Below are 55972 nucleotides of genomic sequence, written 5' to 3'. Positions count from 1 at the left end.
GAATTGCATGGTCAGTTCAGCATCACCCTGGCGGATATGAAACCGGAATACGTGGACTAACGAGATCGGGAGGGAAAACCCTCCCTCAAGGAGAAGAAATGCGACTGATTAATCGAGGCAGTAAGCAATCCCCTCTAGCTCGCCAGGCATGTGAAATCGCACTCGCAGCCCACCAGCAAAGATATGGTGACTATGGGCGCAGCAAGATGAAAGAGACCTATACGGTGAGAGTGGAAGGCGTGAAGGTCTGGGTTGAAGTGGTCAACTGCAAGGCAAGCTACGTGGCCACGGCAATGACCGGCATGCGCCGACTGCGATCCTTACCTGGGCAGGTGGCCTGATATTGAAATATCACACTACATGACTTTGAGAGCTCATATTTATCAAACTGGAGGTTTTCATGGGACAGCTCGTTAGCTTGGAGGATTGGGCTTCCGGTCCAAACGGCTTCAAGCAACCACCATCCAGAGCGGCGCTGCACAAGATTGCTAGAACAGGACAAACAATCCCAAGGGCGCTGAAACAAGGTCGGCGGTGGGTTATCGATGAAGAGGCCAAATTCATTGGTATGCTCACATCGCCGACTCTACCACCACGCATGCCGAAAGCGGTTAAGACGCTTATGGAGAGAGTAATTAATGGCAGCCAGACCACGTAATCACAGGGTTACTATCCCAAATCTCTACTGCAAGCTTGATAAGCGTAACAGCAAAACCTACTGGCAATATCGGCATCCTTTAACCGGTCAGTTTATCGGTTTTGGTACCGATCAAGAGGCGGCCAGACTGGCCGCCTCTGAATTGAATCGTCTTCTTGCGCAGCAGGAAGCTGCCCAGTCGTTTGCCCTGATAGATATGGTCAGCCATAAGAAAGTTAATTCCAAGAAATCGATGAGGATGCGCCTATGGATTGAACGGTATCTGAAAATTCAGGAGGAGCGACTCAGCAATAAAGAGATAAAAATTAATACGCTTAAATCAAGAAGGACATGCACGAACGTACTGGTTGAAAGGATGCCTGACATTGGCATTCAGGAAGTCACTACCAAAATGCTGGCAGCCATTACAGACGAATATAAAGCCAGAGGCAAAGCACGAATGGCGCAAACGCTCCGCAGCGTCTGGATTGACCTGTTCAAAGAAGCGCAGCACGCAGGCGAAGTTGAGCCGGGATATAACCCGGCGCTAGCCACAAGAAAAGTCGTTGTCCGGGTAAGTCGTTCGCGACTGAACCTTGAGATGTGGAAGGCGATATTTGAAGCGGCCTCCAATATGGCGCCCTACGTCCAAAACTCCATGCTTCTGGCAGTTGTCACCGGGCAACGGCGCGGCGATATAGCCAAAATGAAGTTCTCTGATGTCTGGGACGGTCATCTCCACGTTGAGCAGCAAAAGACCGGGGCGAAACTGGCTATACCGCTCTCGCTACGCTGCGAGATGTTGGATATTACACTGGCGCAGGTGATCAAGCGATGCAGGGATCGGGTCGTAAGCCCCTGGCTTCTCCATCACGTGACCTCAAGCGGTAATGTGAAAGCAGGCGATCAGGTTGGCGAGAACAGCCTTAGCGTCTCCTTCAAACTCGCGATCGATAGTACTGGCATTTCCGTAGAGGATGGGAAAACAATGCCCACTTTTCACGAGCAGCGTTCTCTATCGGAGCGTCTGTATGAGGGGCAAGGCATCAATACCCAGCAGCTACTAGGTCACTCATCAGACAGGATGACAGCTCAGTATCATAACGATCGCGGTCTCGAATGGGTGAAAGTGAAGGTGTAGCTACGTGAATAATTGGACCGTATCCCCCTGCAAATTTCCCAGAATTTAAGAATTCATTTTGGGGAGGAATTTTGGAGGAGTTTTGGGGAAGACAAAATCGGGCAAAAACCGGGCACCGCGCCCGGTTCTGCTTCCAGCCTGAAAAAGCCCTTACGAACTCAACCCGCGGTTATCCAGCATCGGTTCGATCTTCGGATCGTGGCCGCGCCAGTTCCGGTAAAGTTCAGCTAAATCAGTACTGTTACCGCGCGACAAAATCGCCTCGCGGAATTTCTGCCCGTTTTCACGCGTCAGGCCGCCCTGCTCGACAAACCACTGGTAGCCGTCGTCGGCCAGCATCTGCGTCCACAGGTAGGCGTAATACCCTGCCGCGTAGCCCCCGCCAAAAATATGGGCGAAATAGCTGCTGCGATAGCGCGGCGGTACGGCAGCAAGATCCAGCCCCTCTTTTTTCAACGCGGCGGATTCAAAGGCCTCCACGTCCTCAACCGGCGCCTGAATGCCGTGCCAGTTCATATCCAGCAGCGCGGCGCTCAGCAGCTCCGTCATGTCATAACCCTTGTTAAACTGGGTCGCGTTGAGCATTTTTTCCCGCAGCGCATCCGGCATCGGCTCGCCGGTTTGGTAGTGACGGGCAAAGTGTGCAAATACCTGCGGATGGCTGGCCCAGTGTTCATTGATTTGCGACGGGAATTCAACAAAATCACGCGGCGTATTGGTGCCAGAAAGCGTGGCATAGCGCTGGCTGGCAAACAGGCCATGCAGCGTGTGGCCAAACTCGTGGAACAGGGTAATCACATCGTCCCAGGAGATCAGCGCGGTCTGCCCGTTAGCCGGTTTTTGATAGTTGCAGACGTTGTAAATCACCGGACGCGCGGTAAACTCGTAAGATTGCTCAACGAAATTTCCCATCCAGGCGCCGCCGGCTTTGGAATCACGCGCGAAGAAGTCGCCGTAGAACAGCGCCATGCCTTCACCCGTATGATCGAAAATCTCCCACACGCGCACGTCCGGGTGATAGACCGGGATATCGAAACGCTCGACAAAGCGAATGCCGAACAGCTGCGTGGCGGTCCAGAATACGCCATCCTCCAGCACGGTATTAAGCGCGAAATAGGGTTTAATCTGCGATTCGTCCAGCGCATATTTCGCTGAGCGCACGCGTTCGGCATAAAACGCCCAGTCCCAGGCCTGCACCGAAAAACCGCCCTGCTCGCCGTCAATGACCTTCTGAATATCTGCCTGCTCCAGCGCGGCCCTGTTACGCGCCGCAGGAACTATCCCGCGCATGAATTCAAGCGCGGCAGCCGGCGTTTTCGCCATCTGGTCGGCAATGCTCCAGCTGGCATAGTTTTCAAACCCGAGCAGCTGCGCCTGCCTTGCCCGTAACGCGGTAAGCCGACGGATCAGGTCGCGCGTATCGTTTTCGTCGCCTTTCTGAGTGCGTTCCCAGCCCGCATTAAACAGCTTTTTCCGCGTCTCGCGCTGCGTGAGTGCTGCCAGCGCGGGCTGTTGCGTGGTATTCAAAAGCGGGATCAGCCAGCGATCCGTCAGCCCTTTTTCTGCGGCAGCGTGAGCGGCGGCGTCTCTCTCCTCCGCGCTGAGCCCGTCAAGATGTTGAACATCGTCCACCACCAGCCCGCCCGCCTTGTTTGCAGCCAGCAGGCGCTGGTTGAACTGGCTGGTCAGGGTGGCGGCTTCGGTATTCAGGGCTTTCAGCTCGGCTTTTTCATCGGCGTTCAGTCGCGCACCCGCCAGAACAAAGTGCTGATACGTCTCCTCTGTCAGCCGACGGGATTCAGCATCCAGCGTGTCGCGATCCTGCCAGACGGCTTCCACGCGGGCGAAAAGCGTATCGTTTAGCCAGATATCGTTCGCCAGCCCGGCCAGTTCGGTAGAGAACTGCTCGTCCAGCGCCTGGAGATCATCGTTGGTGTGTGCGGACGTCATGGCGAAGAACACGCTGCTAACGCGCGACAGCATGGCCCCGCTCTTTTCCAGCGCCAGCACGGTGTTATCGAAATCCGGCGCGGCGCGCTGCGCGATAATCGCGTCAATGTCAGCACGCTTGAGGCGCATTGCTTCATCAAACGCCGGGCGATAGTGGCTGTCTTCTATCACATCAAAACGCGGGGCCTGATAAGGCAGCAGGCTCACGTCAAAGAAAGGGTTGTTGACCGACATCGTTTACTCCTGAGCACGGTATTTCTCACCAGAGTAGGCCAGCCTGCCCCGGCCTGCAATGACGTCATACAAATGTTGCCTTAACGACCCGCCCGAGAGCGTGCTATGGTAGTACAACACAAAAAGCGTTGAGGAACAGTGAGATGATTATTTTAGTTACCGGGGCGACGGCAGGTTTTGGTGAAAGCATCACGCGTCGCTTCGTCGCCAACGGACACAAGGTGATTGCAACGGGTCGACGTCAGGAGCGTTTGCAGGAGCTGAAAGACGATCTGGGCGACAGCATCCTGACCGCGCAGCTGGACGTGCGCAACCGTGCCGCCATTGAAGAGATGATTGCAAACCTGCCTGCCGAATGGCGTGACATCGACGTTCTGGTCAATAACGCCGGCCTGGCGCTGGGCATGGAGCCTGCCCACAAAGCCAGCGTGGAAGACTGGGAAAACATGATCGACACCAACAACAAAGGCCTGGTGTACATGACCCGCGCCGTGCTGCCGGGCATGGTTGAACGTAATCGTGGTCATATCATTAATATCGGTTCCACCGCAGGCAGCTGGCCTTACGCGGGCGGCAACGTCTATGGCGCAACCAAGGCCTTTGTACGCCAGTTCAGCCTGAACCTGCGCACCGACCTGCACGGTACCGCCATCCGCGTGACCGACGTTGAGCCGGGCCTGGTAGGCGGAACGGAATTCTCCAACGTGCGCTTCAAGGGTGACGACGCGAAAGCGGATAAAACCTATGAAAATGCAAATGCGCTGACGCCGGAAGATATCACCGAAACCGTCTGGTGGGTCGCGACGCTGCCGAAGCATGTCAACATCAATACTGTTGAGATGATGCCCGTCAGCCAGACCTATGCCGGACTCAGCGTGCATCGCGGGTAATTCACCCTTCCCGGCCTGCGGGCCGGGTATGTGATGACGGGTAAAAGAATGGTAGTATGTTCAGGTTAACTCTCTGAGAAATCACAACCCATGGCCGCTGAATCGCAACTTAATCCTACCCAGCCCGTTAATCAGCAAATTTATCGCATCTTACGCCGTGATATTGTTCGCTGCCTGATCCCGCCGGGAACGCCGCTCTCAGAAAAAGAGGTTTCGGTACGTTTTGACGTTTCCCGTCAGCCCGTGCGCGAGGCGTTTATTAAGCTTGCAGAAAACGGCCTTATTCAGATCCGCCCTCAGCGCGGCAGCTACGTGAATAAAATTTCGCTTTCGCAGGTGCGTAACGGCTGTTTTGTTCGCCAGGCCATCGAGTGTGCGGTTGTGCGCCGCGCCGCGTCGCTCATCAACGACAACCAGTGTTACCAGCTGGAGCAAAACCTGCATCAGCAACGCATTGCCATCGATCGCAAACAGTTAAACGACTTTTTCCAGCTGGACGATGAGTTTCACCAGAAACTGGCGCAGATTGCCGAGTGCCAGCTCGCGTGGGATACCGTCGAAAACATCAAGGCCACCATCGACCGCGTGCGCTATATGAGCCTCGACCACGTGTCTCCGCCAGAAATGCTGCTGCGCCAGCATCACGATATTTTCAGCGCGCTGGAAAAACGCGACGCGGAAGCCGTAGATAAAGCAATGACGCTTCACCTCCAGGAAATTAGCGAGTCGGTTCAGTTAATTCGTCAGGAAAACAGCGAGTGGTTTAGCGAAGAATAAAACCTCGCCGCCCCTTTCGGTTGCGGCGAAGCGATTAGCGAACCACTAATACCGGAATAGTGGCGTAGCGCAGGATAGTTTCAGCATTCGAACCCAGCAGATGCGTTGTGATACTCGGATTTTTCGATCCGATAACGATGACATCATATTTCCCCTCTTTGCTGAGCTTGATGATTTCATCCCGTACGTTGCCGAAGCGTACTTCACAGTCAATATTGTCCGGGGACATATCAAAGAGCCGTTTCAGCGCTTTCATCTTCTTATCAGACTCGGCGGTCATATACTCTTCGAATTTCTTAATATCGGCATTGAACCCCCGCAGTAACGAACGGCTGCTGTTAGGAAGAATGTTGACCAGGGTGATGGTCGCGCCTTCCGCCTTCGCGAGATTGGCCGCATGGCGTACCGCTTTGTCGCTCAAGTCCATTTCAAACACGTCAACAGGCATCAAAATTTTCTTATACATAAGCCTGACTCCTTTTCCAGTGAAGGGTTATTTTCTGCTTCCAGAATGGCATTGCGGAGATAAACAAAGCCTAAACACTTGCATCCTGAAATTATCAATTAAGGAAAATAACTGTCCGCTTTGTAAAGCGGTGTCCTGAACCGTCAACGCCATCATGAAATAAGAAAAAAGTGTGAGCTTGATCAAAAGCAAATAATTTCGTTTAAGAGAGGCGTATTAATAGTGCCCCGTGAACGGCAGTCGTTGAATTAGCGCCGTAACGGATAAGTGCGAGAGGAGAAAATACCATGATGACATACGACCGTAACCGCAATGCAATCACCACCGGCAGCCGCGTCATGATTAGCGGCACAGGCCAGTTCGGCGTGATTAAAGCGATCCACAGCGACGGCCTTAATGCCGAGCAGGTGCGACGTAATAAAACGGTTGAAGTGGACGGATGCGAAGGTAAGTTCGAACCGATTGAGCTGATTCGCCTGGGGATGCACTAAGCCGTGCCCCGACATGCCGCCGCGAACGGCGGCATGACATAGCGTTACAGCTGAGCGGCGTACTCCGCAACCGTGGCCTTCGCGCCTTTTTGTAGCAACATCTGATAGGCCTGCATGACCGCCGCCACAAACACCGCGTCCTTCGGCAGCTCGTTACCGAAAATAGACTCAATGCCCAACAGCGCATTAACGCGGCTTTCCCCTTCAGGGCTACCGTTTACCGCCGCCTGAATCACCGCCAGCTGCGGATCGCTCACCTCAATCGCGTTACCCTGCTCATCCACACCGCCGACATAACGCATCCAGCCCGCCACGCCCAGGGCCAGCAGCGGGAAAGGCTTCTGGTGGACAAGGTGCCAGCGCACGGAATCGAGCATGCGCTGCGGCAATTTCTGGCTGCCGTCCATGGCGATCTGCCAGGTGCGGTGGCGCAGTGCCGGATTGCTGTAGCGCGCGATCAGCTGGTCGGCATAACGACCTAAATCCACGCCTTTCACTTTCAGCGTCGGCGCCTGCTCTTTCAGCATCAGCGCATGCGCGGCGATACGGTAATGTTCATCTTCCATGCAGTCATTAATGTGCTGATAACCGGCCAGGTAGCCAAGATAGGCCAGGAACGAGTGGCTGCCGTTAAGCATTCTCAGCTTCATCTCTTCAAACGGAATGACATCAGAAACCAGCTCCGCACCGGCCTTTTCCCACTCAGGACGGCCTGCAACGAAATTGTCTTCAATCACCCACTGGCGGAACGGCTCGCAGGCCACGCCTGCCGGATCGCGTACGCCAGTCAGCTGCTCGATTTTATCCAGCGTGTCGGCCGTGACGGCGGGCACAATACGATCCACCATGGTTGACGGGAAGGTGACGTTCGCTTCGATCCAGTCGGCCAGTTCGCCATCAACAGCGCGCGCGTAGGCACAGGTCACATTGCGCATCACGTGGCCGTTCTCCGGCATGTTATCGCAGGACATCACGCTGAATGCCGGTAGCCCCGCCGCCTTGCGACGCGCCAGCGCTTCCACCACCACGCCCGGTGCAGATTTTGGCTGATGCGGGTTTTGCAGGTCTGCAACGATTAACGGATGATCGAGCATCAGTTGTCCGGTTGCCGGGGAGTGGCAATACCCTTTCTCGGTGATGGTGAGCGACACAATGGCAACCTGCGGCTCGCACAGGGCCGCCAGCACGGTTTCCAGCCCGTCCACCTGCGCATGGAGCGCGGTTTTAACGACGCCGACCACGCGTGCCGTCCAGGCATCGGCAGACATTTCTGCCACGGTATAAAGGTTATCCTGTGCCTTCAGATCGGCGATCTGCTGTTCGCCGCCAATCAGGTTAACTTCGCAGTAACCCCAGTCGCTGCCCTGTTCTGCGGCGAGTATGTCGGTGTACACCGCCTGGTGCGCGCGGTGAAACGCGCCAAACCCTAAATGAACAATGCGTGCCTTAAGGCTGCCGCGATCGTACTGCGGACGCGTTGCCTTCGCCTGTAATAACCGGTTTTCCATGATTGAGACTCGTTAATTAATGAAAGCTGTGATTCGCTGCCGCTTGCTTAACAAAGCGGCAGCGCCTGCTGACTACACCAACTAGAATGGCAGTCGGAGTCAAAAAACGCTGCCATTAACCATACTGATACGTCGTTTTCAGATCTTGATTTACATTAACTTTTCGCCATGTGGTGTGACATCAGAGAAAAGTTGTGTGACAGGTAGCGCAAGATGTAAACCATTAGCGACGGGAAGAGAGCGCGCCGTAGGCTACCGACCCCTTATGTGACGCTTCTGCCGCATCTTCCGCTTCACTCAGATCGCGATCGCGCACTTCCGGCATCAGCAAAGCGGAGAGCAGCCCAATCAGCGAGTACGCCACCAGCATCGCCACAATCGGCCACCAGGACCCGGTCATGTTGCAGAAGATCCCCGCCAGCACCGGACCAAAGCCTACGGCCACCAGCCCACCCGCCTCTTTCGAGATCGCCATGCGGGTAAAGCGGTTCCGCGAACCAAACATCTCTGCCATGGTGATATTTTCCAGCGCAAACAGCCCGAGCACCGCGAAGTTATGAATAACGATGATAGAGAGCATGATCACGCCCGGCGCGTAACTTTTATCGACGATGATCGACAGCATCGGGTAAGCCAGTATGATGGCTGAAATATTAAGGAGGATATACGGCAGACGGCGCCCCACTTTATCGGACAGCCAGCCCAGCAGCGGGATGGTGAGGAAGCCGAGAATCGAACTGATCATCAGCGCATCGGTTGGGATCGCCTTATCAAACAACAGCGTCTGCACCAGATACCCGGCAAGAAACGTCTGAATCAAACCTGAGTTCCCGGCCTGACCAAAGCGCAGCCCCGTTGCCAGCCAGAACGATTTGCTCTTAAACATCGCGCCTAATGAGGTATCCTGCGCCGCCGGCGCAACGGTTTCGTCGTCGTTAACCTTCTCAAACACCGGGCTCTCTTTAAGGTTCATACGCAGCCAGATGGCGAAGATCATCACCACGACGCTGGCGAGGAACGGCACGCGCCAGCCCCAGGCAATAAGCTCTTCACGATCGAGGGCAAAGAACATGACGGCCCAGATCGCCGTGGCGCTCAGCGTTCCGCAGTTGGTTCCCATGGCGACCAGCGAGGAGATGATGCCGCGTTTCCCCTTCGGCGCGTACTCCGCCAGCATGGTCCCTGCGCCGGAGATTTCCGCCCCCGCGCCCAGCCCCTGAATAATACGCAGCGTCACCAGCAGCACCGGTGCGAAAATCCCGATCTGCGCGTAGGTTGGCAATACGCCAATTAAGGTGGTGCAGATCCCCATCATGGTGATGGTGATAAACAGCACCTTTTTACGGCCAATTCTGTCCCCCATTCTGCCGAAGATAAATGCCCCGACGATACGCGCGATGTAGCCAGCGCCGTAGGTCCCCATCGCCAGGATCAGCGCCATGGCCGCAGACTGTTCAGGGAAGAAGATTTCATGGAATACCAGCGCGGCGCCAAGGGAGTAGAGCTGGAAATCCATAAACTCCAGGGCGGTGCCCAGCCAGCCAGATACGGCGGCCTTCACCAGGTCTGACGTACTTCTTTGAGGTTGTGCTTGAGTCATAATGGCTGTCTCTGAAAGGTAAGATGCGTACCACTTAGAGCCTGTCTTCGCAGGCTCTTAACCGCGTGATTTTTATTGGTCGAACGTGAGCAAGACTTTGCAGCACTGCCGCTGATCTTTTTCAAACAGTTCGATGGCGTCTGTAACGTGGTGATAGTCAAATGTGTGGGTGACCAGTTTTTCAGGGTCGATCAGCCCTTTCTCCAGCCAGTCGATAACGACCGGGAATTTGTTGGCATTCAGGCGCGACGAGAAAATTGACAGCTCTTTGCCGGTGATCCCCTGCTGCACGATCTGGCTCGGGTCGCTGGAGAAGCCCATCAGCACGATGCGTGCCGCCGGGGAAGCCAGCACAATCGCTTCCTGCAAAATGGAGGGATGACAGGCAGCATCGATGATCAACGTCGGCTTGATCCCTTTTTCATCCAGCGCGGCCTGTAGCGATTGCTCTCCGTTGTTGAAGACCCAGTCTGCACCGCTGCGCTGCGCCATCGCCAGCCGCTCATCAATACGATCCACCACGATGACCTGCTTCACCTTGTAAACGCCCTTCAGCGCCTGCACGGTGACGAGCCCCATCGGGCCTGCGCCGTAGATCAGCGCCACGTCGTGTTCGGTGGGTTTCGCCTGCCCCGTGACGTTAGCGGCAATGGTGAAGGGCTCAACCATCACCGCGTGTTTGTCTGGGATCGCAGCCGGAATGTGCCAGGCGTTTTTTGCCGGCACAACGGCGTATTCGCTGAAGCCACCGTCGCGATGGACGCCCAGCACCACCAGCGAGGTGCACACGTTCGGTTTTCCGACGGAACACGGGTAGCAGTGCCCGCAGCTGATCACCGGATCAACCGAGACGCGCTGGCCCAGCCGGGAGCTTTCCACGCCTTCGCCAATCGCGTCTATTTCGCCAAAGAATTCGTGACCAATGACGCGCGGGTATTTCGCAAACGGGTTATGCCCGCGATAGATATGGCTGTCTGAACCACAGATCCCGGCCAGCCTGATTTTGACGCGGACCTCCCCTGCGCCCGGCAACGGGAGGGGACGCTCTTCAATCACCAGCGCATTGGGCTGTTGGATCACTACGCTTTTCATCATTCGCTCCTCGTTTACCAGTTCCAGAGGGTGCCGTCTTCCAGGCGGGCCACCGGCAGATAGGCCGGATCGTACGGGTATTTCGCCGCCAGCTTCTCGTCGAACTCGATGCCCAGCCCTGGCTTGTCACCCGGGTGCATATAGCCGTTATCAAAGCGCCAGCTGTGCGGGAACACTTCCAGCATCTGCTCTGAGTACCCCATATACTCCTGCACGCCGAAATTCGGTACCCACAGGTCAAAATGCAGCGCCGCGGCGTGGCAAATCGGCGACAGATCCGACGGGCCGTGTGAACCGGTACGCACCTGATAGAGTGAGGCAAAATCCGCAATACGACGCATCCCGGTGATGCCGCCCGCGTGGGTTATGGTGGTGCGGATATAGTCAATGAGCTGCTCTTCAATCAGCTGCTTGCAGTCCCAGATGCTGTTAAACACCTCACCCACGGCAATCGGCGTGACGGTGTGTTGGCGGATCAGGCGGAAACATTCCTGGTTTTCAGCGGGAGTGGGATCTTCCATCCAGAACATGCGGAACTCTTCAATGCTCTTGCCGAACCGCGCCGCTTCGATTGGCGTCAGACGGTGGTGCATGTCGTGGAGGAGATGTTCGTTGAAGCCAAACTGGCTACGCACGGCATCAAACAGTTTTGGCGTGAAATCAAGGTATTTCTCGGTGGACCACAGCTGCTCGTCCGGCCAGTCGCCTTTGGTTGCAGGCTCATACGCCAGCCCTTTTCCTTTAGACATACCATAGGTGGTTTTCATCCCCGGCACGCCGCACTGCACACGGATGGCCTTAAAACCCATCTCTTTGTGGCGGGCGTAGTCTTCCAGCACGTCATCAATGGTGTGCCCGGTGGTGTGACAATAGACCATCACCCCTTCGCGGGATGCGCCGCCCAACAGCTGGTAGAGCGGCATGTTCGCGGCTTTTGCTTTGATGTCCCACAGCGCCATATCCACGGCGGAAATCGCGGACATGGTGACCGGACCACGGCGCCAGTAGGCCCCTTTATAAAAGAATTGCCAGATATCTTCGATGCGGTGCGCATCGCGGCCAATCAGCTGTGGGCAAAGGTGATCTTTCAGGTAGGAGGCCACGGAAAGTTCACGTCCGTTCAGCGTGGCATCACCCAGGCCGACAATGCCCTCATCGGTCGTGATTTTAAGGGTGACAAAGTTACGCCCCGGGCAGGTGACAAATACTTCAGCCCCGACAATCTTCATAATCCATTTCCTTACATCTTCGTTGTGATGCAGGAAATTTACGCAACTACACTACTACCATACAAGTATAATGATCGTAAAATCAGCGGACGATCACATTATAAGGACGCTTATGCGCGTCCCCAGCCGGCCACGATGATCAACATGCCGCACAGGGCAACCACTGCGCCAGCCCAGTCGTACAGGCTTAGCCTGACGCCATCGACAACGCGCAGCCACAGCAGTGCGGTACAGACGTACACCCCGCCGTAGGCGGCATAAACTCGTCCGCTGGCGGCCGGATGCAGGGTAAGCAGCCAGACAAAAAGGGCCAGCGCCACCCCAGCAGGGATCAGCAGCAGCGCGGACGCGCCCCGCTTTAGCCAGAGCCACGGTAAAAAACATCCGATGATTTCACACAGCGCGGTCGCGAAAAAAAGCAGCGTCGTTTTGAACATTTTTCTCGTTTCGTGAGGATTGATTTAGACATCATACGCGATAATGCTCTCATCGTTCCCATACCTGCGGCGCGGGTATGACACCCTTTCGGATTGGTGTAGAATCCAACGGGGTAATCCGATTTTCTGCACCCGTTTAAAGGAAACGCTATGACTACATTAAGCAAACGCCTTTGTCTGACAGCCGCACTGGCGCTGTCCTCGTTCGCCTTTGCCGCAACGGCATCAGCCGAAACCAGCAAGCTCATCATTGAGTCTGGTGACAGCGCGCAAAGCCGTCAGAACGCCGCCATGGACAAAGAACAATGGAATGACACCCGCAGCCTGCGTCAGAAAGTGAATAAACGCGCTGAAAAAGAGTGGGATAAAGAGGATGTGGCGTTTGACGCGCGCGATAAGTGCCAGCAAAGTGCCAACGTCAACGCTTACTGGGAGCCTAACACCCTGCGCTGCCTGGATCGTCGTACTGGCCGCACGGTAGCACCGTAATGTCGACGCTGTGTGACGTGAAGCTCCGTCCGCTGGAGCGCGAAGATTTACGCTTTGTTCACCAGCTCGACAATAATGCCAGCGTGATGCGCTACTGGTTTGAAGAGCCTTACGAGGCCTTTGTTGAGCTGTCCGATCTTTATGACAAGCATATCCACGACCAGAGCGAACGCCGGTTTGTGGTGGAGTGCGAAGGTGAAAAAGCCGGGCTGGTTGAACTGGTTGAGATCAACCACGTCCACCGTCGGGCGGAATTTCAGATCATTATTTCACCGGAACACCAGGGGAAAGGTCTTGCTTCGCGGGCGGCAAAGCTGGCGATGGATTACGGATTTAACGTCCTGAATCTCTACAAGCTTTACCTGATCGTCGATAAAGAGAACGAAAAAGCGATTCATATCTACCGTAAGCTGGGCTTTATGGTGGAAGGTGAACTGATCCATGAGTTCTTTATTAACGGCGAATACCGTAACACCATCCGCATGTGCATTTTCCAGCATCAACATCTGGCCGGACATAAGTCCTCCTCTGCCAGCCTGCTTAAACCCACCGCGCAGTAACCTGCGCGGTTTTATTCTCAATAATATTCAATGCTGTTTTTGATGGTGTACTTGCGCTCAACGGCAGGTTTGACGCTGTCGTCGACGATCGCCAGTTCACAGCTCACCGGGTTGTTGTGGCGATCGTACTCGCAACTCTGCTTTACATTGCCCATCGGTTTATCGTTCAACAGGCTTACCGCCGTATAATCCATACGCTTGTGCAGATCTTTCGACGGCGTTGCCTGGACCGATAAACGCTGGTCGCCGGACACCGTGGTTTTACCCAGCGGGTAGCCGTCGGCGTCATACTGGTACTTTACTTCCATCTCTTTGCTGTGCGCGGCAACCACAAACCCGTTATCGTCGGTGTCCCACGTCACCCCGGCCGATGGCAGTTCTGCCAGCTGACATTTCCCCTGCAACTTCACCTTCTGCTGCTGGGTTTCAGCATCGACGTAGTAGTTCGCATCCAGCACCAGCGCAACGCCCGTGTTAGCCTCCAGATCGTGCAGTTCAAGCGTATCGAAACACCCTTCCGTCGACATCGTGCCGGTCACGCGTTTGGAGACTTCACCTTTGTCGTTGAACAGCGTCTGGGTAAAATCTTTCACCGGGCCGCGAAGAGGATCAAAGTCAAACTCGTTTGAAAAACTCGCCATCTCCGGCGTAAATGACAGCGGCGCGGTGTTGTTGTCGCATCCCACCAGTACCGTTGCCAGTAGCGTTATCGCTGCGTATTTCTTCACATCATTTACCGTTCAGAGAGAGATACAATCATATTAGCAAATACAGGAACTTACATAACAGCACTTCATCTGCCTCTTTGCGCTGTGTAAATCCCTCGTTTGCATTGACGAGCCTTGTCAAAGTGGCTACTTTGAGCGCGCAAGATTCCACACAATTATAAAATCAGATTAATACATTTCGGGTTAACATCATGATTTACGACTGTTTTTTGTACTATGACGAAGATATGTTGCTCGACATCAGATTACATACGCTCGCTGATGTCGTTGACCGTTTTGTCATAGTTGAAGCAACACACTCTTTTACGGGCATACCGCGAAAGTTGCATTTCGATATGACTAAGTTTGCCAAATTCAAAGACAAAATTATTTACGTGCCTTTTGACGCGCAGCCTATTTTAAACAGTGCAGACAATACCCAGGTTGATGCCTGGGCAAATGAAGCAGCGCTTCGCAACTCCATTATGAACGGGTTAAAAGACGCGGCAGATAACGACCTGATTCTGGTGTCAGACGTTGACGAAATCTTCTCTCCCGACACGGTCAGGGCCATTAATCCGCGCGCGCTCTGCACGACTATTCATCAAAACGTATTCAACTATCAGTTTAATCTACAGGTTCACAACACGGATGGCACGCCGAGAAAATGTACGTTGCCCCGCGCGACGTCCTATTACAACCTGAAGCATTTCTTCCATGGTGAGCCTGAATCTTTTAGAAACTGGAAGCGTGCCCGCAAAGATAAAAACTGGTCATGGTTTAAATGGAACTGGTTAAAAATCAATAATAAGATTGTGAAAGATGGCGGCTGGCATTTCTCATGGGTAATGACCCCAGAAAGAATTTCCGAAAAAATGTCTACCATTTCTCACACCGAATACGATTTGCCGGAATTTAATAACCCGGAACATATCATGAAGGTTATCAGCAACGCTGAGGATATCTGGGGACGAGACCGAAAACTGGTCAAGCAAGAGGTATCAAAACGCAACCTGCCTGCTTATCTGGTAGACAATCAGCAGCAGTATTCGCAATTTATTTTATGAAGCAGGCAGGGCTCCAGGACAATTCAGAAAGAGACACACTAAAACAAAAGCTTACCCTAATCCTGCTATGCTTATTATCTACACAGTGAAAAGGAGCTACAGATGAAACGGTTACCCTGGATTACCGCCCTGCTGTTAATGAGTGCTTCACCTGCGATTCTTGCGGCCCCGGACTCCTGCGAGCGCGTGAAAAGCGACATTCAGCAGAAGATTATCAACAACGGCGTGCCGGAGTCTGGCTTTACCCTGAACATCGTTCCGAACGATCAGGCCGATCAGCCGGAAGCGCAGGTCGTTGGGCATTGTGCCAACGATACCTTCAAAATTCTGTACACCCGCACCAGCAGCGGTAATTACCCGGTAAGCGGGGCGGGAACGCAGGAGAATGCGCCTACTGAGCCGCAATGATTTTGCCACTCAATTCCCCTGATTTGACGAGGATTAATATTTAATACCTCCAAATAAGTAACACTCCCCCCATCATTAGCCCAGTTGTAGTCACGGGTGAAAATAATTATTACCAATGATGGGGTGAGTCATGTCCGAAGTTGAACATCACGGCGGGATAAGCCGTCGAGCTCTGGTTAAATCCACTGCCATAGGATCCCTGGCGCTTGCCGCCGGTGGGATCGCATTACCTTTCGGTTTGAAAAGCGCCGCCGCCGCAGTGCAAACCGCCGTTCAGCCCGCGGAAGACAAAGTCGTTTGGGGCGCCTGCTCGGTGAACTGCGGGAGCCGCTGCGCGCTGCGTCTGCACGTACGCGATGACGAAGTTTATTGGGTTGAAACGGATAACACCGGCGAGGATATTTACGGCAATCATCAGGTTCGCGCCTGCCTGCGCGGTCGTTCTATCCGCCGTCGTATTAACCATCCTGACCGTCTGAACTATCCGATGAAACGCGTGGGCAAACGTGGAGAAGGTAAGTTTGAGCGTATCACCTGGGAAGAAGCGCTGGACACCATCGCCGCCAGCCTGAAAGGCGTGGTCGAAAAATACGGCAACGAAGCGGTCTACATTAATTACTCCTCCGGGATCGTAGGCGGCAATATCACCCGTTCCTCCCCTTACGCCTCGCTGGTCGCACGCCTGATGAACTGCTACGGCGGCTTCCTTAGCCACTACGGGACCTACAGCACCGCGCAGATCGCCTGCGCCATGCCCTACACATACGGCAGCAACGACGGCAACAGCACCTCGGATATTGAAAACACCAAACTGGTGGTGATGTTCGGCAATAATCCGGCGGAAACGCGCATGAGCGGCGGCGGGATAACCTACTACCTCGAACAGGCACGCGAACGCTCTAACGCGCGGATGATCGTTATCGATCCGCGCTACACCGACACCGCCGCTGGGCGTGAAGACGAGTGGATCCCCATTCGTCCGGGCACCGATGCCGCGCTGGTGGCGGGTATCGCGTGGGTGCTGATTACTGAAAATCTCGTCGATCAGCCTTTCCTCGATAAATACTGCGTGGGTTATGACGAAAAAACCCTGCCGGAAGGCGCACCTGCTAATGGTCATTACAAAGCCTATATTCTCGGCCAGGGTGATGACAAAACCGCGAAAACTCCGGAGTGGGCGTCGCGCATTACGGGCATCCCCGCCGATCGCATCATTAAGCTGGCCCGTGAAATCGGTTCGGCGAAACCGGCCTACATTTGCCAGGGCTGGGGCCCGCAGCGTCAGGCCAACGGGGAGCAAACCTCCCGCGCCATCGCCATGCTGCCGATCCTGACCGGCAACGTCGGCATTAACGGCGGCAACAGCGGCGCGCGCGAATCGACCTACACCATCACCATCGAACGCATGCCGCTACCGGAGAATCCGGTGAAAACGCAAATCTCCTGCTTTAGCTGGACGGATGCCATTGTCCGTGGCCCGGAGATGACCGCCCTGCGCGACGGCGTGCGCGGCAAGGATAAGCTCGATGTGCCGATCAAGTTCATCTGGAACTACGCGGGTAACACCCTCATCAACCAGCACTCCGATATCAACAAAACCCACGACATTTTGCAGGATGAGAGTAAGTGCGAAACGATCGTCGTCATCGACAACTTCATGACCTCGTCCGCGAAGTATGCCGATATTGTTCTGCCGGACCTGATGACCGTTGAGCAGGAAGATATCATCCCCAACGATTACGCCGGCAACATGGGCTACCTGATTTTCCTCCAGCCGGTTACCGCCCCGAAGTTCGAGCGCAGGCCCATCTACTGGATCATGAGCGAAGTGGCGAAACGCCTCGGACCGGATATCCATCAGAAATTCACCGAAGGCCGGACGCAGGAGCAGTGGCTGCACTATCTGTACGCCAAAATGGTCGCCAGAGATCCTCAACTGCCGTCCTACGACGCGCTGAAGAAAATGGGTATTTATAAGCGCAAAGATCCGAATGGACACTTTGTGGCCTATAAAAAATTCCGTGACGATCCGGACGCCAATCCACTCAAAACCCCGTCGGGGAAAATCGAAATCTACTCCAGCAAGCTGGCGGATATTGCGGCAACCTGGGAGCTGCAAAAAGACGAAACCATTACCCCGCTGCCGGTTTATACCTCAACTTTCGAAGGCTGGGACGCGCCCGAGCGCAGTAAATTCCCGCTGCAACTGTTCGGATTCCACTTTAAAGCCCGCACCCACTCCAGCTACGGCAACGTGGATGTGCTCCAGGCCGCCTGTCGTCAGGAGGTGTGGCTTAACCCCGTGGACGCCGGGAAGCGCGGCATTAAAAACGGGGACATGGTGCGCGTGTTTAACGACCGCGGCGAAGTGCGCATTGCCGCCAAAGTCACGCCGCGCATCATGCCCGGCGTGAGTGCGATGGGCCAGGGCGCCTGGCACGACGCCAACATGAACGGCGATCGCGTCGATCGCGGGTCTTGCATCAACACCCTGACCACGCACCGCCCGTCACCGCTGGCGAAAGGCAACCCGCAGCACACGAACCTGGTGCAGATCGAGAAGGCATAAGGAATAGACAATGACAACCCAATATGGATTTTTTATTGATTCCAGCCGTTGCACCGGGTGCAAAACCTGCGAGCTGGCCTGCAAGGATTACAAGGACCTGACCCCGGACGTCAGCTTCCGTCGTATTTATGAATACGCGGGCGGCGACTGGCAGGAGGACAACGGCGTCTGGCATCAGAATGTCTTCGCCTATTACCTGTCGATTGCCTGCAACCACTGCGAAGATCCGGCCTGTACCAAGGTCTGTCCGAGCGGAGCAATGCACAAGCGCGACGACGGCTTTGTGGTGGTGGACGAAGACGTCTGCATCGGCTGTCGCTACTGCCACATGGCCTGCCCGTACGGCGCGCCGCAGTACAACGCCGCCAAAGGCCACATGACCAAGTGCGACGGCTGCCACAGCCGCGTCGCGGACGGCAAAAAGCCCATCTGCGTCGAGTCCTGCCCGCTGCGCGCGCTGGATTTTGGCCCGATTAAGGAGCTGCGTAAAAAACACGGCCAGCTTGCCGCCGTCGCGCCGCTGCCGTCTGCGCACTTCACGAAGCCGAGTATTGTGATCAAACCTAACGCCAATAGCCGTCCGACGGGTGACACCACCGGCTACCTGGCCAACCCGAAGGAGGTGTGAGATGGGAAGTGGATGGCATGAATGGCCGCTGGTGATCTTCACCGTTTTCGGGCAGTGCGTGGCCGGCGCGCTAATCGTGATGGGTTTCGCCTGGCTGAATGAAAAAGAGGAAGCGGCTAAACGGCGCATCGTTCGCAGCATGTTTTTTCTCTGGGTAGTGATGGGTATTGGGTTTATGGCCTCGGTACTGCACCTCGGCTCCCCGCTGCGCGCCTTCAACTCGCTTAACCGCGTGGGAGCGTCAGCGCTGAGTAATGAGATCGCAGCGGGTTCGATCTTCTTTGCCGTGGGCGGTTTCTGGTGGCTGGTGTCGGTTATCGGTAAAATGCCTCCTGCTTTAGGCAAAATCTGGCTGGTGGTCAGTCAACTCCTGGGGGTCGTTTTTGTCTGGGCGATGACCCGGGTCTATCAGATTGATACCGTTCCGACCTGGTATACGGGCTACACCACGCTGGCCTTCTTCCTGACGATGGCGCTTGCTGGTCCGCTGCTGGCCGCGCTGCTGCTGCGGGTTGCAAACGTGACATATAAAGGTACCGTTGCCGCCTCCGTCAGCGTGCTGGCGCTGCTCGTCTGCGTGGCGGTCGTCGTGTTGCAAAGCAATGCGCTGGCGACGATCCAGAGTTCCATCCAGCAGGCCAGCGCCCTGCTGCCGGATTATGGTTCGCTTCAGGTCTGGCGCATCGCGCTGCTGGCGGCGGGCTTAGGCTGCTGGATCTGCCCGCTGATTCGGCGTCAGGAGCCGAACACGCTCGGCCTGTTAGCAGGTTTTGTGCTGGTGGCGCTGGGTGAACTTATTGGCCGTGGGCTATTTTATGGTCTGCATATGACCGCAGGGTTAGCGATTGCAGGTTAACACAGGCGCGCGGGACCGCCCGCGCGCAAGTAAGGAAAGATGTAATGAATGACGTCTCACATCGCGAATCGTTCGCGTTCAGCGCCCGGGTACTGGGCGCGTTGTTTTATTTTGCCCCGGACAGCGAACAGACTGCGCCGCTGGTGAGCGCCCTGACCGTCGGTGACTGGGTGCAGGACTGGCCGCTGCCGGAAGAAAGCCTGCTGCCCGTCGCCACTGCGTTTAAAGCCCCGTCGGACGAAGCGTTGAAGGACGCGTGGCAGCGTCTGTTTATTGGCCCATATGCCCTGCCCGCTCCTCCGTGGGGCTCCGTCTGGCTCGATCGCGAGTCCGTACTGTTTGGCGATTCGACCCTCGCGTTGCGTCAGTGGATGCGTGAAAACAATATCGCCTTTGAAATGCAGCAGAATGAGCCGGAAGATCACTTCGGCACGCTGCTGATGCTGGCGGCGTGGCTTGCCGAGAACGGTCGCGACACAGAACGCGACCAGCTTCTGGCTTGGCATCTGCTGCCGTGGAGCACGCGTTTCCTGACCGTATTTGTTGAAAACGCGGCCCATCCTTTCTACGCGGCGCTGGGTAAACTGGCTCAACTGACCCTGGCAGACTGGCAGTCCACTTTGCTGATCCCGATTGCAGAAAAAACGCTGTACCGATAACAGCGCCTGGCTTGCACATCCGTTGTGCAAGCCAGGTTCGCACATTTTTGCTGCAACACAACTGCGCAACTGTTATACTGTATATAATTACAGTATCGGAGGCGCAAAATGGCTGTTGAAACAAAATTTGTTGTCGTAAGAAAGGGTGAAGAGAAAATGACATTTGCCAGTAAGAAAGAGGCTGACGCTCACGACAAACTGCTCGATATGGCAGAAGCGTTCACCGACTGGCTGTTGCAAAGCGAAATGCAGTTGGATGAAATGCAGGCGGAGAACCTTGGGCTGTATCTCGCCGAGCAGAAAGAAGCTGTTCAGCATATTCTGCGTACCAGCAAGCTTCCCGAGCGCGATGCTGCAACAGATAAAACAGCGTCGGATGCGGATGGCAGTAAAAAAATCCGTGCCGTTAAAGCCGCCTGATCGTCAGAATCCCCATCACTTGTCCTGCCACCGTGAGCTGGAAACGGCTCACGGCTTTAACATTGTCGGCTTACAGAACGTCGCGCTGGATATTCTGCCTTTAATTCGTCCAGCGTCACTATGAGAATGGCCTGTTATCTCGATTTGTCCGCCTCAACATTTACGCTAATGTTCAACCTTTTGGCTTCAATGGTTAACATTTTTTGGGCCAAAGCCATATCACCCCCGTGCACTTTATCTATAAGATTTTGTACAAGGGTCATCATCAGGAAATGTTTATTCGCGGGACAGAAATCTGTCATATTGATTCCGTTATCCTTCAGGCGTTGATGCGCAACCGTCTCTGTCTCTGCAATTATTTCAGCAACTTTCTCATGCATGATGTCGATCTGCTCGAAAACAATGCCGTTAATCATTTCAATCTGTTCTGGCGTAAAATTCGGTTCCATCATTACCCCTCGTCAGGCGTAGGTTAAAAACACGTGCATCACACGGTGAGCGCTTCGGAATGGCGCGGTAAATTATCACATAACTCTTGCAACTCATTGATCAGCCTTGCCAGGTGGAAACCATCGCACACAGAGTGATGGACCTGAACGGCGAAAGGCAACAAGACTTTTCCATCCTGGTTATAGTATTTTCCAAAGGTGAACATGGGTGCAAAAAAGTTCTGCATGTTAGCCACGTTGATATTAAAACTGGTAAAGCTCGCCCACGGAATATCCGATATGAAGAATATATTTTCCCGGGACTCTTCCTTAGGCCAGTAGGCAAGGTTATCACCATAGCGAGAAACGTCTTCTGCATAAACATTCTGAAAGTGATGAATATCCCCGTCGAAGTGACTCCACAACGATGAAAACGTCTCCGTCTCTTTATGGAAAAGGGTATAACTTGGATGCACCTCCTTCCATATTACAAGTTCATTATCCTTCATAGCCATACGAAACTCAGAATGGCGGTTAACGACTGTGGCAATAATAGAAATAATCGAAGGATAAAATTTCCAGCCAACCTGTTTGATATGTTTCAGCAGCGCCGTAATATCCAGCTGAACCGTTTGGTTAATCGTGCATTGAGCAAAGCTCTGAAAGACTTCAAAATGCTCTTTCCTTGCCCAACTTGATAAATCTACAGCCGTATATTCTGGCGTTAATTTTGTCATTTCTTAGCCTTAATTGAGCAGCGCTATATAAAAGAGTAGCGTAACACAAACCCAGGAGCTGTATAGACGGCAGCGCAGAGGCACCCCTAAATTTTCAGCGTATCGATTACCGCTCTCAGCGCCGGGGAGACGTTGCGGTGCGGGTAATAGAGGTAAAGCCCGTCCATCCGCAGACTGTAGCGCTGCAAGACCCTTATCAGCGTCCCGCGCTCCAGATCGTCAGCCACCAGCTCTACCGGGACATAGGCCAGCCCGAGTCCCAGCCGCGCGGCTTCGGCCTCCATGTAGCTGTCCGAAAAGGCCCATTGTCCTTCCGGGCGGTGAGCAATACTCTTTCCGTCCTGAATGAGCTCCCATTGATAGTGGCGACCGTCGGCGAACTGATAGGCAATGCAGGGATGCGAAGTCAGATCAGCAGGCACCCGAGGGAAACCATAGCGCCGGAAATGCGCCGGGGCGGCAACCACGGCCATCTCCATATCGGGCGTAATGCGCACGGCAATCATACCTTGCCCCACCTCCGGCCCCAGCCGGACGCCCGCATCGAATCGTTCGGCAATAATGTCCACGAACCGGCTTTCATTCATTAATTCCAGACGAATATCCGGGTAACGCTGTTTGAATATAGCGAGCTTTGGCAGCAGACATTTTTCAATGGCGTGCTGGCTGGCATTAATGCGCACCGTGCCGGACGGCGTCTGGCGGTAGTGTGCCAGTCTGGTCAGCCCGGTATCGAGCGCATCAAAGGCAGAGCCGGCAGTCTGGTAAAGCTGTTCTCCGGCGTGGGTCAGCGACAGCTTGCGCGTGGTACGCACCAGAAGCTGAACGCCCAACCGCTCTTCCAGCTCCCGAACCGATCGGCTGATCCCGGATTGTGCCAGCCCGAGCCGCTGTGCGGCTGCCGTGAAGCTCCCCTCCCGCACCACCTGGATAAACAGATACAGCTCATTGTAGTTCTCTCGCTTTGCCATTACGCCTCGCGAACCTATAACAAAATGATATTAATTCTAGCAGCCGTTGGCCTCTAATCAGCACTATTACTGCTAATTATAATGACCGCATAACAACAACACACGGTATCTCTTATGAAAACATTCACCCAAAACCTATCCGTTGCGCTGCTGCTGTGCGCATCATTAAGTGGAGTGACGACAATGAGTTATGCAGAAACGCTAAATCCAAACGCCCCCGTTTCCATGGTGACTGCCTGGGATAAAACCTTCGCCGAGAGCGATATAGTCGATCACCGCAAGGTGACGTTCCAGACCCGATACGGGATCGCTCTGGTGGGCGATCTGTATCTTCCTAAGAACCGCGGCGACCAGAAACTGGCGGCGATTGCCGTCAGCGGGCCGTTCGGTGCGGTTAAAGAGCAATCCAGCGGTCTGTACGCCCAGACCCTGGCTGAACAGGGGTTCGTAACCCTGGCCTTCGACCCATCCTATACGGGTGAAAGTGGCGGCCAGCCGCGTAACGTTGCCTCCCCTGATATCAACACCGAAGACTTTAGCGCCGCAGTGGATTTCCTGGGGCTCCAGAAAGAAGTCGACCGTAATCGTATCGGCATTCTCGGCATTTGCGGCTGGGGCGGTATGGCGCTGAACGCGGCATCCATGGATACCCGCGTGAAGGCGGTCGCCACCAGCGTAATGTACGATATGAGCCGCGCGATGGGTCACGGCGTGGGCGACGGGAAAGATCGCTATTCAGCGGCTGACCGTCGGGCCGTGTTGCAGTATCTGAACGCCCAGCGCTGGAAAGATGCCGAGAGCGGCACTTTCGCCCATGGCGGTCATGATATTAATGTCGATAAGAACGGTAAGGTGACGGCAGCCGAGCGTATTCTGCCGGAAGCATTGCCCGCCGATCCGCATCCGGTACTGAAAGAGTTCTACGACTACTACCGAATGCCGCGCGGCTTCCATGCCCGTTCCGTAAACTCCACCGGCGCATGGACCGCGACCATGCCGTTGTCCTTTATGAATATGCCGCTGCTGAGCTATGCCGGGGAGATCGCCATCCCGACGCTGATCGTGACCGGTGAAAATGCGCATTCTCGCTATTTTGCGGAAGATGCGTTTAAGACCGTTGGCAGCAAACAGAAAGAGCTGGTGATTGTTCCGGATGCAAACCATGTTGATCTCTACGATAACGTCGCAGGAAAAATCCCGTTCGCGCAGTTTGAGCAGTTCTTCAAAACCAGTCTGAAATAAGCTCTCAGCCCCCGGCAATCACGGGGGCGGTATTTTTGCCCGTCAGTCTGCTCGCGCCATCAGCAGTAAGGCATTATATTAACAGGGTTATTTTATTTAATTACAAAACCGCGAATATCTCCCGTTGAATTAATAATTAAGCAATATCCTGGTCAGCCAGCGATATCGCTTTGTTAGCTTGAGGAATCAGGCAAAGCTCAAACCGGAGGTATTCTTTGCTGATTAAGTTAAAGAAAGAACGAACGCATCAGGAGGATCGCCGTCTTGCTCTCTGGCTGGCCACCTCCGCAGGACTGCTGAATGCCATTGCGCTGGGCGCGTTTGGCTTTTTTCCCTCACACATGACCGGCAATACCTCACAACTCTCCAGCGAAGTCTCCTCCACCGACCTCAACGATATTCTTTTTTTTGGCGCCATTATTCTGTCGTTCGTCACGGGTGCCATCGTTGCGCGGATGATTGTTATCTGGGGAATTATCCATAACGTCAGGCTGGTATTCAGCCAGGTTCTTTTTGTTGAAGGGCTATTACTGGCCGGGGTATCTCTGTACGAAATGTATTTTCACTCCTTCGCCACGAATCAGGAGATTATTATTTTCCTGTGCGGGCTGATGGGCATCCATAATTCCACTTCCACTCAGCTATCCGGCGGTCGGGTGAGATCCACGCACATTACCGGCACGCTGACCGATGCGGGCATTTCGCTGGCCTCCGTTATGGTCGCCATGCTGCGCCGGGATTATTCTAAAGACACGGCTGCGCAAAAGAGCCAGCTCAAGACCCATTTAACCACCCTTTTCTCGTTTATTACCGGAGGGATCGCAGGGCTGATCCTGTTCAGAGAATTTGGATTCAACGCGATGCTGGCGCTGGGGCTAATGCTGGTATTCATCGCCGCCTTTTCGATCGTTCGCATCTCCTGGCGCGTGCGAAAGGTGCGCGCCGCCCTCGGTCGTTAGGGTTTATTAATGAGTCTTAGGTGACATTGTCACTTAAGACTCGCTTCTTTAAGACTATTCTGCCTGCCCGCTGACAGCCCTTATGCCATAAGGCTTAACCCAGGTTGTCACTAATTTCATAGGGTTACTGTTTTACCCCCTTCGCTGGAACCCTTCCGCTTCGCTTGCTATAGGTGAAGTACCCCTGCCGAAACATGGCATAACAACAGGCAACCGCAACCGGTGGTTGCTATAACGCATGCGCACAGGGAGACACACCGCAATGCATCCACTAATCAAACGTTCGCTGCTTTTTGTCGGCGCCATAATCGTGGTTCTCGCTCTCCTCACCTGGGGAATTGGGCTAGAGACGATCAAGGCGCGCCAGGTTGACCTGATCTACCTCGGGCAACAGCATTTAATTTTGGTTTTCTCCTCAATGTTCTTTGCCCTGCTGGTCGGTATTCCAAGCGGCATCCTGCTGAGCCGTCCGGCGGCACGGGGAATCGCCGAATACGTGATGCAAATCTTTAACGTGGGCAACACCCTGCCGCCGCTGGCCGTTCTTGCGCTGGCGATGGTGGTGATTGGCATCGGCGATAAGCCGGCCATTATCGCCCTCTTTCTGGCCTCTCTGCTGCCGATTGTGCGTAACACCTATGCCGGGCTGTGCTCTGTTCCCGCGTCACTGCTGGAAGCGGCAAACGGCATCGGCATGACCCGGTGGCAGCGCCTGCGTCAGGTCGAAATCCCTAACGCCTGGCCGGTGATGCTTTCAGGTATTCGTATTGCCACGGCGATTAACGTTGGTACCGCGCCGCTGGCATTCCTGATCGGTGCCAGCAGCTACGGCGAGCTGATTTTCCCGGGTATTTATCTGAATGACTTCCCGACGCTGATCCTGGGCGCTGCGGCCACCGCCCTGTTCGCCCTGATTCTGGATACGCTGCTGGCGGCACTGGGTCGACTGCTGAGCCCACATCTCGCACGATAATTATAACAAGGAGCTTCTATGAGACTGTTTTCCGGCCTGACGGCGCTGTGCGCCGCCGCGCTCTTCACCAGCCAGGCGCTCGCCGCGCCGCTGATCCTGGCGACCAAGAGCTTTACCGAGCAGCACATTCTCTCGGCCATGACCGTGCAGTATCTGCAAAAGAAAGGGTTTCAGGTGCAGCCGCAGACCAATATTGCGACGGTGATATCCCGAAACGCGATGATCAACAAACAAATCGATATGACCTGGGAGTACACCGGTACGTCGCTAATCATCTTCAACCACATCAACAAACGCATGTCGCCGCAGGAGTCTTACGAGACGGTGAAACGTCTTGACGCGAAGCACGGTCTGGTGTGGCTCAAACCTGCCGACATGAACAACACCTATGCTTTTGCCATGCAGCGCAAGCGCGCCGAGGCTGAACATATCAACACCATGTCTGAGATGGTGGCGAAGATTGAGCAGATCCGTAAAACCGATCCGGATAACAACTGGCTGCTGGGTCTTGACCTGGAGTTTGCCGGACGTAGCGACGGGATGAAACCGTTACAGGCGGCCTACAACATGACGCTGGACCGCCCGCAGATCCGCCAGATGGATCCGGGACTGGTCTATAACGCGGTGCGCGACGGGTTTGTCGATGCGGGGCTGATCTACACCACCGACGGGCGCGTGAAGGGCTTCGATCTCAAAGTACTGGAGGACGATAAAGGCTTCTTCCCGAGTTATGCCGTGACGCCGGTTGTACGTAAAGACACGCTGGAGGCGAACCCGGGGCTGGAGGAGACGCTGAACACCCTCTCTGCCCAGCTGAATAACGACGTTATCACCGAACTGAATAAAAAGGTGGATATCGACCATCAGTCACCGCAGCAGGTCGCCCGAGATTTCCTGCGTAGCAAACAGTTGCTGTAGGAGGCGCTATGGAGACGATTCACTATATTTTCGATAACTGGGACTATCTCTTAACCCTGACGCTGCAACACCTGTGGCTGGTCGCGCTGGCCGTGGGCCTGGCGATTATCATCGGCGTGCCGCTGGGCATTTTGATTGTTCGCCACAAATGGCTGGCAACTCCCGTGCTGGGGATCGCCACCATCGTGCTCACCATCCCGTCTATTGCGCTTTTCGGCCTGATGATCCCGCTCTTTTCGCTGGTCGGTCAGGGCATTGGCGCCCTGCCCGCAATAACGGCGGTGTTTCTCTACTCGCTGCTGCCGATTGTGCGTAACACCCACACGGCGCTCGACAGCCTGCCCCCCGGCCTGCGTGAAGCGGGACGCGGCATCGGCATGACCTTCTGGCAGCGTCTGCGCTGGGTGGAAATCCCGATGGCGCTGCCGGTCATTTTTGGCGGCATCCGCACCGCCGTGGTGATGAACATTGGCGTCATGGCGATTGCCGCCGTGATTGGCGCGGGCGGTCTGGGCCTGCTGCTGCTTAACGGTATTGGCGGGAGTGATATTCGTATGTTGATTGCGGGCGCGCTGATGATTTGTCTTTTAGCGATTATGCTCGACTGGTTGCTGCACCGTTTGCAGGTGGTACTGACTCCGAAGGGGATTCGATAATGATAAAACTGGAAAACCTCACCAAACAATTTTCACAGAAACACGGCCAGACGTTTAAGGCCGTCGACAACGTCAATCTGAACGTGCCTGAAGGGGAAATGTGCGTGCTGCTCGGCCCGTCCGGCTGCGGCAAAACCACGACCCTGAAGATGATTAACCGTCTTATTACGCCCAGCAGCGGGACGATCCTCATTAACGGCGAAGACACCAGCGGGATGGACACCGTGACGTTGCGCCGCAACATTGGCTACGTGATCCAGCAGATTGGCCTGTTCCCGAACATGACCATCGAAGAGAACATTACCGTTGTGCCGCGTATGCTGGGCTGGGACAAGGCACGCTGTAAATCCCGTGCCGAGGAGCTGATGGATATGGTGGCAATGGATCCGCATAAATTCCTTCACCGTTATCCGCGTGAAATGTCCGGCGGCCAGCAGCAGCGCATCGGCGTCATCCGCGCGCTGGCAGCGGATCCGCCGGTCCTGCTGATGGATGAACCGTTCGGTGCGGTCGACCCGATCAACCGCGAGGTGATCCAGAACCAGTTCCTGGAGATGCAGCGCAAGCTGAAAAAGACCGTGATGCTGGTGAGCCACGATATTGACGAAGCGCTGAAGCTGGGCGACCGTATCGCCGTTTTCCGTCAGGGACGTATCGTACAGTGCGCCAGCCCGGACGAGCTGCTGGCGAAGCCGGCGAATGAGTTTGTCGGTTCGTTTGTGGGCCAGGACCGGACGCTGAAACGTCTGCTGCTGGTATCAGCGGGTGACGTCACCGATCAGCAGCCGACCATTACGGTACGCGAATCGACGCCGCTGCCGGAGGCCTTCGCCACTATGGATGACAACGATATTCGCGCCATTACCGTGGTTGATGAGCACGGAAAACCGCTGGGCTTTGTGAAGCGCCGCGAAGCGCGCCACGCCAGCGGCGCCTGCGCCGACATTCTGCACCCGTTCCGCATGACCGGGAAAGCCGAAGACAACCTGCGCGTGGTGCTTTCTCGCCTGTATGAAAGCAACACCAGCTGGATGCCGATTGTGGACGAAGACGGGCGCTATAACGGCGAGATATCTCAGGACTATATTGCGGAGTATTTGAGTTCAGGACGTACGCGCCGGGCGTTGAATATTCATAGCGACACTTAATCCTGTATGCCGGGCAATGCCCGGCTTTTTTTCGCACGCATACCTTTTGCTAACCTCACGTTTTCCCATCACAATATTGTTTTGTCCTCACGTAATTGCGACCCATGCAACGTCTTCACGCTTACCCCGACATCCGCGCGATGTTTCGCCGACTCCTGATCGCTACCGTCACCGGCGTGCTGGCGGCGCTGGCCGTTGCGGCGTTTCGCCACAGCATGTATCTGCTGGAGTGGCTGTTTCTCAGCAACGAAAGCGGAAGCCTGGTGAACGCCGCTGCCGCGTTATCGCCCTGGCGTCGCGCGCTCACGCCTGCGCTGGGTGGTCTGGCCGCCGGAATGCTGCTGTGGGGATGGCAGCGCATGACGGCACAACGTCCCCACGCCCCGACCGATTATATGGAGGCGCTGGAAACGGGTGATGGCCAGTTTGATTACGGCGCCAGTCTGGTGAAATCGTTCGCCTCGCTGCTGGTGGTCGCCAGCGGGAGCGCCATTGGCCGGGAAGGTGCCATGATCCTGCTCGCCGCCCTCGCCGCCTCCTTTTTTGCACAACGCTGTACGCCGAAATCTGAATGGAAACTGTGGATCGCCTGCGGCGCCGCCGCCGGGATGGCCAGCGCCTATCATGCGCCGCTGGCGGGCAGCCTGTTTATCGCAGAGATCCTGTTTGGCACGCTGATGCTGGCTTCCCTCGGCCCGGTAGTGATTGCCGCCGTGGTGGGCCTGCTCACCACACGTCTGTTAAGCCCCGGCGCAAATACGCTTTATGCGGTGCACCTGAGTGAGACATTAACGGCGGCAGATTATGCGTTGATAGTTGGCGTGGGTCTGCTGGCTGGCGTTTGCGGTCCGCTGCTGATGTGGCTGATGGGGTTTAGCCACGCGCTGTTTCTGCGTCTTAAGCTCTCGCCGCCGTGGCAGCTGGCGCTGGGCGGGCTGATCGTCGGGTTGCTGTCGCTGCTGACGCCAAAAGTATGGGGGAATGGCTACAGCGTGGTTCAGGCATTTTTGCAGTCGCCGCCGCTGCTGTCGGTGATTGCCGGCGTCTTTATCTGCAAGCTGCTGGCGGTGCTGGCAAGCAGCGGGTCCGGCGCGCCGGGAGGCGTGTTTACGCCAACCCTGTTCGTCGGTATGGCAACGGGAATGCTGTTTGCGCAGATAGTTGCGCTGTGGTTTCCTGGGGCTGAGACGGCGATCCTGCTTGGGCTGGCGGGTATGGCGACGCTGCTCGCCGCCACCACGCATGCGCCAATCATGTCGGCATTGATGGTATGTGAAATGACCGGGCAGTATTTTTTACTCCCCGGTTTGCTGATTGCCTGTGTTGTGGCGTCGGTATTGTCGAGAACGTTACGCCACGACTCGATCTACGGACAGCATACCGCCGAAAGCCGAGAGATCGATGTAGTGCGCTAGTTCGCGCTGCTCTGCGCGAGGCAGATAAGGCAGTTCGCCCACCAGCGGGCCAGGCAGTTTTTTGCTCAGCACGTCGATGATTTCAGCGTAGTGTGCAAGGCCCGGATTAATACGGTTCGCCACCCAGCCAATCAGCGGCAGGCCGTCATTGGCGATAGCCTGCGCCGTCAGCAGGGCATGGTTGATGCACCCTTCCTGAATGCCCACGACCATAATCACCGGCAACTGCTCCTGCACCACCCACTCGGAAAGGGGACGTAAATCGTTCATCAGGCTGCGCCAGCCGCCGGTCCCTTCAACGACAACGTGGTCAACCTTTTCGCTCAGATTTGCCAGACCATCTGAAAGCAGGCTGTAGTTGATCGGCCCGCTATGAGCGACGCTGCTTTCCTCCTCGCTCAACGCGATAGGATTGACGGCATCATAAGGCAGTTCCAGAGACGAGACGCTTTGCAGAACCAGGGCGTCCTTATTGCGCAGCCCTTCTGGCGTCTCTTTACTGCCTTTTGCAACCGGCTTGTATCCTGCAACGCGTTTACCGCTCGCCGCCAGGGCCTGGAGTAACGCGCGGGATACGACGGTCTTCCCGACAGACGTATCCGTACCAGTAATAAAGAAACGCTTAAGCATGACTCATTCCACCTCTTGGGTATGCTTCAAAAAATATAAACCAGGTAAATAATTCAGTGGAGAAAGTCTACGGGAAGCGTGCGCTACCCGGCTTGAGATAGCGCAATTTTTCGTACATCTCTGGAAAAGAGTTAGCCCTGAAGCAAACGAATCAGTAATGAGCCGTTGTACATGGCATCTTTAACCAGTGCGGCACCGGCCATCGTGCCCTGGTTGGAAAATTGCGTACTTTCGACCACGATATTTTTGCTGTAGGCGGGAAGCGACTGCTGGTTGATACAGGCGGAAATCGCCGGGAAGAGAATATCCGCCGCCTGGCTGAGCGGAGACCCAATCAATATTTTTTGCGGATTAAACAGGTTCACCATAATCGCCAGGATGCGCCCGACATTATTGCCTACGCCGGTAATGATGTCCTTCGCCAGCAGATCGCCCTGCCTTGCCGCAGTGCACAGTGCGTCTACGCTCAGCGGCTGTCCGTGCAGCGTGGAGCTCATCGACTGGCTGAGCCGCACCTGCGCCAGCTCCAGCACGCTTTCCACGCTGGCAATCGTCTCCAGGCAGCCATGGTTACCGCAATAGCAGCGTTTTCCATACGGATCGACCTGCGTATGGCCGATCTCCACCAGGCTACTGCTGCCGGCGTGTAAAAGACGCCCGTCGGTGATCACCCCCGCGCCAACGTTGTGATCAATCACAACCTGAATGACGTCGCGCGCGCCGCGCGAGGCGCCAAACAGCGCCTCCGCCATCGTCCAGGCGCTGATATCATGCTGAATGTAGACCGGCACACCGGTATGGCTTTCCAGCACTTCACCCAGCGGCATCTCTTTAACGTTCTCGTAAAAGGGCATGCGGTGCACAATGCCATTTTCGGTATCAATAATTCCCGGCAGGGTGATCGCAATCGCCGTTAAGCGTTCAAGACGCTGCTGGTGGCGAATAAAGAACTGGTCGATATGAGACAGAATGGCATCAAGAAGAGGTTGCTCTGCATCGAGCGGAAGGTCCAGCCGGTCTTCCACCACCATCTTGCTGCTGAGGTCGCGCAGCGCGAGGAAGATTTCCCCGCGGCTGATGCGCATCGACAGGTAGTGCCAGGCTTCCGTTTCCACCACCAGCCCTACCGCCGGACGGCCACGGCTGCCCGGCTCCTGAATTTCCGTCTCCTGAACCAGATGGGCTTCCAGCATTTCGCGGACAATCTTGGTAATACTGGCGGGTGCCAGTTGTGCCAGGCGCGAAAGATCGATACGCGAAACCGGACCAAGCTGATCAATCAGGCGATAAACGGCGCCCGCGTTGGTCTGCTTGATCTGATCGATATGCCCTGGCTGACTATCAGCAACCACCTCGTACTCCCTTATTTTCGAGCTTCGAAATAAACTGAGGGCTATGGTGAAGCACTTCAATGGCCGACGTCAAATTTTTACTTAGCCATGTGATTTACTGCACATTTTTGCCCACTTTTCCCTATAAATATTGCCCGTAAGATGCGGTAAGTAATTGTGCCTTGAAACGCTGTGCCGCATGGCTCTGTTCATGATGTTTAGACCACACCAGCCACATTTCCGAGACCGCATCCTGCTCGACAATCTTCACCCAGCGCATCTCCGGCAGCTGCACCCGTTTAAACGAGGCCGGAAGAATCGACACGCCAAGCCCTGCGGCAACGAGCCCGATGATCGTCATGGCTTCCCCCACCTCCTGCGCGATAGTCGGCACAAGGCCATATCGCCGCATCAGACCCAGAATATCGTCGTACAGCCCGGTTCCCACCTGGGGGTCAAAAAAGACGAACGGCTCTTTCGCCAGTTCAGCCAACGTGACGCCAGGCCGGGCGGCGAGAGGATGGTCGCTGGGGATCATCGCCATCAGCGGTTCTCGCAGGATCACCTGCCACGCCAGGGTATCAGGCAACTGCGTGTTACGCATCAACCCCAGGTCGAGCGATCCTTCGTTCAGCGGCGCGATTTGCTCCCGGGTATTTATTTCACGCGTCTGAATATGCACATCCGGAAAGTGACGGCGAAACGATGAGAGCGTTTGTGAAACAGCGCTGATAAAGGGGGCCGAGGAGGTAAACCCGATGCGCAGCTCCCCCGTCTCACCGAGATAAAGCCGTTCCGCTCTGGCGGCGGCGTCTTCCACCATGCTCAGGATCTGTCGGCTATCGGTGAGGAACTGTTTTCCTGCTGCCGTCAGGCTCACGCTACGGTTGGTTCGCGCCAGCAGACGCGCCCCCACCTGCTGCTCCAGGATCTGGATCTGCTGGCTTAGCGGTGGCTGAGAGATATTCAGCCTTGCCGCCGCGCGCCCAAAATGCAGCTCTTCGGCAACGGCGACAAAATAGCGGAGGTGACGCAGCTCGATATTCATATTTTTAAAGTATCATTTGAGATTATTAATATATTAGACAGAATATTTACATTTTCCTACTCTGATCTTGTGGTCATACCCGTCACCAGAAACCACGGGGATGTTTAAGCAAGGATTATGTGTGAGCCGTACAACGACTATTGATATCGCGCCGGCCAGCGACATTGATGATTTACCCGCAGCACCGCAGCCGGTTCAGTTTATTAAGCGTGGTACCCCCCAGTTTATGCGCGTCACGCTGGCGCTCTTCTCAGCGGGTCTCGCTACCTTTGCCCTGCTCTACTGTGTTCAGCCGATCCTGCCGGTTCTGTCGCATGAGTTTGGCGTGTCGCCAGCCAGCAGCAGTATTTCCCTTTCCATTTCCACCGGAATGCTGGCGATTGGTCTGCTGTTTACCGGTCCACTTTCGGATGCTATCGGGCGTAAGCAGGTCATGGTAACGGCGTTAATGCTGGCCTCCGTGTGTACCTTGCTTTCTACCATGATGACCAGCTGGCACGGTATTCTGGTCATGCGCGCGCTGATTGGGCTCTCTCTCAGCGGCGTGGCGGCGGTCGGGATGACCTATCTCAGCGAAGAGATCCACCCGAGTTTCGTGGCCTTCTCAATGGGGCTGTACATTAGCGGGAACTCTATCGGCGGGATGAGTGGACGCCTGCTGAGCGGTGTGTTTACGGATTTCTTTAGCTGGCGCATTGCGCTGGCCGTAATCGGCTGCTTCGCGCTCGCCTCGGCGCTGATGTTCTGGAAAATTTTGCCGGAATCGCGCCATTTCCGCCCGACCTCCCTGCGTCCGAAGACGCTGTTTATCAACTTCCGTCTGCACTGGCGCGACAAAGGTTTGCCGCGACTGTTTCTGATGGGATTCCTGCTGATGGGGTCATTCGTCACGCTGTTTAACTATATTGGCTACCGGCTGATGCTCTCGCCGTGGCATCTCAGCCAGGCATTGGTGGGTTTGCTCTCTGTGGCGTATCTCACCGGGACGTGGAGTTCACCAAAAGCCGGCGCCATGACCGCTCGCTTTGGCCGCGGGCCGGTGATGCTGGTTTCCACCGCCGTGATGTTGTTCGGGCTGCTGATGACGCTGTTCTCCTCCCTGTGGCTGATTTTTGCCGGGATGCTGCTCTTCTCTGCCGGCTTCTTTGCCGCGCACTCCGTTGCCAGCAGCTGGATTGGCCCGCGCGCGCGCCGCGCCAAAGGTCAGGCGTCGTCGCTGTATCTGTTTAGCTATTACCTGGGTTCCAGCATCGCCGGGACCCTCGGCGGCGTGTTCTGGCATCACTACGGCTGGAACGGCGTGGGTGGGTTTATCGCCCTGATGCTGTGCGCGGCGCTGCTGGTGGGCGCGAGCCTGCATCAACGTCTGAAATAGGTTAACGTTATTCCCGCATGAACGTAATTGTGCGGGGCTCATTTCTGACGTTAGTTACACTTAATTTAAAATTAAGTAAAATCAACCACTTATTACCATTTCGTGTATTTATCACCCTTACCTCTCTCTGTAAGCTCATTGACTCCATTCTATAAAAAGAGGGTTTTACATGGCTATTCCAGGCAACATGTGGTTGTACGATGACGGTGGTGCACTGATCAAAGGCGGTTGCGACGTGCAGCAGAGGGAGTACAGCATTGAATTCAAGGGTTTTCACCATAATCTTTCCACGCCGACCGATAATCAGACAGGCAAACCCACGGGTAAGCGCATCCACTCCCCGATGATGATTGTTAAGGAATTCGATTACTCATCACCCTATCTCTATAAGGCAGTCGCCACTGGTCAGGCTCTGCAAAAAGCCGAACTCAAGTTCTACAAGATTAATGATGCAGGCCTGGAAGCGGAGTACTTTAATATTCTTCTGGTGGGGGTGCGGATTGTTTCGGTATCACCTGCCATGGCCGCGCCGGGCGACAACAATAACAACCACCTCGAAACGGTTGAATTGCGCTACGAGAAAATCACATGGAAGCATAACGATGGAAATATTATTTTTTCTGACGCATGGAATGAGCGGGCGTCAGCGTAACTGGGATCGATATGGATACAATCGAAGAAGTTAACGGTACCTACTTTTACAGAGGCCATTCAAACGTCACCCCGGGCGAGTTACTTGAGATCATTTTTCTGGAGGAGTTCTGTATAGAGTTGGGGATAGATGCCGTTTCAGGTGCGGCTATTTTGGGCGGGCAACCGTGGTTAGGTACGCGAACGAAGCCAGGGAATGCCATTGAAGGAACAAGCGTTATTTCAAAGTATGCGCGAATGATTTTGAAGGATGTGAAAACCCCATTCGGATTTGAGTCAAAACACCAGTGGGTGTACGGATGAGAACAACAACAAGCCTTGCCGCTGTTATTACCCGCTATTGTCCCTGGTTAGGTTGGGGGTCATTAGTTACCACCCTTTACAGAATTTCGTCGCGCACTCAGGAGAAATATAACCTGATCGCACGACCTAAAGACCGTATACAGTGGACATCGTTCTAATGCTGACAGACGAAATTAGCTCTAAAGTCCTTGATATGTTCAACGATGAAATTTCACGCGAACTTGACGATAACTGGAACGAGATATTGCTTGAACTCGATTCTGATTTATTCGGTTCACCAGGCGATGACCTTCACGACGCGTTAAACCGGTACGAGAAAGAATTTAACGTGGATTTATCTGCTGTTAAATGGTCTCGTTATTTTCCCTGGCAGAACACCCCATTATTAAAGCGCCGGTTTAAGCTGAAGCGGGAAGAGGTGGAATCAACCCGCATTCCGTTAACCGTAAGAATGTTTGCTGAATCTGCAAAAGCAGGAAAATGGCTCTACGACTAAGTTGACAGGGGCTTCACGCCCCTGTTATCAAAAGTGCACGGTTCCTCCCTGATTCGCGTTACACTCCCCAGAACACCTCCAACAGAACGAGAACAATAATTATGCAGAAAAACGTTTCTTATCAACAACTCACCCGCACCTTCCAGCGTCTCTCCCGCTTCTCTCACCTCTCCTCCATCGCCAGCTGGGACATGTTTACCATGATGCCGCCCGGCGGCAGCGCCGCGCGCGGTGAAGCGCTGGCGGAGATGAGCGTCCTGCAACATCAGATCCTTACCGATAAAAAAGTGGGTGAATGGCTGGCTGCGGCGGCTGAAGAAGATCTGAACGACGTAGAGCAGGCCAACCTGCGTGAAATGACGCGCCACTACCAGCAGGCCACCTTACTGCCGGAATCGCTGGTAGAGGCAAAATCGCTGGCGGGCAGCAAGTGTGAACACGCCTGGCGCACTCAGCGTCCGGCCAACGACTGGCAGGGCTTTTCAGCCAACCTGAAAGAGGTGGTGAAGCTCAGTCGTGAAGAAGCTCGCCTGCGCGCCGAGGCCAAAGGCTGCACGCCTTACGACGCGCTGCTGGATATTTTTGAACCCGACATGACCAGCGCCCGCCTGGATGTGCTGTTTGGCGATATGAAGTCGTGGCTGCCGGACCTGCTGGCAAAGGTTGTGGAAAAACAGGCTCAGCGATCGTTCGTTCCGCCACAGGGTCCCTTCCCGACCGCCACGCAGCGCGAGCTGGGCCTGGAAGCGATGAAAATGCTTGGCTTCGATTTTAACGGCGGTCGTCTGGACGTTAGCGCCCACCCGTTCTGCGGCGGCGTGCCGGAAGATGTGCGTATCACCACGCGTTACGATGAAGACGAGTTGCTTAGCGCGCTTTTCGGCGTGATCCACGAAACCGGACATGCCCGCTACGAGCAAAACCTTCCCCGAGCGTGGGCCGGGCAGCCCGTTGCGCTGGCGCGCTCTACGGCGATCCACGAATCCCAGAGTCTGTTCTTTGAGATGCAGCTGGGCCGCAGCGAGGCATTCCTCAAGCATCTGCTTCCGGCGGTCCATGCCCGTTTCGGCAGTCAGGCGGCGTTCAGTGAAGAGAATTTCATTGCCTGGAACCAGCGCGTGAAGCCGGGATACATTCGCGTGGATGCGGATGAAGTGAGCTACCCGGCGCACGTGGTGCTGCGCTATGAGATCGAGCGCGCGCTGATCAACGGCGAAATCGAAGTCGACGATATTCCCGCCCTGTGGGATGAGAAAATGCAGGCCTGGCTTGGGCTATCCACCAAGGATAATTATCGCAACGGCTGTATGCAGGATATCCACTGGACCGACGGCGGTTTTGGCTACTTCCCGTCTTACACGCTGGGAGCAATGTATGCGGCACAGCTCTTCCATGCCGCCAAAAATGCATTGCCTGGGTTGCAGGCATCCATTGCCGGAGGCGATTTCTCGGCGCTGTTTGACTGGCTGCGTCAGAACATCTGGCAGCACGGCAGCCGCTTCAGCACGTCGCAGTTAATCACTCAGGCAACGGGTGAGGATTTGAACATCCGCTACTTCCGCGAACACCTGACTTCCCGCTACCTGTAACCGAACGCGCCGGGGTGACGCCCCGGCGTTGTACATACGGTTACACGCCGATACCAATCACTCACGGAAACCTCGAATTTACAGGGATATAGTTCTTTCAACGGCCCCGCAGTGGGGTTAAATGAAAAACCAAATTCGAGGGTATGAAAATGAAAAAAGTATTAGCTCTGGTTGTTGCCGCTGCTATGGGTCTGTCTTCTGCTGCATTCGCGGCTGAAACTACCGCCACCGCAGCGCCTGCGGCGACCACTTCGGCTCCGGCCAAAACGGTTCACCATAAAAAACATCACAAAGCGGCTAAACCTGCGGCAGAACAGAAAGCGCAGGCGGCTAAAAAGCACCACAAAAAAGCGGCAAAACCCGCGGTGGAGCAGAAAGCACAGGCGGCTAAAAAGCATCACAAAAAAGCGGCAAAACACGAAGCGGCTAAACCTGCTGCACAGCCAGCAGCGTAAGAGTACAAGCTTAACCGTGCCCTTCGGGGCACGTTGGTAAACCGGCGCTGAACGGGTTTGAGGTCAGCGCCGTTTTTTTATCCGGAGGGCGTATGCTGCGGCGCTATCGGTTTGAGTTCATTCTTATCCTGCTAATCTTGTGCGCGCTCATCGCCAGCCACTTTTATCTTACCTGAATGTAGCACGCTGATTTTACTCCCACTTTCTCGCTGTCGCGTCTATAGTATTTTCATAGGGTTCACTTTTAATAATCATAATTACCCCCACCAGAGTGTGATATGCGTAAATCTGTTGTGTTGTTACTGGGAACGTTTAGCCTTTTTGCTGGCTTTTCACATGCGGATGATGGTGACGATGTCGCCATTAGCGCCAAAGAGGTAAAGACGCTGTTTTTTGGTCATGACGATCGTACGCGTGTCACCGATCCTACCGAAGCGCCCTGGGATGCCATCGGGCAACTGGAAACCGCCAGCGGCAATTTATGTACCGCAACGCTCATTACACCACGCCTTGCGCTGACGGCGGGTCATTGCCTGCTAATGCCGCCCGAGGGCAAACCGGATAAAGCGATCGCCCTGCGCTTTGTGTCGCAAAAAGGAATATGGCGCTACGAAATCCACGGTATTGAGGGGCGGGTGGATCCGTCGCTCGGTAAACGCTTAAAACCGGATGGCGATGGCTGGATTGTGCCGCCCGGGGCGGCATCCTGGGATTTCGGTCTGATCGTTTTACGTTATCCGCCGTCCGGGATCGCTCCCCTACCGCTTTTTGATGGCGACAAAGACGCGCTCACCGCCGCCCTGAAGGCCGCCGACCGCAAAGTGACGCAGTCAGGCTACCCTGTTGATCACCTCGATTCGCTTTACACCCATACGGACTGCGTGGTGACGGGCTGGGCGCAAAACAGCGTGCTTTCGCATCAGTGCGATACGCTACCGGGTGATAGCGGATCGCCCCTGATGTTAAAAACCGCTAACGGCTGGCAGCTGATTGGCGTTCAGAGTTCAGCTCCGGCGGCGAAAGACCGCTGGCGCGCCGATAACCGGGCGTTGGCGGTGACCGGTTTTCGCGACAGGCTGGAAGCCCTGGCGCAGCAGTAGGTTACTCAGGCCAGTTTAATCATGATCATGCCGGCGAGCAGTAATACCAGCCCTATCCAGCCTTTATTGTTTAAACGCTGCCCGAACATAATCCAGCCTGCTGCCAGGGTGGCGGCAATACCGAAGCCGCCCCACAGCGCATAGGCCACGGAAAGATCGATGCCTTTTACCGCCTGTGACAGGGCGCTAAACGCCCCCAGCACCGCGGCAATCGATAGCAGGCCGTAGGCTTTACGACGAAAACCGTCGGAGAACTTCAGAAAGACGTTCGCAATAATTTCCAGAACGATCGCTAAACCCAGCCAGGCCGCGTGGATCCATTCAAACTGCTGCATGGGTCTGCTCCTTCTGCTGTTTTGCCGGCTTGCGCGTACCCGATTTAATCAGCACGATACCTGCTACCAGGGTCGTCAACCCGGCAATTTTCATTGTCGTCAGGGTTTCATCAAATATCATGACGCTGAACAGCGTAATCAATAAAATACCAATACCTTCCCACAGGGCGTATGCCACTCCCAGCGCGATTTTTTTAACCGCGAAGGAGAGGAAAATATAGGAAAGCGTAATCATGACCAGCATCAAAATAAATCCGGTGCTGCCGTCACTCACGCTCGCCCATTTCATCGACAGGGTGCCGGTAATTTCAGCTACGATAGCCAGCGCTAATAAAATCCAGTAAAACATGTTTTTCTCCTGCTTGAGAATATAATCCATCGAGGCTCGCTGCGGACAGCAAACCAAAAAATTGGGAATTAGATCAGTTAGCTAAGCGCATAGCGCCAGCTCAGGCAGAAGACGTGACTATAGCGCGGAACGCCAGTGTTGTTCACCGGAAAGCATGCAGAGGGAGGTTGAAAACAGAGCAGTGTTGTTTGAAAAATACGTCCTGAACAAATTGTCCATAAAATTACAATTATCCGCGGTGTTGCTTCTCGTCTTTGCGGATGAAAATTGTCCTCAGTAGTTGAACACGCCTGATTTGTATCATAAGCCAGGAATTTACTCAAAGCCTTTTCATTTCTTTACCCAGTCTGTTTGATTTTGGTTAGTTTTTTTAATCCGCTTTCCCCTCTATTATAAATAAAAAACTTTTCAGGAACGTTCATGGCCAAACCCATTATCACCCTCAACGGGCTTAAGATAGTCATCATGCTGGGCATGCTGGTGATCATTTTGACCGGCGTTCGTTTTGCGGCCGATATCATCGTGCCCTTTATCCTGGCGCTTTTTATCGCGGTGATCCTCAACCCGCTGGTGCAGCGGATGGTGCGGATGCGCATACCGCGCGTGCTGGCGATCAGCCTGCTTATCAGTATTATCATCGTTGCGATGGTGCTGCTAGTTGCCTATCTGGGAACATCCCTGAACGAGCTGGCGCGAACCCTACCGACATACCGTTCTTCCCTGGCGACCCCGCTGCTGCAAATTGAACCCTGGCTGCAACGCGCCGGCATTGAAGTCTCGGTGGAGGAGTTGCTTAAATACATCGATCCGAATGCTGCCATGACGATTGTCACCAGCCTGCTGGCACAGCTTTCCAACGCCATGACCTCCATTTTCCTGCTGTTCCTGACGGTCGTGTTTATGCTGCTGGAAGTCCCTCAGCTGCCTGCAAAGCTACAGCACATCATGGTGCGTCCGGTGGAAGGAATGGGCGCCATTCAGCGCGCGCTCGACAGCGTTTCACGCTATCTGGTGCTGAAAACGGCCATCAGTCTGGTGACGGGATTCGTGGTGTGGGGGATGCTCGCCGCGCTGGACGTGCGTTTCGCCTTTGTCTGGGGGCTGCTGGCCTTTGCCCTTAACTACATTCCTAACATCGGCTCCGTGCTGGCGGCGATCCCCCCTATCCTTCAGGTGCTGGTTTTCAGCGGTTTGTATGATGCGCTGATTCTGCTGGCAGGCTATCTGGTGATTAACCTTGTCTTCGGGAACATTCTTGAGCCACGCATCATGGGACGCGGGCTGGGGCTTTCAACCCTCGTTGTGTTCCTGTCCCTGATCTTCTGGGGCTGGCTGCTTGGGCCTGTCGGCATGCTGCTCTCCGTTCCGCTGACCATTATTGTGAAAATTGGCCTGGAGCAGACCGCCGGTGGACAAAGTATCGCTGTACTGCTGAGCGACATGAGCCATAAGGCTGATTAATTCTCCATCGACAGCACGGGCTTGCGCGTTCTACCCGCTTCGCGATAGTTGCCCAATGCCCGCTGCCATTCCGTCAGAGGGTAAAGGGTGACATCGCTGCACTGGCTGGCCCGCAGTTTCGGCCAGATGCGCTGAAACTCCGCCTGCCACGCCTCCGTGCTGAGTGCGTCCAGGTAGTTACGAATGTGAAACCACGCCACGCGCGGCAGCGCCCGCTGCTGCCGGAACGTCTGACCGGAGAGCAGCCCGTAGCAGACAAACGTGCCGCTTTCAGGCATCACGCCCAGGATCGTCTCCGCCAGGCTGCCGCCCGTGGCGTCGTACACCACGTCTGCGCGCGCGGCGGCAGCGTTGACTGCGGCCATATCCTGTTGCGCAATGGGGACGATCCCTAATTCGGCCAAACGTTGAGCGTGCACGGGCGAGCGGTGGATCCCATAAACCGCCTCTGCACCCGCCTGACGAGCCCATTGCCCGAGCAGAACGGCGCAGTCAGAACCGGCAGCGGTAAGCAGCACCGTTTTCCCGGCCGGAGGATAGCGGTCCAGCATCATCTGTGCGGCAAGCGGGTTGATATACGCCCGCGCGGCAAGCAGCGAGTCGACGTCGTCCGGGACAGGAACCGCGTACCCTGCCGGGCAATCGACATAACGCTGCCACGTCCCCTTCCCCCGTAACGGCAGCACCCGCTTGCCCAGCAGCGCCGGGTAAGCGGCGGGCGTTTCGGTTACTATTCCGACCCCTTCATAACCGGCTATTGCAGGCAGCGGCGTGCGATGGCGATACGCCCCGGTTATGGGGATAAGATCGGAGGCGTTCACCGGCGAAAAAAGCATGCGCACACGTATCTCTCCCGGCTGGCGCGGCGGCAAGGGGGCGGTTTCCGGTTGCAGTACCGATTCAGGCTCACCAAACCGGCGATACCAGAGGGCCAGATTAAGCATTACGATCGCGCCATCCCATTTCCGGTGCGACATGTTTCAGTATGGACTCGATGACATGCGCGTTGTATGCCACGCCCAGCTGATTCGGCACGGTAAGCAATAGCGTATCCGCTTCAGCGATGGCTTCATCCTTTTTCAGCTGTTCAATCAGCTTGTCTGGCTCTGCGGCGTAACTGCGTCCGAAAATTGCCCGCGTTTTCTCATCCAGATAGCCAACGCTGTCGCTCTCGTTGCGGCCTGAACCGAAATACATCCGGTCGCGATCGTCCATCAGGGCAAAAATACTGCGGCTGACCGAAACGCGCGGCTGACGAGTATGCCCAGCCTCTGCCCAGGCCTGTCGGTAGGCACGGATCTGTTTTGCCTGCTGAATATGAAACGGCTCGCCGGTTTCATCGTCTTTTAGCGTTGAGCTTTGCAGATTCATCCCCAGTTTTGCCGCCCATACTGCCGTTGCATTGGAGCCAGCCCCCCACCAGATTCGATCGCGTAAGCCTTCTGAATGCGGCTCCAGACGCAACAATCCCGGCGGGTTGGGGAACATCGGCTGTGGGTTAGGCTTCGCAAACCCTTCACCACGTAATACATCAAGCAGTACTTCGGTGTGGCGGCGCGCCATATCAGATTCGTTTTCCCCTTCCTGCGGCACGTAACCAAAATAACGCCAGCCATCAATCACCTGCTCCGGGGAGCCCCGGCTGATACCCAGCTGTAATCGACCGCCAGAGATGAGATCTGCCGCGCCAGCATCTTCCGCCATATACAGCGGATTCTCGTACCGCATGTCGATCACGCCCGTACCAATTTCGATGCGTTTGGTTTTCGCACCTATCGCAGCCAGCAAGGGGAATGGCGAACTGAGCTGGCGGGCAAAGTGATGCACGCGAAAATAAGCGCCGTCCGCGCCCAGCTCTTCAGCGGCGACCGCCAGATCGATGGACTGTAGCAGCGCGTCAGCCGCGGTCTGCGTGCCGGACTGGGCAGACGGCGTCCAGTGACCAAACGACAAAAATCCAATCTTTTTCATAGTGGAGTATCCTGATGAAGCATTGCGTGATCCCTACTCTACGCATTCGCGGATGAGAATAAATGGGGATTATTTAACGGAATGCTTCAAATAAACTGACAGAAAACGCAGACCAAAGGCATCCCTCCCGCGAGGAGGCATTCTCCTGCCATCTCATAATGGGATATAGTGTGAACTATTCTTTTTTAACAGGTAACAACAGCAATGGCTTTGATCCCCAAAAACTACGCACGGCTGGAAAGCGGCTACCGTGAAAAAGCGCTGAAAATTTACCCGTGGGTCTGCGGGCGCTGCTCGCGAGAGTTTGTTTATTCGAATCTTCGTGAACTCACGGTTCACCATATCGACCACGATCACACCAATAACCCGGAAGACGGCAGTAACTGGGAGCTGTTATGTCTGTTTTGCCACGACCACGAACACTCAAAGTACACTGAAGCGGACCAGTATGGCACCACCGTTGTCGCGGGTGAGGATGCGCAAAAAGACGTGGGTGTCGCTACGTTTAACCCTTTTGCCGATCTCAAGGCGATGATGAACAAGAAGAAATAATATCAATGGCTTTACCGCCCATCGGCAACAATACGATGAGCCGATCGCCTTACTGTTAAGTGATATTAACAATTGCTGCTAAGTTGTAAATTTCCCCTTGCCGGACGGGACAAATCGGTTATCGTGCCAGGCAACTTTTTCGGCAATACAAGACAGTGGGATGCGCTATGGCGATTTTTGATGGTCACAATGACCTGTTGCTTAACTTATGGCTTCACCATCGCCAGGATCCGGTAACGGCTTTCTTTTCCGGTATTGAGAACGGACATCTCGATTATCCCCGTATGCAGCAAGGCGGATTTTCCGGCGGGCTGTTCGCGCTGTTCGTGCCGCCGCAGGCGTATATCGCCCGCATGGCGCCGCAATACGCCAGCGAGCCGTGGGAGCCGATCGACATTCTCTGGCAGCAGTTGACGATCCTTAAGCAGCTTACCGCACACTCCGCAGGCCGGGCGCGGTTGTGCCTGAGCGCGGCGGATATCGAACGCTGCCGTCAGGATAAGGTGCTGGCAATGGTGGCGCATATTGAGGGCGCGGGCGGTTTTGACGGCGAGGGAGACGATCTACAGGCCTTTTATGCCGCAGGCGTACGCAGCATCGGGCCTTTCTGGAACATTGCTAACCGTTTCGGCACCGGCGTTAACGGGGCGTTCCCCGGCAGCCCGGACAGCGGCCCTGGACTCACCGCAGAGGGGATCGCCCTCATCAGGCAGGCTAACGCCCTGAACATGCTGATTGACGTCTCGCATATGAATGAAAAAGCGTTCTGGGATACCGCCCGTCATTCCTCTTCCCCGCTGGTCGCCACCCATTCCAACGCCCATGCGCTGTGCCCGCAACCGCGCAATCTGACCGATCGGCAGCTGCTGGCTATCCGCGACAGCGGCGGCATGGTGGGCGTTAATTTCGGCAACGCCTTTCTGCGCGCCGACGGTAAACGCGATAGTGATACTCCGCTCAGCACAATCGTTCGCCATATCGACTATCTTATTAACATCATGGGTGAAGATCACGTCGCGCTCGGCTCCGATTTTGACGGCATTACGTTGCCGGATGAGTTGCACGATGTGAGTGGTTTACCGCGGCTGATCGGCGCGTTGCGCGATAGCGGCTATGATCAATTTGTGCTGAATAAACTGCTGTGGGGCAACTGGCGAAAGGTATTGCACAATGTTTGGCAACAATAGGTTGCGTTGTAAACATTACGTTAATTCCTTACATATTTTGGGTTGAGCTTTGCCCCCCTGTAGCGCATTATTTGATGACCATCACAAAACTGGCACAAACGATGGCGTTAGTGCTGTATTTTTAAAGAGGAAAAAACGATGTGGAAGAAACCTGCTTTTATTGATTTACGTCTTGGCCTGGAAGTGACGCTGTACATTTCCAACCGCTAATCACTCAGCCCGCCATCCGTGCGGGCATTTTCGTTTTACTACCTGGCCTATCTTCATGTTTATTAAAATCCTCGGTTCCGCCGCCGGCGGCGGTTTCCCACAGTGGAACTGTAACTGTGCCAACTGTCAGGGTTTGCGCAACGGTACTCTTCAGGCGACCCCTCGCACCCAATCGTCGATCATCGTCAGCGATAACGGCAAAGAGTGGGTGCTGTGTAACGCCTCGCCCGATATCAGCCAGCAGATTGCCCACACGCCAGAACTGAACAAGAAAGAGGTTCTGCGCGGCACGCATATTGGCGGCATTATTCTCACCGACAGCCAGATTGACCACACCACCGGGCTGCTCAGCCTGCGCGAGGGCTGCCCGCATCAGGTATGGTGCACGCCCGAGGTGCATGAAGATCTTACCAGCGGTTTCCCGATTTTTACCATGCTACGGCACTGGAACGGCGGCCTGGTTCATCATCCGATCGCCCCGCTCACCGCCTTTAGCGTGGAAGCCTGCCCTGATTTGCAGTTTACCGCTGTCCCCATCGCCAGTAACGCACCGCCCTATTCGCCGTGGCGCGACCGCCCGCTGCCGGGGCATAACGTGGCGCTGTTTATCGAAAACCGCCGCAACGGTCAGACGCTGTTCTACGCGCCGGGTCTCGGTGAACCCGATGACGCCATTCTGCCGTGGCTTAAAAAAGCGGACTGTCTGCTGATTGACGGCACCGTCTGGCAGGACGATGAGCTTCAGGCCGCCGGCGTCGGGCGCAATACCGGCCGCGACATGGGCCATCTGGCGCTCGGCGATGAACACGGCATGATGGCGCTGCTGGCCTCACTGCCGGCAAAGCGCAAGATTCTGATTCACATTAATAACACTAACCCGATCCTAAACGAGCAATCGCCGCAGCGTCACGCCCTCACGCAGCAGGGAATAGAAGTGAGCTGGGACGGGATGACCATCACGCTTCAGGACTAACTATGCACATTCGCGAAACGCTCTCGCCGCAAGAGTTTGAACACGCCCTCCGGGCGAAAGGCGCCTATTATCATATTCACCATCCGTACCATATTGCGATGCATAACGGCGAGGCCAGCCGCGAGCAAATCCAGGGCTGGGTGGCGAACCGTTTTTACTATCAGACGACGATCCCGCTGAAGGACGCGGCAATTATGGCGAACTGCCCTGATCCGCACACGCGTCGCAAATGGGTGCAGCGCATCCTCGATCACGATGGCAGCAACGGTCATGATGGCGGTATCGAAGCCTGGCTCCAGTTGGGCGAGGCCGTGGGGCTTAGCCGCGACGACTTAATCAGCGAACGCCACGTGCTGCCCGGCGTCCGTTTCGCCGTCGACGCTTACGTTAACTTCGCCCGCCGCGCCAACTGGCAGGAGGCGGCATGCAGCTCGCTAACCGAGCTGTTTGCTCCGCAAATTCATCAGTCGCGTCTCGACAGCTGGCCACAGCACTATCCGTGGATCAAAGAGGAAGGCTATTTTTATTTCCGTAGCCGCCTCAGCCAGGCCAGCCGCGACGTTGAACACGGTCTGGAGCTGGCGAAGAGTTACTGCGACAGCGCGGAAAAGCAGAACAGGATGCTGGAGATCCTTCAGTTTAAACTCGATATCCTGTGGTCAATGCTCGACGCGATGACCATGGCCTACGCGCTACAGCGTCCGCCTTATCATACGGTCACCGACAAAGCGGCCTGGCACACAACCCGACTGGTATAAGCATGCAAAAGAACTCAATTGTCGCCTTTCGCCGCGGCTATCGCCTGCAATGGGAAGCCGCGCAGGACAGCCATGTGATCCTCTATCCGGAAGGCATGGCTAAACTCAATGACACTGCGGCCGCCATCCTCGAACTGGTCGATGGCCAACGCGATGCGGCAGCCATTATTGCCGTACTCAACGAACGCTTCCCGGAAGCCGGCGGCGTGGATGACGACGTCGTTGAATTCCTGCAAATCGCTTATCAACAGAAGTGGATTATTTTCCGTGAGCCAGAATAAACCCGCCGTCAATCCACCGCTGTGGCTGCTGGCGGAGCTGACCTATCGCTGTCCGCTACAGTGTCCTTACTGCTCTAACCCGCTGGACTTCGCCCGGCAGGACCAGGAGCTCACCACCGAACAGTGGATCGACGTTTTCCGCCAGGCGCGGGCGATGGGCAGCGTGCAGATAGGCTTTTCCGGCGGCGAACCGTTGACGCGTAAAGACCTGCCGGAGCTGATTCGCGCCGCCCGCGATCTCGGTTTTTATACCAACCTGATCACCTCGGGAATTGGCCTGACGGAGAGCAAGCTCGACGCGTTCAGCGAGGCGGGTCTGGACCATATCCAGATTAGCTTCCAGGCCAGCGATGAAGTGCTTAACGCTGCGCTGGCGGGGAATAAAAAAGCCTTCCAGCAGAAACTGGCGATGGCCAAAGCGGTTAAAGCGCGCGATTACCCGATGGTGCTGAATTTCGTCCTGCACCGGCACAATATCGATCAGATCGATAAGATCATCGAACTGTGCATCGAACTGGACGCCGATGACGTCGAACTTGCCACCTGCCAGTTCTACGGTTGGGCGTTCCTCAACCGTCAGGGGCTTCTGCCGACGCGGGAACAGATCGCCCGCGCTGAGAGCGTGGTCGCTGACTATAGGCAAAAAATGGCCGCCAGCGGCAATCTGACCAACCTGCTGTTCGTCACTCCTGATTATTACGAGGAGCGGCCAAAAGGCTGTATGGGCGGCTGGGGGTCGATTTTCCTCAGCGTGACCCCGGAAGGCACGGCGCTGCCCTGCCACAGCGCGCGCCAGCTGCCGGTGGAATTCCCCTCGGTGCTTGAGCAGAGCCTGGAATCCATCTGGTATGACTCTTTCGGCTTCAACCGCTATCGCGGGTTTGACTGGATGCCGGAGCCGTGCCGCTCTTGCGATGAAAAAGAGAAAGACTTCGGCGGCTGCCGCTGCCAGGCCTTTATGCTTACCGGGAATGCTGATAACGCCGATCCGGTGTGCAGCAAATCGCCGCATCATCATAAAATTCTGGACGCGCGACGCGAAGCAGCCTGTAGCGATATGAAAATTGGCCAGCTTCAGTTCCGCAACCGAACCCGTTCTCAGCTTATCTATAAAACCCGGGAACTGTAGCGACAATGACCATCCGCATCGTTGAGCTGGCGGGCGGTTTACGCGCCACGCTGGTTCATCAGCCGCAGGCGGCGCGCGCGGCGGCGCTGGTGCGCGTGAGCGCCGGAAGCCATCATGAGCCACCGCGCTTCGCGGGCCTCGCGCATTTGCTTGAGCACCTGCTGTTCCGCGGTAGCGAGCGCTATCGGGGCGACGATCGGCTCATGGCCTGGATCCAGCGTCAGGGCGGCAGCGTCAACGCCACCACGCTGGCTCGCCATAGCGCGTTTTTCTTCGACGTTGCCGCCGATAACCTGTCCGACGGCGTCGCACGACTGCGGGATATGGTGCAGGCGCCGCTGCTTTCCCGGCAGGACATCCAGCGCGAAGTGGCGGTCATTGATGCGGAAAACAGGCTCATCCAGCAGCATGATGCCGCCCGGCGCGAAGCCGCGGCGCGCCACGCAATGGAACAACCGGGGGTTTTTCGCCGTTTTCAGGTGGGTAGCCATGATTCTCTGGGGCAAGACACGGGATCGCTGCACGCCGCGTTGCGCGACTTTTACCGCCGCTATTATGTGGCCGGATACCTGCAATTGTGGCTACAGGGACCGCAAACGCTGGATGCGCTAGCCGAGCTTGCCCATACGTTTGCGACAGGTTTTGCTTCAGGTTGTGTGCCTGAAGCCGCCCCCCCGTTACGCCTTAGCGCTGAAGCAGATTATCAGCTGACGGTGACGGAGCGACCCGCGCTGTGGCGCTGTCCGTTAATACGAAAAAGTGACAACGTCACCTTGCTTCGGGAATTCTTGCTGGACGAGGCCCCCGGAAGCCTGATTGACGGGCTGCGGGCGCGCGGGCTGGCAGAAGAGGTATCGCTGGACTGGCTTTATCAGGATGACGATTACGGCTGGCTGGCGCTAACGTTTGACGGCGAACGGCCCGAGGCCATAGATCCGCATATCACGCGCTGGCTGCGAACCCTACAGCAAACGACGCAAGAGCAACAGCGGCATTATTATCGTCTGGCACAGCAGCGCTTTAGCGCCCTGTCGGCCCTTGACCAGCTTCGCCAGCGGGCGTTTGGTTTTGCACCCGGCGCGGCGCCGGTTGATTTTTCCGCCTTCTGTGCCGACTTACTGGCGGCGCCCACATCGTATCTGGCCTGCAAAAAAATGGACGCCGCCGGAACAATTTCCAGCCAGGGATTTGCCCTGCCGCTTAGCCACTGGCGTCGCCAGCCGGTTGCGGATGAGAGCCCCATTGCGTTTTCCTTCTACCCACAGGCTACCCAATATTCTGCCCCAGCCCTGACGCCAGAAGCCGTTCCGCTGCTGCATTTACCGGCGCAGGCACAAGCGCCGACGCTGATCCTCCGCAGGCCTTTTTATTCGCGCGTAAGCGAGTCACTGGGGGTGGCGGCAGGCAAACAATTACGCCCTCTTCTGGCTGAACTGCGCCATATCGGCGGCAGCGGAGAATGGCAAACGGTTGAGGGTAGCTGGCAGCTAACCCTGCGGCTGCCTGACGCAGTGGTGACGGCGGAACCCATCATCAGGGCGATTGCCGATCGCCTCTCCCGCCCCACACCGGCTGTTACGCCAGCGCCAGAAGGCATCGCGATCCGTCAGCTGCTTAAGCAATTGCCTGAACGGCTGGCATCGGAACCGCCCCGGGACGGCTGGCTGGCGGCGTTAGCTGGCGGCAGCGCCGAACACGCGCACGGGTTAGCCCGGCAGCTTGGCCTGCTCCGGGCGCCAGTTAACGCTAAGGGGTCGCCGTTTAGCGATTGTCCCGGCGGGATCGAACGTATCCCGCACGCCAGCGCGGACTCGGCGCTGCTGGTGTTTATTCCGCTGCCGCCGGGCGCTTCGCTCGCCGCGCTGCGGCTGCTGGCGCTATGCTGCGAACCACAATTTTTCCAGCGCCTGCGCGTGGAACAGCAAATTGGCTACGTGGTCAGCTGTCGTTATCAGCGTATTGCCGATCGCGATGGCCTGCTGCTGGCGCTACAGTCGCCTGACCGTTCTCCCGTGGAACTGCTGGGCTGCTGTAAACGCTTTTTGCGCGAGCTGACGCCGTGCGATGAATCCGGGTTCAGCCTATTGCGACAGCAGCTGGCGACGCAGATCCGGTCACCGAGGGATGCCAGCACCACGGCTGTGGCCGCCCTTCGCCAGCGCTATGGTTTGCCGGTGTTAACCCCGCAGGCTATCGATGCCCTGCAACATGATGAGATCATCGCGCTGTGGCGCGAAATGACTCGCCGTCGCCGCCGCTGGCGGGTGCTTTTCGCTGGCTGACCGGAACCGCCGCTTTCCCGGTATGCGTGATTTTTAGCCATAAAAAAAGCCCCGTACTAAGACGGGGCCTGGCTGCTTATTTCGCTGTTACTTATCCAGCGCGTAGGCAATCACGTAGTCACCACGATCCGGCGACTGGCGTGCACCGCCGGCAGAAATCAGAATGTACTGTTTGCCGGTTTTCGGTGATACATAGCTAATAGGACCGCCCTGGCTACCCACCGGGAGACGCGCTTTCCACACTTCTTCCCCCGTAGAGGAATCAAAGGCACGCAGGTAGTAATCCTGGGTTCCGGCAATAAAGACCAGACCGCCCTGAGTAGCGAGCGTACCGCCCAGCGTCGGCATACCGACAGGCATTGGCATGCGCATTTTTACCCCAAACGGACCGGTATCCTGAACGGTACCGACCGGCACCTGCCAGACGATTTTCTGCGTTTTCAGGTCAATGGCGGACAGGGTGCCAAACGGGGGTTTCTGGCACGGAATGCCCAGCGGTGACATGAAGCGGTTTTTGTTGACCGAGTATGGCGTCCCTTTCATAGGAACGGCGCCCATTCCGGCGTTCACGGCTTCACCGCCGGTGTTTGCCACTGCGCTTTGCGGATCTTGCTTAATCAGCTGAACCCACAGACCCAGACGCATGTCGTTGACGAAAATGTACTGGTTGTTCGGATCCGTGGACAGACTGCCCCAGTTCATTCCTCCCAGCGAGCCCGGGAAACTCAGGGAAATATCGGTGCCCGGCATTGTGTACAGACCGTCGTAACGCATTGATTTGAAGCTGATACGACAGGCCAGCTGGTCAAACGGCGTCGCTCCCCACATATCAGACTCTTTCAGGGTCTCCGCGCCAATCTGCGGCATGCCCACGGAACGTGGCTGCGTTGCGGGATACTGCTCACGCGGAATATCCGCTGGTTTTACCGGAACCTCTTTCACTTCAGTGAGCGGTTTACCGGTCAGGCGATCGAGAACGTAAATCTGCCCCGCCTTGGTGCCCACCACGACCGCTGGCTTGTTGCCTTCTTTGGTTGGGAAATCAACCAGGCTCGGCTGCATCGGAATGTCGAAATCCCAGAGGTCGTTATGCACGGTCTGGTATACCCACTTCTCTTTCCCGGTTGTCGCATCCAGCGCCAGGATTGAGGTGGCGTACTTGTGGTCTTCCGGAATACGGTCAGCGCCCCACAGGTCAACAGAGGAACTTCCCATCGGGATAAACACGGTATTCATCGACGCATCCCAGGACATAGGGGCCCAGGAGTTTGCGGAGCTACGTTTGTAGTGTTCGCCCGGCTTCAGAACATAGTTCGGATCCGGATTACGTGGATCGAACGCCCAGCGCAGCTGGCCGGTAATTACGTCATAGCCTCGCAGCACGCCGCCCGGCATATCGGTGCTTACGTTATCCGCAACGCGCCCGCCCACCACGACCGTGGTGCCCGCCAGGGTTGGGGCCGACGTCAACACGTAGGTGGGATCTGACACATCACCCATCCCTTCATGCAGGTTAACGCTGCCGTTAGTGCCGAAGTCCGGACAGAATTTGCCGTTATCGGCGTCTAACGCGATCAGTTTACCGTCAATGGTATTCATCAGAATACGACGCTGGCATGCTGCGCCCGGTGCGACCTGCGCCGGCAGAACCGGCGTGGAGCCGGCTACCGTTGGCTGCACCAGCGGTTTGGTGGCATCGAAGTACGCCAGACCACGGCAGCGCATCCAGATGGCAGACTTGGCGTTGATTTCCGCTTTCCAGATCTCTTTACCGCTGTCGGCATCCACGGCGATCACGTTGTTATGCGGCGTACACAGGAAGACACGATCGCCTACCTGTAACGGCGTTTGCTGATCTTCTGCGCCATTGCCATCCGGGCTTAGCGGAATATCACCGGTATGGTAGGTCCAGACCGGTTTCAGATCTTTCACGTTGTCACGGGTGATCTGGTCCAGCGCCACAAAGCGACTGCCGCCAGCCGTATTACCGTAGTGATCCCAGTTCTGCTGTTTCGCCTCGTCTTTTACCGGCACTAGCGGGCGCTTGTCGCCGCTAAACGGCACGGTCGGATGGGGTTGAAACATCTGAACAAACGTGACGCCCATGCCGATAATAAGGATTGCACAGACCCCCATCGCCCCTTTCGTGGAGGTGGGTTTTCCTTCACGCTTGCGCAGTGCAGGCCAGCTGGCTGCTGCCAGCACCATCAGCCCGGCGGGTACCATCAAACGGGAAACCAGCGGCCAGAAGTCGAGCCCGGCATCATAAAATGCCCAAATCAGGGTGCCAAGAAACACGAGGGCAAACAGCCCCACGGCGGAAGACTTGCGGCGGAAGAACTGGATTGCAGAGAGCAGCGTGATAACCCCGGCAATGAGAAAGTACCAACTCCCTCCCAGGGTAACCAGTTTAAAACCGCCGATGGCAAAGAACAGCCCCGTCACAAGAAGTACCACACCCACCAGCAGGCACCACAGGCCTAACCAGCCGAACGGGCGGGGATTATTGTCTGACATAAAAATGAATCTCCTGATTTCTTTATATAAAGCAGGGTTTTATTAACTGCCACGATGCTAAAACCCTGCACAACGCTAATTGTTCGTATGCGAAGAATAAATTAAAAAGAGAACGTAGACAAAAGCTATTATGTGGTAAGAAATGAAAACCAGCGTAATTGCATGGGTTTAGCCGGGTGCAATAAGTGAATATCGCTAACTCCCTCGCTATCGCTGGAATATATGACCAGCCAGGCGTTGCTTAAAGGATGAATATCAGGATTTCCCGGCAAGGCCGTTCTTATAACCTCAGATTTTTACAGCTGAGCCTTCAGACAATAGATTTAATTACGCAATACCCATTAATAAGCAGAGAGATTAACCTGAATTAAGTTTCAGGCAGAAATTATTCATGGGTGTGTTAAACATTCAGTCATTAACAGTACTGTAAATGAGACTTTCTGCATAAATGCGGATTCACAGCGTGGATAACGCAGACACTACATCAATACTTCCTTAAGACTTCAGCCATAACGACCCCAAATCACATTCACTACACGATCACTATTCATTGACTTTACATTGAGACTAGCGCATATTTTACAGCACAAATCAGCAAGACAATTTTTGGAGGACGTTTTCTATGCCCGCCCGTGATTATCCCGATAAGCGTGTCGCTCGCGGTTTAGCAAAGGAGGCCGATCTCAGGATGTTAAGCGCCCGCATCGATCCCGCGCTGATGGAGTACATCCGCATCACTGCGTATGAAACACGGAAAAGTAAGCAGGAAATCGTGGCGGAAGCGTTAGCGCTTCACCGTCAACAGAGTCAGACTGGATCGTAAACAACAAAAGCCCGAAAGATCCTCCGGGCTTCCGTTGCCGTCGGGATTACTTCACCAGCGAATTCAACGTCTCCAGCGCCTCAGGCGGTAACACCAGATCGGCTGCCGCCAGGTTTTGATGCAGATGTGCCACCGAAGAGGTTCCCGGGATCAAGAGGATATTTGGCGAGCGTTGCAGCAGCCATGCCAGCGCCACCTGCATCGGCGTCGCACCCAGTGAATCCGCCACCGCCTGTAGCCCGGAAGATTGCAGAGGCGTGAAGCCCCCCAGCGGGAAGAACGGCACCCAGGCAATCCCCTGCTGTTGCAGCTCCGCGAGGGTGCTTAGCGGCTCGGCAATCGATCCCTCCGCCGGCCCGTGGGCGCTAAACATAATCCGCAGGTTAACCACGTCCAGCACATCTAGCTTCAGGTTACGCAGGTTGTCATGCACCGCCTGCGTCAGCTCCTGTGCGGAAAACGCCGGTAGCCAGGAGGCATCTTCACCGCGTCGGGCACCGATCTTGGTCACAATCGTGAGGTCGTCCCGGTATGGATGAAGCGCCTCGCAGATAAGCTGGTTGGTTACATGGGGGCCGTAAAAATCGCTGGTATCGATGTGATTCACGCCCGCCGCCACCGCCTCACGCAACACCGCCAGCGCGGCATTTTTGTCTTTTGGCGGACCAAAAACCCCCGGTCCGGCAAGCTGCATGGCACCATAGCCAAACCGTTTAACCGTACGCGTTCCGAGCGTGAACGTGCCGCTTTTATCAATGCTGCTCATGCTGACCTTCCTCATAAAAATGATCCGGATTAACAACAGGTTCCGCAACGAAACCATTAGTTAAGCAATAGTAAAATTAAAGTTTAAATTCGCTACGACGATAGTATTGATGTAACCCTGCCTCTTCTCTTACGGACGACCGCTATGCTGAAAAATCTGCACGTGATTACCGGTATTCTCTTTGCCCTCACCATATTCTGTCTGCTGCAAGTTGTCACGGGAGGGTTGTTCTACTCTGCCGTTAACAACGATCGTCACAACTTTCAGAACTCCGGGTTGCTCAATGCCCAACAGGAGAGCCTGAGCGACAGCGTTAACACGCTGATTAAAACGCGCGTCACCGTCACCCGCGTGGCGATCCGCTACCTGAAAAACCAGCGTGACCCGGCCTCTCTCGCGGCGATAAACACGCTGCTGGGTACCGCGAACGGTTCGCTGACCAAAGCCGAAAGCTATTATAAGAACTGGCAGGAGATCCCGCAGGTTAACGGTCAGGATCCCGCCCTTACCGAAGAGATGCAGAAGGCCTGGCAGCACATGCACGAGGTGATGCGCTTGTCCATTACGTATCTGCGCGCCGATAACTATCAGGCCTATGGAGACCTCGACGCCCAGCAGGCGCAGGATGAGATGGAGGCGGTCTATACCCGCTGGCGCGCCGAAAACAACGTTCTGCTGAAAGCCGCCGCCGACGAGAACCAGAGCAGCTTTACCCAGATGCAGTGGACGCTGGCGGCGATTTTCCTGACCGTTATCATCGTGCTGGTCGTGATCTGGCAGGGTTTACAGCACCTGCTATTGAGACCACTCAACGTCATCATGAACCATATTCGCACCATCGCGAGCGGCGATCTGACGCAAAACGTCGATATTTCCGGACGCAACGAAATGGGCCAGCTGGCCGCCGGCCTGCACGAGATGCAGCAGTCGCTGGTGAGCACCGTCAGCGCCGTGCGCGGCAGCACGGATTCCATTTACACGGGCGCAGGGGAAATTGCCGCCGGGAGCAATGACCTTTCCGCCCGCACCGAGCAGCAGGCCGCCTCGCTGGAAGAGACCGCCGCCAGCATGGAAGAGCTGACAGCCACCGTCAAACAGAACTCGGATAATGCCCGTCAGGCGACGCTGCTGGCGAAGA

Annotated in this window: 60 protein-coding genes and 2 pseudogenes (2 of these 62 cut by a window edge); 42 read left to right on the top strand and 20 right to left on the bottom strand. The window is 55.6% G+C overall.

Annotation, left to right across the window (positions count from 1 at the left end):
* The 4 genes and pseudogenes from INF58_RS06230 to INF58_RS06215 form a co-directional block, all read left to right on the top strand.
* Positions 1-60: pseudogene (locus INF58_RS06230) on the top strand (RecT family recombinase) (it extends 1026 nt beyond the left edge of the window).
* A 38-nt stretch (positions 61-98) separates the two neighbouring features.
* Positions 99-341: a DUF4060 family protein gene (locus INF58_RS06225; protein ID WP_193527253.1), complete on the top strand. Its 243-nt coding sequence runs from the start codon at positions 99-101 to the stop codon at positions 339-341.
* Between the two features lie 59 nt (positions 342-400).
* Entirely contained in the window at positions 401-658 is a 258-nt protein-coding gene (locus tag INF58_RS06220) for an excisionase (protein ID WP_193527252.1), read from the top strand.
* Complete coding sequence (locus tag INF58_RS06215; protein WP_193527251.1) at positions 639-1778, top strand: phage integrase Arm DNA-binding domain-containing protein; 1140 nt, start codon at positions 639-641, stop codon at positions 1776-1778. Before INF58_RS06220 ends, INF58_RS06215 begins: the two co-directional genes overlap by 20 nt.
* Positions 1779-1928: 150 nt before the next feature.
* Here the strand turns inward: INF58_RS06215 and dcp are convergent, their stop codons facing one another.
* The gene (gene dcp / locus INF58_RS06210) at positions 1929-3962 is read right to left on the bottom strand and encodes a peptidyl-dipeptidase Dcp (RefSeq protein ID WP_193527250.1); all 2034 of its coding nucleotides are present in this window, start codon (positions 3960-3962) and stop codon (positions 1929-1931) included.
* Positions 3963-4105: 143 nt separating this feature from the next.
* On the opposite strand from dcp, the gene ydfG reads away from it, so the two are divergent.
* Positions 4106-4852 (top strand): bifunctional NADP-dependent 3-hydroxy acid dehydrogenase/3-hydroxypropionate dehydrogenase YdfG, encoded by a 747-nt coding sequence (gene ydfG, locus INF58_RS06205; protein ID WP_063866818.1) that lies wholly within the window; start codon positions 4106-4108, stop codon positions 4850-4852.
* A gap of 90 nt (positions 4853-4942) precedes the next feature.
* Entirely contained in the window at positions 4943-5629 is a 687-nt protein-coding gene (locus INF58_RS06200; protein WP_063866819.1) for a GntR family transcriptional regulator, read from the top strand.
* A 34-nt stretch (positions 5630-5663) separates the two neighbouring features.
* Here INF58_RS06200 and INF58_RS06195 read toward each other — a convergent pair whose 3' ends face one another.
* Entirely contained in the window at positions 5664-6095 is a 432-nt protein-coding gene (locus INF58_RS06195) for a universal stress protein (protein ID WP_063451452.1), read from the bottom strand.
* 287 nt (positions 6096-6382) lie between these two features.
* Between INF58_RS06195 and ydfZ the strand changes: the two genes are divergently transcribed.
* Entirely contained in the window at positions 6383-6586 is a 204-nt protein-coding gene (ydfZ, locus tag INF58_RS06190; RefSeq protein WP_063451453.1) for a putative selenium delivery protein YdfZ, read from the top strand.
* Positions 6587-6630: 44 nt separating this feature from the next.
* On the opposite strand, the gene INF58_RS06185 is transcribed toward ydfZ, so the two are convergent.
* The 5 genes from INF58_RS06185 to INF58_RS06165 form a co-directional block, all read right to left on the bottom strand.
* Positions 6631-8094, bottom strand: coding sequence for a mannitol dehydrogenase family protein (locus INF58_RS06185; RefSeq protein WP_193527249.1), 1464 nt, complete (start codon positions 8092-8094; stop codon positions 6631-6633).
* A gap of 223 nt (positions 8095-8317) precedes the next feature.
* Positions 8318-9694 (bottom strand): MFS transporter, encoded by a 1377-nt coding sequence (locus INF58_RS06180; RefSeq protein ID WP_193527248.1) that lies wholly within the window; start codon positions 9692-9694, stop codon positions 8318-8320.
* 72 nt (positions 9695-9766) lie between these two features.
* Positions 9767-10786, bottom strand: a complete 1020-nt coding sequence (locus INF58_RS06175; RefSeq protein ID WP_193527268.1) for a Zn-dependent oxidoreductase — start codon at positions 10784-10786, stop codon at positions 9767-9769.
* Positions 10787-10800: 14 nt separating this feature from the next.
* The gene (manD, locus tag INF58_RS06170) at positions 10801-12015 is read right to left on the bottom strand and encodes a D-mannonate dehydratase ManD (RefSeq protein WP_063866823.1); all 1215 of its coding nucleotides are present in this window, start codon (positions 12013-12015) and stop codon (positions 10801-10803) included.
* Positions 12016-12125: 110 nt separating this feature from the next.
* The gene (locus INF58_RS06165) at positions 12126-12452 is read right to left on the bottom strand and encodes a YnfA family protein (RefSeq protein WP_063866824.1); all 327 of its coding nucleotides are present in this window, start codon (positions 12450-12452) and stop codon (positions 12126-12128) included.
* A 150-nt stretch (positions 12453-12602) separates the two neighbouring features.
* On the opposite strand from INF58_RS06165, the gene INF58_RS06160 reads away from it, so the two are divergent.
* Both INF58_RS06160 and speG read left to right on the top strand, forming a co-directional pair.
* On the top strand, positions 12603-12941 hold the full coding sequence (locus tag INF58_RS06160) for a DUF1283 family protein (RefSeq protein WP_063451459.1): 339 nt from the start codon (positions 12603-12605) through the stop codon (positions 12939-12941).
* Positions 12941-13501, top strand: a complete 561-nt coding sequence (gene speG / locus INF58_RS06155) for a spermidine N1-acetyltransferase (RefSeq protein ID WP_047354707.1) — start codon at positions 12941-12943, stop codon at positions 13499-13501. Before INF58_RS06160 ends, speG begins: the two co-directional genes overlap by 1 nt.
* 17 nt (positions 13502-13518) lie before the next feature.
* Here the strand turns inward: speG and INF58_RS06150 are convergent, their stop codons facing one another.
* Entirely contained in the window at positions 13519-14229 is a 711-nt protein-coding gene (locus INF58_RS06150) for a YnfC family lipoprotein (RefSeq protein WP_112792238.1), read from the bottom strand.
* Between the two features lie 191 nt (positions 14230-14420).
* Here INF58_RS06150 and INF58_RS06145 point away from each other — a divergent pair, with 191 nt between their 5' ends.
* The 7 genes from INF58_RS06145 to INF58_RS06115 all read left to right on the top strand — a co-directional run bounded on the left by INF58_RS06145 (position 14421) and on the right by INF58_RS06115 (position 20815).
* The gene (locus tag INF58_RS06145) at positions 14421-15275 is read left to right on the top strand and encodes a benzoate transporter (RefSeq protein WP_193032508.1); all 855 of its coding nucleotides are present in this window, start codon (positions 14421-14423) and stop codon (positions 15273-15275) included.
* Positions 15276-15377: 102 nt separating this feature from the next.
* Complete coding sequence (locus tag INF58_RS06140; RefSeq protein WP_193527247.1) at positions 15378-15683, top strand: DUF1161 domain-containing protein; 306 nt, start codon at positions 15378-15380, stop codon at positions 15681-15683.
* 130 nt (positions 15684-15813) lie between these two features.
* On the top strand, positions 15814-18252 hold the full coding sequence (ynfE, locus tag INF58_RS06135; protein ID WP_193527246.1) for a selenate/tellurate reductase subunit YnfE: 2439 nt from the start codon (positions 15814-15816) through the stop codon (positions 18250-18252).
* A 10-nt stretch (positions 18253-18262) separates the two neighbouring features.
* On the top strand, positions 18263-18880 hold the full coding sequence (locus INF58_RS06130; protein ID WP_193527245.1) for a DMSO/selenate family reductase complex B subunit: 618 nt from the start codon (positions 18263-18265) through the stop codon (positions 18878-18880).
* 1 nt (position 18881) lies between these two features.
* Complete coding sequence (locus INF58_RS06125; protein ID WP_193527244.1) at positions 18882-19736, top strand: dimethyl sulfoxide reductase anchor subunit family protein; 855 nt, start codon at positions 18882-18884, stop codon at positions 19734-19736.
* A gap of 44 nt (positions 19737-19780) precedes the next feature.
* Positions 19781-20395 (top strand): Tat proofreading chaperone DmsD, encoded by a 615-nt coding sequence (gene dmsD, locus INF58_RS06120; protein ID WP_193527243.1) that lies wholly within the window; start codon positions 19781-19783, stop codon positions 20393-20395.
* A 108-nt stretch (positions 20396-20503) separates the two neighbouring features.
* Positions 20504-20815, top strand: a complete 312-nt coding sequence (locus INF58_RS06115) for a YebG family protein (RefSeq protein WP_107535263.1) — start codon at positions 20504-20506, stop codon at positions 20813-20815.
* A 134-nt stretch (positions 20816-20949) separates the two neighbouring features.
* On the opposite strand, the gene INF58_RS06110 is transcribed toward INF58_RS06115, so the two are convergent.
* The 3 genes from INF58_RS06110 to INF58_RS06100 form a co-directional block, all read right to left on the bottom strand.
* A complete protein-coding gene (locus INF58_RS06110) occupies positions 20950-21264 on the bottom strand; it encodes a nitroreductase (RefSeq protein WP_193527267.1) in 315 nt (104 codons plus the stop codon).
* 38 nt (positions 21265-21302) lie between these two features.
* The gene (gene catA, locus INF58_RS06105; protein ID WP_193527242.1) at positions 21303-21980 is read right to left on the bottom strand and encodes a type A chloramphenicol O-acetyltransferase; all 678 of its coding nucleotides are present in this window, start codon (positions 21978-21980) and stop codon (positions 21303-21305) included.
* 86 nt (positions 21981-22066) lie between these two features.
* Positions 22067-22951, bottom strand: a complete 885-nt coding sequence (locus INF58_RS06100; RefSeq protein ID WP_193527241.1) for a LysR family transcriptional regulator — start codon at positions 22949-22951, stop codon at positions 22067-22069.
* A gap of 114 nt (positions 22952-23065) precedes the next feature.
* Between INF58_RS06100 and INF58_RS06095 the strand changes: the two genes are divergently transcribed.
* The 7 genes from INF58_RS06095 to clcB all read left to right on the top strand — a co-directional run bounded on the left by INF58_RS06095 (position 23066) and on the right by clcB (position 30262).
* Positions 23066-24193, top strand: a complete 1128-nt coding sequence (locus INF58_RS06095) for an alpha/beta hydrolase (protein ID WP_193527240.1) — start codon at positions 23066-23068, stop codon at positions 24191-24193.
* Positions 24194-24408: 215 nt separating this feature from the next.
* A complete protein-coding gene (locus INF58_RS06090) occupies positions 24409-25152 on the top strand; it encodes a YoaK family protein (RefSeq protein WP_193527239.1) in 744 nt (247 codons plus the stop codon).
* 262 nt (positions 25153-25414) lie between these two features.
* Entirely contained in the window at positions 25415-26125 is a 711-nt protein-coding gene (gene osmY / locus INF58_RS06085) for an osmoprotectant ABC transporter permease OsmY (protein WP_193527238.1), read from the top strand.
* A gap of 18 nt (positions 26126-26143) precedes the next feature.
* Complete coding sequence (osmX, locus tag INF58_RS06080) at positions 26144-27043, top strand: osmoprotectant ABC transporter substrate-binding protein OsmX (RefSeq protein WP_193527237.1); 900 nt, start codon at positions 26144-26146, stop codon at positions 27041-27043.
* Positions 27044-27051: 8 nt separating this feature from the next.
* On the top strand, positions 27052-27699 hold the full coding sequence (osmW, locus tag INF58_RS06075) for an osmoprotectant ABC transporter permease OsmW (protein ID WP_193527236.1): 648 nt from the start codon (positions 27052-27054) through the stop codon (positions 27697-27699).
* On the top strand, positions 27699-28847 hold the full coding sequence (gene osmV, locus INF58_RS06070; RefSeq protein WP_063866837.1) for an osmoprotectant ABC transporter ATP-binding protein OsmV: 1149 nt from the start codon (positions 27699-27701) through the stop codon (positions 28845-28847). Before osmW ends, osmV begins: the two co-directional genes overlap by 1 nt.
* A 104-nt stretch (positions 28848-28951) precedes the next feature.
* Positions 28952-30262: a voltage-gated ClC-type chloride channel ClcB gene (gene clcB / locus INF58_RS06065; protein ID WP_193527235.1), complete on the top strand. Its 1311-nt coding sequence runs from the start codon at positions 28952-28954 to the stop codon at positions 30260-30262.
* Here the strand turns inward: clcB and bioD are convergent.
* The 3 genes from bioD to INF58_RS06050 form a co-directional block, all read right to left on the bottom strand.
* Entirely contained in the window at positions 30197-30892 is a 696-nt protein-coding gene (gene bioD / locus INF58_RS06060; protein ID WP_063451476.1) for a dethiobiotin synthase, read from the bottom strand. The genes clcB and bioD overlap by 66 nt on opposite strands.
* Positions 30893-31023: 131 nt before the next feature.
* Positions 31024-32244, bottom strand: a complete 1221-nt coding sequence (gene mlc, locus INF58_RS06055; protein ID WP_193032520.1) for a sugar metabolism global transcriptional regulator Mlc — start codon at positions 32242-32244, stop codon at positions 31024-31026.
* Positions 32245-32365: 121 nt separating this feature from the next.
* Positions 32366-33271, bottom strand: a complete 906-nt coding sequence (locus INF58_RS06050; RefSeq protein ID WP_107535257.1) for a LysR family transcriptional regulator — start codon at positions 33269-33271, stop codon at positions 32366-32368.
* A 121-nt stretch (positions 33272-33392) separates the two neighbouring features.
* Between INF58_RS06050 and INF58_RS06045 the strand changes: the two genes are divergently transcribed.
* The 8 genes and pseudogenes from INF58_RS06045 to INF58_RS06015 all read left to right on the top strand — a co-directional run bounded on the left by INF58_RS06045 (position 33393) and on the right by INF58_RS06015 (position 39240).
* A complete protein-coding gene (locus INF58_RS06045; protein ID WP_193527234.1) occupies positions 33393-34646 on the top strand; it encodes an MFS transporter in 1254 nt (417 codons plus the stop codon).
* Positions 34647-34815: 169 nt separating this feature from the next.
* Entirely contained in the window at positions 34816-35298 is a 483-nt protein-coding gene (locus INF58_RS06040; RefSeq protein WP_193527233.1) for a type VI secretion system tube protein TssD, read from the top strand.
* An 11-nt stretch (positions 35299-35309) separates the two neighbouring features.
* Positions 35310-35758: pseudogene (locus INF58_RS06035) on the top strand (STM2901 family protein).
* Positions 35743-36096, top strand: coding sequence for a DUF1493 family protein (locus INF58_RS06030; RefSeq protein ID WP_370552641.1), 354 nt, complete (start codon positions 35743-35745; stop codon positions 36094-36096). The pseudogene INF58_RS06035 and the gene INF58_RS06030 overlap by 16 nt, the downstream one beginning before the upstream one ends.
* 101 nt (positions 36097-36197) lie before the next feature.
* Positions 36198-37685 (top strand): carboxypeptidase M32, encoded by a 1488-nt coding sequence (locus INF58_RS06025; RefSeq protein ID WP_193527231.1) that lies wholly within the window; start codon positions 36198-36200, stop codon positions 37683-37685.
* Positions 37686-37834: 149 nt separating this feature from the next.
* On the top strand, positions 37835-38140 hold the full coding sequence (gene asr, locus INF58_RS06020; RefSeq protein WP_063451542.1) for an acid resistance repetitive basic protein Asr: 306 nt from the start codon (positions 37835-37837) through the stop codon (positions 38138-38140).
* A 92-nt stretch (positions 38141-38232) separates the two neighbouring features.
* Positions 38233-38316, top strand: coding sequence for a hypothetical protein (locus INF58_RS21070; protein WP_370552643.1), 84 nt, complete (start codon positions 38233-38235; stop codon positions 38314-38316).
* A 102-nt stretch (positions 38317-38418) separates the two neighbouring features.
* On the top strand, positions 38419-39240 hold the full coding sequence (locus tag INF58_RS06015; protein WP_063451484.1) for a serine protease: 822 nt from the start codon (positions 38419-38421) through the stop codon (positions 39238-39240).
* Between the two features lie 5 nt (positions 39241-39245).
* Here the strand turns inward: INF58_RS06015 and mdtI are convergent, their stop codons facing one another.
* Positions 39246-39575 carry a multidrug/spermidine efflux SMR transporter subunit MdtI gene (gene mdtI / locus INF58_RS06010; RefSeq protein ID WP_063866842.1) on the bottom strand — a complete coding sequence of 110 codons (330 nt, stop codon included), beginning with the start codon at positions 39573-39575 and terminating at the stop codon, positions 39246-39248.
* Positions 39562-39924 carry a multidrug/spermidine efflux SMR transporter subunit MdtJ gene (gene mdtJ / locus INF58_RS06005; protein ID WP_112793265.1) on the bottom strand — a complete coding sequence of 121 codons (363 nt, stop codon included), beginning with the start codon at positions 39922-39924 and terminating at the stop codon, positions 39562-39564. The genes mdtI and mdtJ overlap by 14 nt, the downstream gene beginning before the upstream one ends.
* Positions 39925-40344: 420 nt before the next feature.
* On the opposite strand from mdtJ, the gene INF58_RS06000 reads away from it, so the two are divergent.
* A complete protein-coding gene (locus INF58_RS06000; protein ID WP_063451487.1) occupies positions 40345-41385 on the top strand; it encodes an AI-2E family transporter in 1041 nt (346 codons plus the stop codon).
* Here INF58_RS06000 and INF58_RS05995 read toward each other — a convergent pair.
* On the bottom strand, positions 41382-42329 hold the full coding sequence (locus tag INF58_RS05995) for a zinc-dependent alcohol dehydrogenase family protein (RefSeq protein ID WP_193527230.1): 948 nt from the start codon (positions 42327-42329) through the stop codon (positions 41382-41384). The two genes, INF58_RS06000 and INF58_RS05995, sit on opposite strands and share 4 nt — an antisense overlap.
* Positions 42322-43356, bottom strand: coding sequence for an LLM class flavin-dependent oxidoreductase (locus tag INF58_RS05990; protein ID WP_193527229.1), 1035 nt, complete (start codon positions 43354-43356; stop codon positions 42322-42324). The genes INF58_RS05995 and INF58_RS05990 overlap by 8 nt, the downstream gene beginning before the upstream one ends.
* A 204-nt stretch (positions 43357-43560) precedes the next feature.
* Between INF58_RS05990 and yajD the strand changes: the two genes are divergently transcribed.
* From yajD to pqqF, 8 genes are all read left to right on the top strand, one after another.
* Positions 43561-43908: an HNH nuclease YajD gene (gene yajD, locus INF58_RS05985; RefSeq protein WP_006808895.1), complete on the top strand. Its 348-nt coding sequence runs from the start codon at positions 43561-43563 to the stop codon at positions 43906-43908.
* A gap of 167 nt (positions 43909-44075) precedes the next feature.
* A complete protein-coding gene (locus INF58_RS05980) occupies positions 44076-45095 on the top strand; it encodes a dipeptidase (RefSeq protein WP_193527228.1) in 1020 nt (339 codons plus the stop codon).
* Between the two features lie 138 nt (positions 45096-45233).
* Entirely contained in the window at positions 45234-45305 is a 72-nt protein-coding gene (gene pqqA, locus INF58_RS05975) for a pyrroloquinoline quinone precursor peptide PqqA (protein WP_002905689.1), read from the top strand.
* Between the two features lie 55 nt (positions 45306-45360).
* Positions 45361-46278: a pyrroloquinoline quinone biosynthesis protein PqqB gene (pqqB, locus tag INF58_RS05970; protein WP_193527227.1), complete on the top strand. Its 918-nt coding sequence runs from the start codon at positions 45361-45363 to the stop codon at positions 46276-46278.
* Positions 46279-46280: 2 nt separating this feature from the next.
* A complete protein-coding gene (gene pqqC, locus INF58_RS05965) occupies positions 46281-47036 on the top strand; it encodes a pyrroloquinoline-quinone synthase PqqC (protein ID WP_023306095.1) in 756 nt (251 codons plus the stop codon).
* 2 nt (positions 47037-47038) lie between these two features.
* Positions 47039-47317 (top strand): pyrroloquinoline quinone biosynthesis peptide chaperone PqqD, encoded by a 279-nt coding sequence (pqqD, locus tag INF58_RS05960; RefSeq protein ID WP_063451496.1) that lies wholly within the window; start codon positions 47039-47041, stop codon positions 47315-47317.
* Positions 47304-48446: a pyrroloquinoline quinone biosynthesis protein PqqE gene (pqqE, locus tag INF58_RS05955; RefSeq protein WP_193527226.1), complete on the top strand. Its 1143-nt coding sequence runs from the start codon at positions 47304-47306 to the stop codon at positions 48444-48446. Before pqqD ends, pqqE begins: the two co-directional genes overlap by 14 nt.
* 5 nt (positions 48447-48451) lie before the next feature.
* Positions 48452-50728 (top strand): pyrroloquinoline quinone biosynthesis protein PqqF, encoded by a 2277-nt coding sequence (gene pqqF, locus INF58_RS05950; RefSeq protein ID WP_193527225.1) that lies wholly within the window; start codon positions 48452-48454, stop codon positions 50726-50728.
* An 87-nt stretch (positions 50729-50815) separates the two neighbouring features.
* Here pqqF and INF58_RS05945 read toward each other — a convergent pair whose 3' ends face one another.
* Positions 50816-53245: a glucose/quinate/shikimate family membrane-bound PQQ-dependent dehydrogenase gene (locus INF58_RS05945; RefSeq protein ID WP_193527224.1), complete on the bottom strand. Its 2430-nt coding sequence runs from the start codon at positions 53243-53245 to the stop codon at positions 50816-50818.
* Positions 53246-53867: 622 nt separating this feature from the next.
* On the opposite strand from INF58_RS05945, the gene INF58_RS05940 reads away from it, so the two are divergent.
* The gene (locus INF58_RS05940; RefSeq protein ID WP_102751249.1) at positions 53868-54068 is read left to right on the top strand and encodes a hypothetical protein; all 201 of its coding nucleotides are present in this window, start codon (positions 53868-53870) and stop codon (positions 54066-54068) included.
* Positions 54069-54114: 46 nt separating this feature from the next.
* Here INF58_RS05940 and INF58_RS05935 read toward each other — a convergent pair whose 3' ends face one another.
* Positions 54115-54834 carry an oxidoreductase gene (locus INF58_RS05935; RefSeq protein WP_193527223.1) on the bottom strand — a complete coding sequence of 240 codons (720 nt, stop codon included), beginning with the start codon at positions 54832-54834 and terminating at the stop codon, positions 54115-54117.
* Between the two features lie 144 nt (positions 54835-54978).
* On the opposite strand from INF58_RS05935, the gene INF58_RS05930 reads away from it, so the two are divergent.
* On the top strand, positions 54979-55972 hold the 5' portion of the coding sequence (locus INF58_RS05930; RefSeq protein ID WP_193527222.1) for a methyl-accepting chemotaxis protein. It continues 668 nt past the right edge of the window; only the first 994 of its 1662 coding nucleotides appear in the window; it begins with the start codon at positions 54979-54981; its stop codon lies beyond the right edge, outside the window.

This window comes from Enterobacter cloacae complex sp. P24RS, from assembly GCF_014982165.1.
Classification (GTDB): Bacteria; Pseudomonadota; Gammaproteobacteria; order Enterobacterales; family Enterobacteriaceae; genus Enterobacter; species Enterobacter quasihormaechei.
The sequence above is the reverse complement of the archived record's forward strand: the minus strand, read 5'-3'. Positions and strand labels throughout refer to the sequence as shown.

Bases quoted from the DNA above. Each gene is read 5' to 3' on its own strand.
- INF58_RS06225 (WP_193527253.1), top strand. From the start codon at position 99: ATGCGACTGATTAATCGAGGCAGTAAGCAATCCCCTCTAGCTCGCCAG.
- INF58_RS06220 (WP_193527252.1), top strand. From the start codon at position 401: ATGGGACAGCTCGTTAGCTTGGAGGATTGGGCTTCCGGTCCAAACGGC.
- INF58_RS06215 (WP_193527251.1), top strand. From the start codon at position 639: ATGGCAGCCAGACCACGTAATCACAGGGTTACTATCCCAAATCTCTAC.
- dcp (WP_193527250.1), bottom strand. From the start codon at position 3,962: ATGTCGGTCAACAACCCTTTCTTTGACGTGAGCCTGCTGCCTTATCAG.
- ydfG (WP_063866818.1), top strand. From the start codon at position 4,106: ATGATTATTTTAGTTACCGGGGCGACGGCAGGTTTTGGTGAAAGCATC.
- INF58_RS06200 (WP_063866819.1), top strand. From the start codon at position 4,943: ATGGCCGCTGAATCGCAACTTAATCCTACCCAGCCCGTTAATCAGCAA.
- INF58_RS06195 (WP_063451452.1), bottom strand. From the start codon at position 6,095: ATGTATAAGAAAATTTTGATGCCTGTTGACGTGTTTGAAATGGACTTG.
- ydfZ (WP_063451453.1), top strand. From the start codon at position 6,383: ATGATGACATACGACCGTAACCGCAATGCAATCACCACCGGCAGCCGC.
- INF58_RS06185 (WP_193527249.1), bottom strand. From the start codon at position 8,094: ATGGAAAACCGGTTATTACAGGCGAAGGCAACGCGTCCGCAGTACGAT.
- INF58_RS06180 (WP_193527248.1), bottom strand. From the start codon at position 9,694: ATGACTCAAGCACAACCTCAAAGAAGTACGTCAGACCTGGTGAAGGCC.
- INF58_RS06175 (WP_193527268.1), bottom strand. From the start codon at position 10,786: ATGAAAAGCGTAGTGATCCAACAGCCCAATGCGCTGGTGATTGAAGAG.
- manD (WP_063866823.1), bottom strand. From the start codon at position 12,015: ATGAAGATTGTCGGGGCTGAAGTATTTGTCACCTGCCCGGGGCGTAAC.
- INF58_RS06165 (WP_063866824.1), bottom strand. From the start codon at position 12,452: ATGTTCAAAACGACGCTGCTTTTTTTCGCGACCGCGCTGTGTGAAATC.
- INF58_RS06160 (WP_063451459.1), top strand. From the start codon at position 12,603: ATGACTACATTAAGCAAACGCCTTTGTCTGACAGCCGCACTGGCGCTG.
- speG (WP_047354707.1), top strand. From the start codon at position 12,941: ATGTCGACGCTGTGTGACGTGAAGCTCCGTCCGCTGGAGCGCGAAGAT.
- INF58_RS06145 (WP_193032508.1), top strand. From the start codon at position 14,421: ATGATTTACGACTGTTTTTTGTACTATGACGAAGATATGTTGCTCGAC.
- INF58_RS06140 (WP_193527247.1), top strand. From the start codon at position 15,378: ATGAAACGGTTACCCTGGATTACCGCCCTGCTGTTAATGAGTGCTTCA.
- ynfE (WP_193527246.1), top strand. From the start codon at position 15,814: ATGTCCGAAGTTGAACATCACGGCGGGATAAGCCGTCGAGCTCTGGTT.
- INF58_RS06130 (WP_193527245.1), top strand. From the start codon at position 18,263: ATGACAACCCAATATGGATTTTTTATTGATTCCAGCCGTTGCACCGGG.
- INF58_RS06125 (WP_193527244.1), top strand. From the start codon at position 18,882: ATGGGAAGTGGATGGCATGAATGGCCGCTGGTGATCTTCACCGTTTTC.
- dmsD (WP_193527243.1), top strand. From the start codon at position 19,781: ATGAATGACGTCTCACATCGCGAATCGTTCGCGTTCAGCGCCCGGGTA.
- INF58_RS06115 (WP_107535263.1), top strand. From the start codon at position 20,504: ATGGCTGTTGAAACAAAATTTGTTGTCGTAAGAAAGGGTGAAGAGAAA.
- INF58_RS06110 (WP_193527267.1), bottom strand. From the start codon at position 21,264: ATGGAACCGAATTTTACGCCAGAACAGATTGAAATGATTAACGGCATT.
- catA (WP_193527242.1), bottom strand. From the start codon at position 21,980: ATGACAAAATTAACGCCAGAATATACGGCTGTAGATTTATCAAGTTGG.
- INF58_RS06100 (WP_193527241.1), bottom strand. From the start codon at position 22,951: ATGGCAAAGCGAGAGAACTACAATGAGCTGTATCTGTTTATCCAGGTG.
- INF58_RS06095 (WP_193527240.1), top strand. From the start codon at position 23,066: ATGAAAACATTCACCCAAAACCTATCCGTTGCGCTGCTGCTGTGCGCA.
- osmY (WP_193527238.1), top strand. From the start codon at position 25,415: ATGCATCCACTAATCAAACGTTCGCTGCTTTTTGTCGGCGCCATAATC.
- osmX (WP_193527237.1), top strand. From the start codon at position 26,144: ATGAGACTGTTTTCCGGCCTGACGGCGCTGTGCGCCGCCGCGCTCTTC.
- osmW (WP_193527236.1), top strand. From the start codon at position 27,052: ATGGAGACGATTCACTATATTTTCGATAACTGGGACTATCTCTTAACC.
- osmV (WP_063866837.1), top strand. From the start codon at position 27,699: ATGATAAAACTGGAAAACCTCACCAAACAATTTTCACAGAAACACGGC.
- clcB (WP_193527235.1), top strand. From the start codon at position 28,952: ATGCAACGTCTTCACGCTTACCCCGACATCCGCGCGATGTTTCGCCGA.
- bioD (WP_063451476.1), bottom strand. From the start codon at position 30,892: ATGCTTAAGCGTTTCTTTATTACTGGTACGGATACGTCTGTCGGGAAG.
- INF58_RS06050 (WP_107535257.1), bottom strand. From the start codon at position 33,271: ATGAATATCGAGCTGCGTCACCTCCGCTATTTTGTCGCCGTTGCCGAA.
- INF58_RS06040 (WP_193527233.1), top strand. From the start codon at position 34,816: ATGGCTATTCCAGGCAACATGTGGTTGTACGATGACGGTGGTGCACTG.
- INF58_RS06025 (WP_193527231.1), top strand. From the start codon at position 36,198: ATGCAGAAAAACGTTTCTTATCAACAACTCACCCGCACCTTCCAGCGT.
- asr (WP_063451542.1), top strand. From the start codon at position 37,835: ATGAAAAAAGTATTAGCTCTGGTTGTTGCCGCTGCTATGGGTCTGTCT.
- INF58_RS21070 (WP_370552643.1), top strand. From the start codon at position 38,233: ATGCTGCGGCGCTATCGGTTTGAGTTCATTCTTATCCTGCTAATCTTG.
- INF58_RS06015 (WP_063451484.1), top strand. From the start codon at position 38,419: ATGCGTAAATCTGTTGTGTTGTTACTGGGAACGTTTAGCCTTTTTGCT.
- mdtI (WP_063866842.1), bottom strand. From the start codon at position 39,575: ATGCAGCAGTTTGAATGGATCCACGCGGCCTGGCTGGGTTTAGCGATC.
- mdtJ (WP_112793265.1), bottom strand. From the start codon at position 39,924: ATGTTTTACTGGATTTTATTAGCGCTGGCTATCGTAGCTGAAATTACC.
- INF58_RS06000 (WP_063451487.1), top strand. From the start codon at position 40,345: ATGGCCAAACCCATTATCACCCTCAACGGGCTTAAGATAGTCATCATG.
- INF58_RS05995 (WP_193527230.1), bottom strand. From the start codon at position 42,329: ATGCTTAATCTGGCCCTCTGGTATCGCCGGTTTGGTGAGCCTGAATCG.
- INF58_RS05990 (WP_193527229.1), bottom strand. From the start codon at position 43,356: ATGAAAAAGATTGGATTTTTGTCGTTTGGTCACTGGACGCCGTCTGCC.
- yajD (WP_006808895.1), top strand. From the start codon at position 43,561: ATGGCTTTGATCCCCAAAAACTACGCACGGCTGGAAAGCGGCTACCGT.
- INF58_RS05980 (WP_193527228.1), top strand. From the start codon at position 44,076: ATGGCGATTTTTGATGGTCACAATGACCTGTTGCTTAACTTATGGCTT.
- pqqB (WP_193527227.1), top strand. From the start codon at position 45,361: ATGTTTATTAAAATCCTCGGTTCCGCCGCCGGCGGCGGTTTCCCACAG.
- pqqC (WP_023306095.1), top strand. From the start codon at position 46,281: ATGCACATTCGCGAAACGCTCTCGCCGCAAGAGTTTGAACACGCCCTC.
- pqqD (WP_063451496.1), top strand. From the start codon at position 47,039: ATGCAAAAGAACTCAATTGTCGCCTTTCGCCGCGGCTATCGCCTGCAA.
- pqqF (WP_193527225.1), top strand. From the start codon at position 48,452: ATGACCATCCGCATCGTTGAGCTGGCGGGCGGTTTACGCGCCACGCTG.
- INF58_RS05945 (WP_193527224.1), bottom strand. From the start codon at position 53,245: ATGTCAGACAATAATCCCCGCCCGTTCGGCTGGTTAGGCCTGTGGTGC.
- INF58_RS05940 (WP_102751249.1), top strand. From the start codon at position 53,868: ATGCCCGCCCGTGATTATCCCGATAAGCGTGTCGCTCGCGGTTTAGCA.
- INF58_RS05935 (WP_193527223.1), bottom strand. From the start codon at position 54,834: ATGAGCAGCATTGATAAAAGCGGCACGTTCACGCTCGGAACGCGTACG.